The organism is Enterococcus raffinosus (assembly GCF_001886185.1).
In the GTDB taxonomy this organism is placed as follows: Bacteria; Bacillota; Bacilli; order Lactobacillales; family Enterococcaceae; genus Enterococcus_A; species Enterococcus_A raffinosus.
Genome location: NZ_JXLA01000016.1, coordinates 1 through 57014 on the forward strand (window position 1 = coordinate 1; position 57014 = coordinate 57014).

The 57014-nt window shown below is 39.5% G+C and carries 64 protein-coding genes (1 of these 64 running past the window's edge); 14 read left to right on the forward strand and 50 right to left on the reverse strand.

Translation table 11 applies throughout. The annotated features are described in order from the left end of the window. Positions 1–109: 109 nt before the first annotated feature. From RV13_RS10050 to RV13_RS10075, 6 genes are all read right to left on the reverse strand, one after another. Complete coding sequence (locus RV13_RS10050; protein WP_010743832.1) at positions 110–433, reverse strand: PTS lactose/cellobiose transporter subunit IIA; 324 nt, start codon at positions 431–433, stop codon at positions 110–112. 120 nt (positions 434–553) lie between these two features. Further along, positions 554–1909, reverse strand: coding sequence for a PTS cellobiose transporter subunit IIC (celB, locus tag RV13_RS10055; RefSeq protein WP_010743833.1), 1356 nt, complete (start codon positions 1907–1909; stop codon positions 554–556). A gap of 26 nt (positions 1910–1935) precedes the next feature. After that, positions 1936–2265, reverse strand: coding sequence for a PTS sugar transporter subunit IIB (locus tag RV13_RS10060; RefSeq protein ID WP_010743834.1), 330 nt, complete (start codon positions 2263–2265; stop codon positions 1936–1938). A gap of 22 nt (positions 2266–2287) precedes the next feature. Further along, a complete protein-coding gene (locus RV13_RS10065) occupies positions 2288–3241 on the reverse strand; it encodes a glycosylasparaginase (protein WP_010743835.1) in 954 nt (317 codons plus the stop codon). 162 nt (positions 3242–3403) lie between these two features. Next, entirely contained in the window at positions 3404–4705 is a 1302-nt protein-coding gene (locus tag RV13_RS10070; protein WP_010743836.1) for a M20 family metallopeptidase, read from the reverse strand. A 36-nt stretch (positions 4706–4741) separates the two neighbouring features. After that, positions 4742–5473: a GntR family transcriptional regulator, LSA1692 subfamily gene (locus RV13_RS10075; RefSeq protein ID WP_010743837.1), complete on the reverse strand. Its 732-nt coding sequence runs from the start codon at positions 5471–5473 to the stop codon at positions 4742–4744. Positions 5474–5733: 260 nt separating this feature from the next. Between RV13_RS10075 and RV13_RS10080 the strand changes: the two genes are divergently transcribed. Next, entirely contained in the window at positions 5734–6477 is a 744-nt protein-coding gene (locus RV13_RS10080) for an epoxyqueuosine reductase QueH (protein WP_010743838.1), read from the forward strand. 193 nt (positions 6478–6670) lie between these two features. Continuing rightward, a complete protein-coding gene (locus tag RV13_RS10085; protein WP_010743839.1) occupies positions 6671–8764 on the forward strand; it encodes an LTA synthase family protein in 2094 nt (697 codons plus the stop codon). Between the two features lie 42 nt (positions 8765–8806). On the opposite strand, the gene RV13_RS10090 is transcribed toward RV13_RS10085, so the two are convergent. From RV13_RS10090 to RV13_RS21010, 7 genes are all read right to left on the reverse strand, one after another. Then, positions 8807–9601: a Cof-type HAD-IIB family hydrolase gene (locus tag RV13_RS10090; RefSeq protein WP_010743840.1), complete on the reverse strand. Its 795-nt coding sequence runs from the start codon at positions 9599–9601 to the stop codon at positions 8807–8809. Continuing rightward, positions 9598–10536 (reverse strand): glycosyltransferase family 2 protein, encoded by a 939-nt coding sequence (locus RV13_RS10095; protein ID WP_010743841.1) that lies wholly within the window; start codon positions 10534–10536, stop codon positions 9598–9600. The genes RV13_RS10090 and RV13_RS10095 overlap by 4 nt, the downstream gene beginning before the upstream one ends. After that, positions 10529–11443 (reverse strand): AraC family transcriptional regulator, encoded by a 915-nt coding sequence (locus RV13_RS10100; protein ID WP_010743842.1) that lies wholly within the window; start codon positions 11441–11443, stop codon positions 10529–10531. Before RV13_RS10100 ends, RV13_RS10095 begins: the two co-directional genes overlap by 8 nt. Before the next feature lie 139 nt (positions 11444–11582). Beyond that, complete coding sequence (locus tag RV13_RS10105) at positions 11583–12182, reverse strand: short chain dehydrogenase (protein ID WP_010743843.1); 600 nt, start codon at positions 12180–12182, stop codon at positions 11583–11585. Positions 12183–12188: 6 nt separating this feature from the next. Continuing rightward, entirely contained in the window at positions 12189–12668 is a 480-nt protein-coding gene (locus RV13_RS10110) for a cysteine hydrolase family protein (protein ID WP_060789324.1), read from the reverse strand. A gap of 181 nt (positions 12669–12849) precedes the next feature. Further along, on the reverse strand, positions 12850–13038 hold the full coding sequence (locus RV13_RS10115) for a CsbD family protein (protein WP_010743845.1): 189 nt from the start codon (positions 13036–13038) through the stop codon (positions 12850–12852). 80 nt (positions 13039–13118) lie between these two features. Next, complete coding sequence (locus RV13_RS21010) at positions 13119–13286, reverse strand: hypothetical protein (protein ID WP_010743846.1); 168 nt, start codon at positions 13284–13286, stop codon at positions 13119–13121. Between the two features lie 74 nt (positions 13287–13360). On the opposite strand from RV13_RS21010, the gene RV13_RS10120 reads away from it, so the two are divergent. After that, positions 13361–13540: a hypothetical protein gene (locus tag RV13_RS10120; protein WP_060789325.1), complete on the forward strand. Its 180-nt coding sequence runs from the start codon at positions 13361–13363 to the stop codon at positions 13538–13540. Positions 13541–13620: 80 nt separating this feature from the next. Here the strand turns inward: RV13_RS10120 and RV13_RS10125 are convergent, their stop codons facing one another. From RV13_RS10125 to gad, 14 genes are all read right to left on the reverse strand, one after another. Beyond that, positions 13621–14358 (reverse strand): sugar isomerase domain-containing protein, encoded by a 738-nt coding sequence (locus tag RV13_RS10125; protein ID WP_060789326.1) that lies wholly within the window; start codon positions 14356–14358, stop codon positions 13621–13623. Beyond that, positions 14359–15609 (reverse strand): PTS ascorbate transporter subunit IIC, encoded by a 1251-nt coding sequence (gene ulaA, locus RV13_RS10130; RefSeq protein WP_060789327.1) that lies wholly within the window; start codon positions 15607–15609, stop codon positions 14359–14361. It lies immediately after the preceding gene. Positions 15610–15613: 4 nt separating this feature from the next. Next, complete coding sequence (locus tag RV13_RS10135) at positions 15614–15895, reverse strand: PTS sugar transporter subunit IIB (protein ID WP_028021175.1); 282 nt, start codon at positions 15893–15895, stop codon at positions 15614–15616. Then, a complete protein-coding gene (locus RV13_RS10140; RefSeq protein ID WP_028021176.1) occupies positions 15895–16341 on the reverse strand; it encodes a PTS sugar transporter subunit IIA in 447 nt (148 codons plus the stop codon). Before RV13_RS10140 ends, RV13_RS10135 begins: the two co-directional genes overlap by 1 nt. Next, on the reverse strand, positions 16338–17978 hold the full coding sequence (locus tag RV13_RS10145; RefSeq protein ID WP_060789328.1) for a BglG family transcription antiterminator: 1641 nt from the start codon (positions 17976–17978) through the stop codon (positions 16338–16340). Before RV13_RS10145 ends, RV13_RS10140 begins: the two co-directional genes overlap by 4 nt. 183 nt (positions 17979–18161) lie before the next feature. Next, positions 18162–19355: a MalY/PatB family protein gene (locus RV13_RS10150; protein ID WP_060789329.1), complete on the reverse strand. Its 1194-nt coding sequence runs from the start codon at positions 19353–19355 to the stop codon at positions 18162–18164. Next, on the reverse strand, positions 19342–20388 hold the full coding sequence (locus RV13_RS10155; protein ID WP_060789330.1) for a M42 family metallopeptidase: 1047 nt from the start codon (positions 20386–20388) through the stop codon (positions 19342–19344). Before RV13_RS10155 ends, RV13_RS10150 begins: the two co-directional genes overlap by 14 nt. After that, positions 20372–21454 carry a M24 family metallopeptidase gene (locus tag RV13_RS10160; protein WP_060789331.1) on the reverse strand — a complete coding sequence of 361 codons (1083 nt, stop codon included), beginning with the start codon at positions 21452–21454 and terminating at the stop codon, positions 20372–20374. Before RV13_RS10160 ends, RV13_RS10155 begins: the two co-directional genes overlap by 17 nt. Positions 21455–21515: 61 nt before the next feature. Further along, positions 21516–22865, reverse strand: a complete 1350-nt coding sequence (locus tag RV13_RS10165; RefSeq protein WP_028021181.1) for a PTS sugar transporter subunit IIC — start codon at positions 22863–22865, stop codon at positions 21516–21518. A 15-nt stretch (positions 22866–22880) separates the two neighbouring features. Next, a complete protein-coding gene (locus RV13_RS10170; protein ID WP_028021182.1) occupies positions 22881–23219 on the reverse strand; it encodes a PTS sugar transporter subunit IIB in 339 nt (112 codons plus the stop codon). A gap of 17 nt (positions 23220–23236) precedes the next feature. Beyond that, positions 23237–23563, reverse strand: coding sequence for a PTS lactose/cellobiose transporter subunit IIA (locus RV13_RS10175; protein WP_028021183.1), 327 nt, complete (start codon positions 23561–23563; stop codon positions 23237–23239). Positions 23564–23567: 4 nt separating this feature from the next. Next, positions 23568–25493 (reverse strand): BglG family transcription antiterminator, encoded by a 1926-nt coding sequence (locus RV13_RS10180; RefSeq protein ID WP_060789332.1) that lies wholly within the window; start codon positions 25491–25493, stop codon positions 23568–23570. 202 nt (positions 25494–25695) lie between these two features. Next, on the reverse strand, positions 25696–26013 hold the full coding sequence (locus tag RV13_RS10185) for a DsrE family protein (protein ID WP_010743853.1): 318 nt from the start codon (positions 26011–26013) through the stop codon (positions 25696–25698). Between the two features lie 23 nt (positions 26014–26036). Then, the gene (gene gad / locus RV13_RS10190; protein WP_060789333.1) at positions 26037–27437 is read right to left on the reverse strand and encodes a glutamate decarboxylase; all 1401 of its coding nucleotides are present in this window, start codon (positions 27435–27437) and stop codon (positions 26037–26039) included. Between the two features lie 267 nt (positions 27438–27704). Here gad and RV13_RS10195 point away from each other — a divergent pair, with 267 nt between their 5' ends. Together RV13_RS10195 and RV13_RS10200 are read left to right on the forward strand one after the other, a co-directional pair. Beyond that, a complete protein-coding gene (locus RV13_RS10195; RefSeq protein ID WP_060789334.1) occupies positions 27705–29471 on the forward strand; it encodes a Na/Pi cotransporter family protein in 1767 nt (588 codons plus the stop codon). 135 nt (positions 29472–29606) lie between these two features. Next, positions 29607–29864, forward strand: coding sequence for a hypothetical protein (locus tag RV13_RS10200; RefSeq protein WP_028021187.1), 258 nt, complete (start codon positions 29607–29609; stop codon positions 29862–29864). A 44-nt stretch (positions 29865–29908) separates the two neighbouring features. On the opposite strand, the gene ade is transcribed toward RV13_RS10200, so the two are convergent. The 6 genes from ade to RV13_RS10230 all read right to left on the reverse strand — a co-directional run bounded on the left by ade (position 29909) and on the right by RV13_RS10230 (position 37556). Then, positions 29909–31648 carry an adenine deaminase gene (gene ade, locus RV13_RS10205; protein ID WP_060789335.1) on the reverse strand — a complete coding sequence of 580 codons (1740 nt, stop codon included), beginning with the start codon at positions 31646–31648 and terminating at the stop codon, positions 29909–29911. Positions 31649–31979: 331 nt separating this feature from the next. Continuing rightward, positions 31980–33425 (reverse strand): FGGY-family carbohydrate kinase, encoded by a 1446-nt coding sequence (locus tag RV13_RS10210; protein ID WP_060789336.1) that lies wholly within the window; start codon positions 33423–33425, stop codon positions 31980–31982. Positions 33426–33464: 39 nt separating this feature from the next. Then, positions 33465–34241: an SDR family oxidoreductase gene (locus RV13_RS10215; protein WP_010743859.1), complete on the reverse strand. Its 777-nt coding sequence runs from the start codon at positions 34239–34241 to the stop codon at positions 33465–33467. Between the two features lie 47 nt (positions 34242–34288). Beyond that, positions 34289–35212, reverse strand: a complete 924-nt coding sequence (locus RV13_RS10220; protein ID WP_060789337.1) for an electron transfer flavoprotein subunit alpha/FixB family protein — start codon at positions 35210–35212, stop codon at positions 34289–34291. Then, positions 35212–36000 carry an electron transfer flavoprotein subunit beta/FixA family protein gene (locus tag RV13_RS10225; protein WP_060789338.1) on the reverse strand — a complete coding sequence of 263 codons (789 nt, stop codon included), beginning with the start codon at positions 35998–36000 and terminating at the stop codon, positions 35212–35214. The genes RV13_RS10220 and RV13_RS10225 overlap by 1 nt, the downstream gene beginning before the upstream one ends. A 68-nt stretch (positions 36001–36068) precedes the next feature. Continuing rightward, entirely contained in the window at positions 36069–37556 is a 1488-nt protein-coding gene (locus RV13_RS10230) for an FAD-binding oxidoreductase (protein ID WP_028021192.1), read from the reverse strand. Between the two features lie 217 nt (positions 37557–37773). Here RV13_RS10230 and RV13_RS10235 point away from each other — a divergent pair, with 217 nt between their 5' ends. Next, positions 37774–38487, forward strand: coding sequence for a MurR/RpiR family transcriptional regulator (locus tag RV13_RS10235; protein WP_060789339.1), 714 nt, complete (start codon positions 37774–37776; stop codon positions 38485–38487). Between the two features lie 36 nt (positions 38488–38523). Here the strand turns inward: RV13_RS10235 and RV13_RS10240 are convergent, their stop codons facing one another. From RV13_RS10240 to RV13_RS10265, 6 genes are all read right to left on the reverse strand, one after another. After that, positions 38524–39141 carry an ABC transporter permease gene (locus tag RV13_RS10240; protein ID WP_028021193.1) on the reverse strand — a complete coding sequence of 206 codons (618 nt, stop codon included), beginning with the start codon at positions 39139–39141 and terminating at the stop codon, positions 38524–38526. Next, entirely contained in the window at positions 39141–40049 is a 909-nt protein-coding gene (locus tag RV13_RS10245) for an osmoprotectant ABC transporter substrate-binding protein (RefSeq protein ID WP_060789340.1), read from the reverse strand. The genes RV13_RS10240 and RV13_RS10245 overlap by 1 nt, the downstream gene beginning before the upstream one ends. Positions 40050–40053: 4 nt before the next feature. Next, on the reverse strand, positions 40054–40674 hold the full coding sequence (locus RV13_RS10250) for an ABC transporter permease (RefSeq protein ID WP_010743866.1): 621 nt from the start codon (positions 40672–40674) through the stop codon (positions 40054–40056). Positions 40675–40685: 11 nt separating this feature from the next. Next, a complete protein-coding gene (locus RV13_RS10255; protein ID WP_028021194.1) occupies positions 40686–41807 on the reverse strand; it encodes an ABC transporter ATP-binding protein in 1122 nt (373 codons plus the stop codon). A gap of 70 nt (positions 41808–41877) precedes the next feature. Further along, the gene (locus tag RV13_RS10260) at positions 41878–42648 is read right to left on the reverse strand and encodes an SDR family NAD(P)-dependent oxidoreductase (RefSeq protein WP_010743868.1); all 771 of its coding nucleotides are present in this window, start codon (positions 42646–42648) and stop codon (positions 41878–41880) included. Between the two features lie 178 nt (positions 42649–42826). Continuing rightward, positions 42827–43393, reverse strand: coding sequence for a glycerol-3-phosphate responsive antiterminator (locus RV13_RS10265; RefSeq protein WP_028021196.1), 567 nt, complete (start codon positions 43391–43393; stop codon positions 42827–42829). 429 nt (positions 43394–43822) lie between these two features. Here RV13_RS10265 and RV13_RS10270 point away from each other — a divergent pair, with 429 nt between their 5' ends. Beyond that, the gene (locus RV13_RS10270) at positions 43823–45082 is read left to right on the forward strand and encodes an MFS transporter (RefSeq protein ID WP_060789341.1); all 1260 of its coding nucleotides are present in this window, start codon (positions 43823–43825) and stop codon (positions 45080–45082) included. Between the two features lie 40 nt (positions 45083–45122). Here the strand turns inward: RV13_RS10270 and RV13_RS10275 are convergent, their stop codons facing one another. Both RV13_RS10275 and RV13_RS10280 read right to left on the reverse strand, forming a co-directional pair. After that, entirely contained in the window at positions 45123–45530 is a 408-nt protein-coding gene (locus tag RV13_RS10275; protein WP_060789342.1) for a pyridoxamine 5'-phosphate oxidase family protein, read from the reverse strand. Positions 45531–45549: 19 nt separating this feature from the next. Further along, positions 45550–46431 (reverse strand): diacylglycerol/lipid kinase family protein, encoded by an 882-nt coding sequence (locus RV13_RS10280; protein ID WP_060789343.1) that lies wholly within the window; start codon positions 46429–46431, stop codon positions 45550–45552. Between the two features lie 189 nt (positions 46432–46620). On the opposite strand from RV13_RS10280, the gene RV13_RS10285 reads away from it, so the two are divergent. Continuing rightward, on the forward strand, positions 46621–46941 hold the full coding sequence (locus tag RV13_RS10285; protein ID WP_060789344.1) for a DUF960 family protein: 321 nt from the start codon (positions 46621–46623) through the stop codon (positions 46939–46941). Positions 46942–46968: 27 nt separating this feature from the next. Here RV13_RS10285 and RV13_RS10290 read toward each other — a convergent pair whose 3' ends face one another. Further along, on the reverse strand, positions 46969–47406 hold the full coding sequence (locus tag RV13_RS10290; RefSeq protein ID WP_010743874.1) for a universal stress protein: 438 nt from the start codon (positions 47404–47406) through the stop codon (positions 46969–46971). Between the two features lie 208 nt (positions 47407–47614). Between RV13_RS10290 and RV13_RS10295 the strand changes: the two genes are divergently transcribed. After that, positions 47615–47986 (forward strand): hypothetical protein, encoded by a 372-nt coding sequence (locus RV13_RS10295; protein WP_060789345.1) that lies wholly within the window; start codon positions 47615–47617, stop codon positions 47984–47986. 250 nt (positions 47987–48236) lie between these two features. Here the strand turns inward: RV13_RS10295 and RV13_RS10300 are convergent, their stop codons facing one another. From RV13_RS10300 to RV13_RS10310, 3 genes are all read right to left on the reverse strand, one after another. Next, on the reverse strand, positions 48237–48479 hold the full coding sequence (locus tag RV13_RS10300; RefSeq protein ID WP_060789346.1) for a YjcQ family protein: 243 nt from the start codon (positions 48477–48479) through the stop codon (positions 48237–48239). Between the two features lie 564 nt (positions 48480–49043). Beyond that, positions 49044–50219, reverse strand: coding sequence for a M28 family metallopeptidase (locus RV13_RS10305; protein ID WP_060789347.1), 1176 nt, complete (start codon positions 50217–50219; stop codon positions 49044–49046). Positions 50220–50308: 89 nt separating this feature from the next. Beyond that, the gene (locus RV13_RS10310; protein ID WP_035019737.1) at positions 50309–51097 is read right to left on the reverse strand and encodes a MerR family transcriptional regulator; all 789 of its coding nucleotides are present in this window, start codon (positions 51095–51097) and stop codon (positions 50309–50311) included. Between the two features lie 189 nt (positions 51098–51286). Here RV13_RS10310 and RV13_RS10315 point away from each other — a divergent pair, with 189 nt between their 5' ends. Both RV13_RS10315 and RV13_RS10320 read left to right on the forward strand, forming a co-directional pair. Beyond that, the gene (locus tag RV13_RS10315) at positions 51287–51541 is read left to right on the forward strand and encodes a DUF5960 family protein (RefSeq protein WP_028020897.1); all 255 of its coding nucleotides are present in this window, start codon (positions 51287–51289) and stop codon (positions 51539–51541) included. Beyond that, positions 51528–51788, forward strand: a complete 261-nt coding sequence (locus RV13_RS10320) for a hypothetical protein (RefSeq protein WP_010743878.1) — start codon at positions 51528–51530, stop codon at positions 51786–51788. Before RV13_RS10315 ends, RV13_RS10320 begins: the two co-directional genes overlap by 14 nt. Positions 51789–51824: 36 nt before the next feature. On the opposite strand, the gene RV13_RS10325 is transcribed toward RV13_RS10320, so the two are convergent. Together RV13_RS10325 and RV13_RS10330 are read right to left on the reverse strand one after the other, a co-directional pair. After that, entirely contained in the window at positions 51825–52250 is a 426-nt protein-coding gene (locus RV13_RS10325) for a universal stress protein (protein WP_028020896.1), read from the reverse strand. Between the two features lie 441 nt (positions 52251–52691). Further along, positions 52692–52952 (reverse strand): hypothetical protein, encoded by a 261-nt coding sequence (locus RV13_RS10330; RefSeq protein ID WP_060789349.1) that lies wholly within the window; start codon positions 52950–52952, stop codon positions 52692–52694. Positions 52953–53168: 216 nt separating this feature from the next. Between RV13_RS10330 and RV13_RS10335 the strand changes: the two genes are divergently transcribed. Further along, complete coding sequence (locus tag RV13_RS10335) at positions 53169–53756, forward strand: hypothetical protein (protein WP_249024478.1); 588 nt, start codon at positions 53169–53171, stop codon at positions 53754–53756. 19 nt (positions 53757–53775) lie between these two features. Here the strand turns inward: RV13_RS10335 and RV13_RS10340 are convergent, their stop codons facing one another. From RV13_RS10340 to RV13_RS10350, 3 genes are all read right to left on the reverse strand, one after another. Beyond that, positions 53776–54534, reverse strand: a complete 759-nt coding sequence (locus RV13_RS10340) for a MerR family transcriptional regulator (protein ID WP_060789350.1) — start codon at positions 54532–54534, stop codon at positions 53776–53778. A 115-nt stretch (positions 54535–54649) separates the two neighbouring features. Further along, positions 54650–55078 carry a universal stress protein gene (locus RV13_RS10345; protein ID WP_028020776.1) on the reverse strand — a complete coding sequence of 143 codons (429 nt, stop codon included), beginning with the start codon at positions 55076–55078 and terminating at the stop codon, positions 54650–54652. Positions 55079–55233: 155 nt separating this feature from the next. Then, a complete protein-coding gene (locus RV13_RS10350) occupies positions 55234–55956 on the reverse strand; it encodes a C39 family peptidase (RefSeq protein WP_028020777.1) in 723 nt (240 codons plus the stop codon). Between the two features lie 266 nt (positions 55957–56222). Here RV13_RS10350 and RV13_RS21015 point away from each other — a divergent pair, with 266 nt between their 5' ends. After that, positions 56223–56372, forward strand: coding sequence for a hypothetical protein (locus RV13_RS21015; RefSeq protein WP_010743885.1), 150 nt, complete (start codon positions 56223–56225; stop codon positions 56370–56372). Positions 56373–56626: 254 nt separating this feature from the next. Next, on the forward strand, positions 56627–57014 hold the 5' portion of the coding sequence (locus tag RV13_RS10355) for a GNAT family N-acetyltransferase (RefSeq protein WP_028020778.1). It continues 173 nt past the right edge of the window; only the first 388 of its 561 coding nucleotides appear in the window; its start codon is at positions 56627–56629; its stop codon lies beyond the right edge, outside the window.

The following is a 57014-nucleotide window of genomic DNA, read 5'->3' on the forward strand; positions in this document are numbered from 1 at the left end:
GAACGAAACTGACTAAAGTCATTAAATGATTATTAAAAGCGCTCGATCGTATTTGATCGAACGCTTTTTAATTAGGCATATACTTTTTTTAAGTTATCTTCTTGAAAGACTATTTATCTGATTCGGCTAATCGCTTATAAACATCGATTAATTCTTGTGTTAATCCGATATAAGAGATAGCATTCATTAAATGGTCTTGACTATGCACCATTAGTAATGTGACTTCGGCATTGTTCCCGCTGGCTTCGGCAGTCAATAAACCTGTCTGAGTGTTGTGCGCCTCTACCAATGCTTCATTTGCAGCAGTCATTCGTTTTTCCGCCTCAGTAAAATCATTGCTCTTTGCGGCGGCTAATGCTGCAACTGCCTCCCCCTTTGCATTTCCTGCATTCATGATTAAGCCCATCACTATTTGTAGTTGCTCGTCATTCATTGTCAAAAATCCCTTCTACATGTAAAAATAAATCCGTCCTACTGACTTTTTACTATCTTTTCATGGTGCTTTGTTCGTTACAAGTTACTAGCATACTTTTCTCCAAGCTTTTCGATTATCTTAGATTTCGTCAAAATCAAACGTATCAAAGTCGATTTCTTCTGCATCAAGTTCTTCTGCTTCTTTTTCTTCTCGTAAATATTGATCGTCTAATACTTTAATGAAGGGATAATAAATTGCCATACCCAAAACAATCAGTAATGCCTGCAAGACAGTCGCCTGCCAGCCACTAACTAAGAAGCCAGAAATAATCGGCGGTGTCGTCCATGGTAGCTGAATCCCGTTTGTATAAGGAACGATTCCCCAATCCATTGCGAAGTAAGAAATAATTATATTAATAGTAGGAACAAGTGCAAAAGGAATCAGAAGAATCGGATTCAAGACAATCGGCAATCCAAAGATAATCGGTTCATTGATTCCGAAAATACTTGGTACTAGTGATAATTGAGACAATTTTTTTACTCGCTGGCTCTTACAGAAGATGACCATCACAATAATCAATGATAAGGTGGAGCCGCCACCGCCAAACGTTGCGAACATATCTTGAAATTGTCCTGTGATGATATTTGGAATTGGGTGTCCATCTTTAAAGGCTTGCATGTTTTCAACTGACAGCGCACGTAAAACGGGATTAAATACCGCACCTACCACGCTGCTTCCATTGATACCAAAGAACCAGAAGAAATGTAAAAACAGATAAGCAATAATCATGGCGCCTAAAGTGTTTCCTAAACTTAGTAAAGGCGTTTGTAAAAACTTAAAGATGACATCCTGCAAATTCCCCATTGGAGTCAATGAAACTAGCCAGTTGATCACAAACATAATCGTCACAACCACAAAACTCGGAATTAATGCTTCAAAGGATTTTACTACGGTTGGTGGTACCCCTTCAGGCATTTTGATCGTCCAGCCGCGATGAATAACTGCTGCAAAAATTCGTGTAGATACTAAAGCAATAATCATCCCCAAAAATAAACCACTTGAACCCATCCATTTTAGCGGTAAGCTAGTAACATCAAAAACCTGCGTGCTGTTTTCAGGCGTAAATTGGGTTGTAAAAGGGGTCAAAATGAAGAAGGATACTAGGGCTAACGCGCCGGATTGTATCGCATCAATGTCCAATTGACGTCCCAAGCTATAGGCAATTCCAACGACAGCTAAAATCGTCATGACATCAAAACTGGCTGACGCAGGAACAGACATCAACGATTCCCAGTTGCTTCCTAAAATTGGAGTAATGATGTTGCTCCAATTAGGAATTGGAAAGTTTGCCAGTAATAAGAAAAAAGAACCAACAATTAATAATGGCGTGGAAATCAAAAATCCGTCACGAATCGCAATCAAATATTTATTTTCCCCGATAATTTTAGCTAATGGGGTCAAAACTCTTTCCAACCAGTTTAAAAACTTCTGCATCTTTTTTTCCTCCAATCAATCAAGTACTATTTTTTATTTTGTTTAATTAATTTCAAAACTTCTTTCATCGCTTTTTCGCCATCCATCATACCGTAAATCTCTGGAGCGATTACTGCGACGGGGATTCCTAATGGTGCGAATTGCTCTTTGGTTTTTTCCAATAGAAATTTTACTTGTGGACCTAAAAGAATAGCCACAGGTTTTTCCTTTTCAACAACTTCTTGTGACCGTGCGACCGGAAAAGCAGTGATTTGAAGAGGCATGTTATGCTTATTTACAACCTCCATCATTTTATTGACCATAATACTTGTGGACATTCCTGCATCACAAAATAGATAAATTTGTTTTTTACTCATAGTATTCACTCTCCTAAAATTTTTATACAATTGGTGCCTTAATCCGTTTTTCATAAGCATCTAGCCAATCTTGTGTAATTGGCTCAATAATAGTAGTATGCTCTGCCCCCATATTAGCGATAAAAATTTGCGGTTCTTCGTGATCATTTCCAACGCTAAAGGTGAATTCAACATTCGTCGCTACACCCCATTCGCCTTCTTTGTTCATCGCAATCAATGAGAAGGCGCCAGCTTTTCCATAACGCGCCGTTAATTTATCATGGAATTCATAAACCGCTTGATCACAGGCAGCCTGTGGCTTTAACCCTTCTCCCATCAATCGAACGATCTCATAGGATAAGCAGCCCTTCATTAAATCTTCTCCTAAACCTGTTGCGGCCGCGCCGCCAATTTCACTATCCACATAAAAACCAGAACCAGATAAAGGTGAATCTCCTACACGCCCTGGTTTTTTCATGAAGAGTCCCGAGCTAGAGGTTCCCGCAGTCATGGTGCCCATTTGATCTAATGTAATAGCTCCGACTGTATCGTGACCGTCGTAAGGGTTCAAATTGTTTTCCTGAATTTCTTTCAAACGCTTCTCCCATATTTTATGAGCACGTTCCGTCAGCATACTTTTTCTTTCAAACCCCTCCAGCATTGAATATTTCGTTGCCCCTTCACCTACGCGAAAGCTATTAAATTTATCCTTGCTCAATTTTCGTGCGACAGAAATTGGATTTTTTACATCTGTGATGCCCGCCACCGCACCAATTTCAAACGTGTCTCCATTCATAAAGGCTGCATCCATTTCTAGGATACCTTCCGCATTTGGCAGCCCTCCAAATCCAACTGATTTATAATAGGGATAATCCTCCACTGTTTTGATCAAAGCCTCCACAGCATCTCCTGCATTTGCTTTGTTTTCTAATAATCGCATTGCTTCAACTACGCCATCGTGCGCCATACGCCATGTGGCAATCGCTCCCCACGCCATCTTCATGCCCCTCTCGTTACCGTTTACATTTAAAAATCTGACCTCATTATAAATAGTATATACTGTTTTGTATATACTAAATTTAAAATTTTTTTATTTTGTTCCCAGAAAGTATCACGCCATGAAAAAAGACCTGACAATTCATGTCAGGTCTCATTGGTTTTATTCAATTAGTTTTAACATGGCACGCATATAGATTTCCATATTCAGCAATAAATCTTCTTCATCCATATATTCATCTTGATTGTGGGCAATCCCCTTTTGTCCAGGAAATGACGGCCCAAATGCGACGATATTGGGTACAAAACGTGCGTAAGTGGCTCCTGTAGTTGTTACTGGCGTCCCATCTAGCTTTGTAACGTCTTCATAAATCTTTGACAAAGCATGAACGTTCGGATCATTTTTGGGAAAATGACTGCTTTGAATGCGGCGAACCACTGATAGTTGACTCTTAGGTGGAAGATGTTTTTCTAGTGCTTTCGTTACCTCTGCTTCTGTCACAGAAACTGGATAGCGAATGGCTAATGAAAGAGATAACTGATTTCCCTTTTTGAGCAGCTCATAAGGAGTGACCATTAATTTCCCACTGTCTGTATCCGAAAAATCAATACCAAGTCCTTCCCCATAATGCTTGTTCGCCAAACTTTTTTCTAGCCATAAAAAGTATTCTTGCAGTTTTCCTGAAAGTCGTCTTTCCTGATTGATTTTTTCTGCTAATAACGTAATGGCATTCATCCCAAGCTCTGGCGCATTCGATGGAGCTCTTTTCCCTGTAACACGAACCACTTCCCCGTCGATCCTCACCGATAAGTCATCGGGCACATGATCTCTTGCTTGGTCCCCGACAAATTCTCCTATATGCTCCAGCATTTCCTCAGCAAATGGGGTTAAAATCTCATAATTTACAATCCCACGTTCGCCATAAACCACTGGATATTTACAGTCTGGTGTAAAACCAAACACTGGTGCTGGTTCCTCACTTAGATAAAGCGGGATATCCGAACTGCCGCTTTCTTCATTGGTTCCAAAGACAATTCGAATGGTTTTTTTTACTGGCAAATCCATATCCTTTAATAATTTCAATCCAAACAAACAGGATAAAATCGGGCCCTTATTGTCTAAAATGCCGCGACCATAAAAACGCTGATCCTTTTTGCTCAATTTGAAGGGGGGAAAGGTCCAGCCTTCCCCAGCAGGAACAACATCCAAGTGTCCTACGACACCAATATAGTCTTTATCTTCCCCCCATTGCGCATACCCAACAGCATTATTGACGATTGCGGTCTTAAAACCATAGGTCTCGGCCAATGCCATAACCGTTTCTAAAGCTACTTTTGGTCCCTGACCGAATGGTGCGTGTTCTGCAGATTCCCCTTTCACACTCTCCACTCGCATCACCTGATCAAGATCCTGATAAAACTGCTCTTTATTTTCTTCAATCACTCTTCTAAAATCAATGGTCATGAGAAGTCTCCTCGTTTCTATCAACAATGTATTTGTTTAGTGGTTGTATCGAGTCAGCGTTGTTTTAAATACATAGCGATCTGATCGATAGTATGAAATATCATAAAATATTGGTGTCGCATCTAACGCATAGGTCACGGAATAAACCTGTAACAACGGATCACCCATCGGGACATCCAAAAGTTTTGATAACTCTGGCCGTACTAAAATCGCTTCTACTTCTTGATGGGAATAAGCAATCTCAGTTTTTTCTTCTAATAGCTGGAATAGGGAGCCGATGAAGTCCTCCTTGGTTAAGCCCTTGACATAATATTCGGATAAATAAATTTTTTCCACCGTCATTGGTTCATTATCTAGAATTCGCCGCCGAACAAGTTCATAAATTGGCTGATCTTCTTCTAATTGCAAGGCATTCAATATCTCTTCTGATGGTTCGGTAACTTGCTGGAAAGAGATCACTTCTGTGCTGCTGGTTTTTCCATAAGCTTTCGCTGCTTCAGTAAAGCCTTGCAGCCCGGAGCGTCCGCTTTGAATTTTTGGCTGTGACATCACATAGCTGCCTTTGCCTCGTCGTTTCACTAAAATATTCTTAGTGATTAAATCATCAATCGCCTTACGTATCGTTAATCGACTGCAGTCAAATTCCTTTGCCAAATCATATTCAGAAGGCAATTTCTGCGAACTGACATACACACCCTCGTGAATGCGTTTTTCAATTTCGGCGGAGACTTGATCAAATTTTGCCTTTGTTGATTTTTTCTCTTCCATACTTTCTCCTTCATTCGCTTTATGTATTTCGTTTTTAATCATCATTTTCACTATACTGATTCTTTCATGCCTTGGCTAGGCTAATCTTCTCAGGAGTCTATTCGGTATATACCTTCTAGTATATACTATACTGATAATGGATAAAATTCAATCATCTAAGAGACTTTTAACGTTTAATCTAGCTTGTTTTAAGATAGTGGACTACCTATCACCGCTTTCCTTCTAACGACATTTCCCTTATAATACCTTCAGGTGATTTTATGAATACAATTGATGCAACGGAAATCGTTGAAAAAATGAGCAATCAAAAAATAAATTATGATAGAGTGCTTCACAAAATGATTCATGCGTGGGAAAAAGAGAAGGTTCGTCCACGTATTCTGATTCATTCTTGTTGCGCGCCTTGCAGCACATACACACTAGAATTTTTAACTCAGCATGCAGATGTAACTATTTTCTTTTCCAACTCAAACATTCATCCAGAGAGTGAATACCAACGACGCGTGCTCGTCCAAGAAAAATTTATCAATGATTTTAACGCGGCGACAGGCAATCATGTGGAGCTGATTATTGATGATTATAAGCCAAACGACTTTATTCAATTTATGCAGCAAAACAATCTAACTGATGAACCTGAAGGCGGCAAACGCTGTACTGCATGTTTCAATATGCGCCTCGATTTAGCAGCAAAAGAAGCATTAGAACGAGGATATGATTACTTCGGTAGCGCTCTGACGATCTCTCCGAAAAAAAATAGTCAATTAATCAATCAAATCGGCATGGATATTCAAAAAATCTACAATACACATTATCTGCCTAGTGATTTTAAGAAGAATTCTGGCTATCAACGCTCTATTGAAATGTGTAAGGAATACGATGTGTATCGTCAATGCTACTGCGGCTGTGTTTTTGCCGCAAAGCAACAGGGCTGCGACCTCAAAACAATCAATAGAGAAGCAAAAGCCTTCGTCAAGGAGCATCAACAGCAACCCACAGAAGCATAGGCTAAGAACGATAGAAAAAACCTATCGTTCTTTTTTCTGCAAAGAATTCAAAAGATGGAAATAATTTGTTGTTTCGCCATCCACTATTGCTTTTTTATAAATTTAGCAAGTCGCATTTATGATAGCCTTTACATAGCCACCCCATCTTCGGTACAATAAACTAATTACAAAGCTGATTAAGAGAGGTTTCTGTATGTTTAAAGCTAAAATGAATGCACGCTTCGGCTTCTTTCTACTATTGACATTGCTGTTATGGGGAAAAAGCGTATTCGCTTACTTTATTGATTTTGATTTGCGGTTGGATAATGCTTTACAAATATTTATTCTATTAATCAATCCGATAGCGACAACAATGCTCTTTTTATCGATTTTTTTGTTTATCCGAAGAACAAGAGCTGCTTATGTTACAGGCTATCTGATTTACTTATTATTAAGCGTTTTACTTTTTGCGAACGTCGTCTATTATCAGGAGTTCACTGATTTTCTTACCATCGATACGATATTAGGCGCTGGAAAAGTCGCAAGTGGACTGGGTGAAAGTGCGATTCGGCTATTTAGACCACATGATATTCTTTATTTTCTAGATTGTATTGCTGTATTGGCCGCCCTACTTCTAAAAAAGATTCCGCTGGACACCCGTCCGGTACGTGGAAAGTTTGCTTTTATGACTACGATTGCTTCACTGCTGTTTCTATTAGGAAACATTGCTTTAGCGGAAACAAGCCGACCTGGACTACTGACACGAACCTTTTCTAGAGATTATTTAGTGAAATATCTAGGAATCAACGCTTACACCGTTTATGACGGGATTAAGACCTATCAAGTTTCCCAAATCCGTGCGCAAGCCAGTCCAAATGATATGGCGATTATAGCAGACAAGCTGAGGCAGCAGCCTAAAGAAAAGAATGAAGAAACCTTTGGCCTTGCAAAAGGGAAAAATATCATCTATGTACACTTGGAAAGCGCCCATCAGTTCTTGATCGATTACAAACTAAAGGACGAAAATGGGGACGAACATGAGGTGATGCCCTTCGTAAATAGCTTGTACCACAGCAACAATTCCTTTAGCTTCGATAATTTCTACCATCAGGTGAGCGCAGGAAAAACCAGTGATGCGGAGACCTTGTTGGAAAACTCTTTATTCGGACTGAATCAAGGCTCGCTTTTTTCACAATTAGGCGGGAAAAATACCTTTAATGCAGCTCCGGCACTTCTTGATCAAAAATTGGGGTATACAACAGCGGCTTTCCACGGAAACGCTGGAAACTTCTGGAATCGAAACGAAACCTATAAAAAATTTGGTTATCAGCATTTCTTCGACGCCAGCTATTCCAAATTGGACGATGAGAATTCTTTCCAATATGGGTTGCATGATAAGCCCTTTTTCCAACAATCGGTAAAATATTTAGAGCATTTGCAGCAGCCTTTTTATGCAAAATTTTTGGCTGTTTCAAACCACTATCCTTTTTCAGAACTACCGGAAGCTGAGAACGGTTTTCCAAAGGTCAATACTGGCGATTCAACAATTGATGGTTATTTCGCGACAGCTAATTATACAGATACGGCCATCAAGGAATTTTTCGATTATCTAAAGGCAAGTGGGCTCTACGAAAATTCTATGATCGTTTTATATGGCGATCATTACGGTATTTCAGATTCTCGTATCAAGGATACAAAAGAATTGTTTGGCAAAGAGGATTGGACCACCTTTGATACGATACAAACACAAAAAGTACCCCTCATTATCCATATTCCTGGTCAAGATAAAGGAACGATCAATCACACCTATGGCGGACAAGTGGATGTGTTGCCAACCCTTCTGAACCTAATTGGTTATGAGTCCGATCATTTGATGCTGCTGGGGCAGGATTTACTTTCGCCCACCAGAGACGAAGTAGTGGCCTTTCGCAATGGCAATTTCGTTACGAGAGATTACTCCTATCACAAAGGCGATGTTTACGATAACCAGACGGGAGATTTACTAAACTTTAGCCATCCTGAAATCGTTGAATCGGCTAAAGAAGTGAAGAAGAAAGTAGATGAGCAATTAGCCACCTCCGATCAAATCAATAATGGCGATTTGCTGCGCTTTTATTATGACAGCGGGATCAAACCTGTAAAAACAGAGGACATTAATTACAAGAACTCGATAAAAGACTTAACAGACATCGAAAAAGAGCTTGGAGAAAAATCTACCAGCGTTTATTCTCACAACAATCAGCATTCAACAGAAGAACTATATAATACCCGATCGTATAAGGAATATACAGAAGAAGCAGACAAATAAAAAGGAGTGAAAACAGCGAAAAATAGCTGTTTTCACTCCTTTTTATTGAATTAATTTTTCCAACACTTGCATAACACCAGATTCATTATGAGACGGCGCTTGATGTTTGGCTGTCGCTAAAACTTCTGGACTACATTCTTTCATAGCATAACTGTACTCTGTCAAGGCGAGCATCTCCAAATCATTGTTCGCATCGCCAAAGGCCGCGAGTTCGTTGGGCTCGATTCCCCATTCATCTAGTAAGCTTTTGATTGCTCGTCCCTTCGTCACCCCAGGGATGATAATGTCGATACTGCCATGACCGCTAGTAACGGCTGTGATTTCTCCGCCAAAGGCTTCATTCAAATGAGTGGCGATCTCATACGTCTTTTCAACTTCCACATCTAAGGCAAATTTTACAATCGGATCTTCTGGAAGATCGTCAAAATCCGCCAGCTCTTCTAAATGATAGCTATAAATTCTAGCAAATTTTTTGAACTCTTCGCTGGCACTTTCCAATAAATAAGAAGACTTGACCCCACACGCAACAAACTCTAAATCATGGGCGCCCTCTACTAAGAACGTCATGATTTTTTCTGTCAATTCCTTCGAGAAATGACGTTCCCATTGTAGGCCTTGGTCGTTAAAGATCAATGCGCCATTTTCCGAAACGTAAGTAATTCCTCGGTCTCCGCTAAAAAACGAGCGGAGCTGATAATACTGATTTCCACTAGCCACAATGAAACGAATCCCCTTCTCCTTCATCTGAGAAAAAAGTGCTTCAAATCGCGGACGATCATAGTCATTTTGACTATTTAAAAATGTCCCGTCCATGTCTACTGCTACAGCCTTAATCATATATTTCCTCCTCTAATAAGCTGCTGTAAAATATTCAACTGCAGCTCAAAATTTTGTCGTGCTTTTTTATTCTCTGTATCCAAAATGAAGCCACAGGATAAATTCAGTAAAGCAGCTAGCATCAAAAATCCTGCGGTGATCAGTGTTGGCATTCGCTCTACTACCCCAGTACGTAAATAAGCTAGAAAAACAGGAATACCTAAAATAATCGACAATCCTGCTAAAATCACTGCCAATACACTGAAAAACACTAGCGGACGATAATCCTTGAATAGTTGGAAGATTGTTTTGATCACTCGCAGCCCATCAGAGATCGTGTTCAATTTTGAATCGCTGCCTTCTGGTCGATCACGGTAATCGACTTCTATATTTTTGATCACAAAGTTTTTATCTAAGGCATGAATGTTCATTTCCGTTTCAATCTCAAAGCCTTTGCTCAAGACCGGCATACTTTTAGCAAACAAGGGACTCAGCGCTCGATAGCCCGTTAAAATGTCCTTGATGTTCCCATTAAAAAAGTAATTGATCAGGTTACGAACCACAACATTCCCAGAATTATGAAATGGTCGCTTATTCTCTAAAAAATACGTTGAAGATAAGCGATCACCGATGACCATATCCGCACCATTCTCTAAGACTTCACGACACAAATGGTGCGCATCTTTTGCGGGATAGGTATCATCTCCATCTACTAGCAAATAGCATTCTGCTTCTATTTCGCGAAACATCGTCCGAACAACGTTTCCCTTTCCCTGCCGACTTTCCCTCTTGACTTTAACACTTGCCGCTTTGGCAATCTCATAGGTATCGTCAGTGGAATTGTTGTCATACACATAGATTGTCCCTTCTGGCAACTCCTGTTTAAAATCATCGATCACTGCTTGAATGGTCTGTGCCTCATTGTAGCAAGGGATCAATACTGCAATCTTATCCAATCGATCGTTCCTCTTTTCTTTGCGTTGTCCGATAGCTTTTAGGTGTTTGATTAAAACGGGCCTTGAACAGCTTGCCAAAATAGCTGGCATCTTTAAACCCGCATTCTTGCGCGATTCGCTCGACTGTCCACTTAGTATTCAGCATCAACCCGATAGCCATTGATAGTCGATAATCATTGATATATTCCATGGGCTTCTTTTGGGTAAAACGAGCAAAAATCCGAAAACATTCTGAACGACTAATCTTGCTGTGTTCACAAATTGTTTGAATCGTCACACGCTTCATATAATTTTGCTGAATATAGTTCATAACCGCTTTTATTTCTTTCTCGTATTTTTCCGGGCGTTTGTTCAGTGGAGTCTTGTCTTTTTCCAGCAGATATAGGAATAGTTTTTCCCAAATTGAACTAAGTTTGGAGAGAATTCTCAGCTCATAGCCCACTCCTTCATCGACAGTTGCTAAATCGATGAGTCGTTTATACATTTCTTGTCCTATCTTTCCAGAGTGTTCAAATTTTTCTCCAAGAAAGCCTTTTTCACTTAATGATTGAAAATACTTTTGATAGATAGTGCCTGCACCGCCGCCTGTCAGCAGATCTGGCGAAAAGACAATGGTCAGCATCTCAGCAGTCGTCTCCTTTTTACTTAGAGCCGCTCCGTGTAAACTATTTGAATAGACAATCATGGTATCTCCTTCTTTTAAGAGAAAGCATTGGTCATCTAAACGATAGTCCAGTGTTCCCTTTAACAGGACATTCATCTCAATTGTTTCATGCCAATGATAGTTCAACATTTGGCCTACCGTTTCATTAAAGTCATCCTGCCAAATACCAAAAGGAAACGCATTATCTGGAAACTCCATCAATTCCTTTAAATGACTATCTAAGTAAAGCTTTTTCGCTAACATCGCAACACCTTCGAAACTATTTTTATAGTATTAACTCCTATTATAGGATAATCAGACAATATATGAAACTATTTTTCCATAAAAAGCAATAACATTTACAAAAAAACTCACCTCCGCTCATGCGAAAGTGAGTGTCTTATTAATATACTTGATATTCTTGACCCGTTTGTTTTCCTTCAACGCTTTTAACATAGGCCATTGCTACACGCTCTGCCGGTATTGGCACAAATCCTTTAAAAGAATCTTTGTATTTTTCATAAGATTCCACCAAAACGTTCGGACTGACACAGTTAATACGAATCCCTTGAGTAAAGTCAATCGCTGCTGATTTTACAAAAGCTAAGACACCGCCATTCGCCATCGCCGCCGAAGCACCGCCAGGAATAGGATCGTCCTTCATGATTCCCGTTGTAAGAGTAATACTCCCATCACGTCGCAAATATTTCTGTCCAATCAATGCAAGGTTAATCTGACCAAGTAATTTACTTTGCACAGCTACCATATTGTCCTCCGGTGTCATCTCTTCTACCAGCTGAAATTTTGCGGTTCCTGATGCATTGACAATCGCATCAACGTGCCCCACTTTTTTGAACATTGTTTCGATACTGTCCACCGATGTCAAATCTACCTGCACATCCCCACTTGTTCTCCCCGCAAGGATGAGTTCGTGATTGACCTTTAATTTCTTCACAATTGCTTGTCCGATTGTTCCTTTACCACCGACTACTAAAATCCGCACAATTTGTCACTCCTTTTTTAGCTTTTCAATATATTCTTTTGTGGTCATCGTCATTACACCAGCGTTTTTCAGCTTTTTATTCCAAATATTCCGTATAGGCTTTAGTACAGAGTCATGGGCATCCTCGATCAATGTCACAGGAAAGCCTTCTGCCAAAGCTCCTTTACAGGTCGCTTGAACACACGCATTGCTCATCAAACCAACCACAACGAAATTTTCGAAATCATTTTCCTCCATTAGCGTCTTAAACTCTGCTGCCTTGAAAGTGTTCATTTGGACTTTCGTTACTACTAAATCACAGGCTTCTTGATGCAGTTTTGGTGATAACTCTCCATAACCTGCCTTCTTAATCAGAACCACAGGCAAACGTTTTTTATGAAACTGATCAATTACCGCATTCACGTTTTTCAAAAACGGCTCTTTTCCAATCAATGGCGCTGTAGTTCCCGTCTGAACGTCTACTACCAATAATGCACTTTTTGACATGTACCTCCAACCTTTCCCCTTTCATCTTTATCTAATTATAATGCAAATAAAAAAGGCTTTCATTAGAAATTATATGTCAAACACTAATAGACCCTTACTACGAGATAATAATGTCGCGTTCACTGTTTATCGCCCCTGATAGAAAATATAAAAATAGACCTGCCGCAGCAGGTCTAAATGATTAATCTTCTTTTTCTTTGTCAATTTTCTTGTTGATCTTACCAGCAACATCATCTGCGGCTTCTTTGGCTTTATCCTTCGCTTTACCGAAACCTTGTTGGATTTTGCCCTTTAATTCTGTTGATTCATCGTCTGTAACTTTTCCTTTTGCTTCGTTTACTTTTCCTTTTAATTCATCATTGTTAGCCATAATAAGCCCTCCTCATTCATACCGATGATTACTTCTAACAATAGTTTACCACCCGTAAATTTAGAAGGCTAAGAATCTGCTTAGCCTTTCAATAGGCGCTCTGCCTGTTGAATTTCTTGCTGTAGCGTTTTTATACGCTGATTCTTTAATTCACTAGAGAATTCTAACTGCTTCAATCGTTCCAGCTCGATTTTTGCCGCAGCTAATTCTGTTTTTATCTCGCAGAGAACGCTTTCATTCAATTCCATTGTATTTCTCCTCTCAAGCATCACGCACCGACTACTAATTAATTCTATGCTACACTGCTTTTGAGGTGAAGTAAATGCGAAATACATGGTTGCAAGAACAATTGGCTGCGATTTCCAATGAGCAGAATAAATTTGTTGTTGATGAAGTAATTAAATACATCGAACAGCTAGAAGACGACAACGAGAGTCTTCAAATAGCATTAGAGGGGAATATTTGGAGCCCCAAAAAATGGAACGAAAAAGCAGAGAAGTAGCCAAAATTTGTTGACTGCTTCTCTGCTTTTTTCGTAATAATCCCATAATCATCAAGATAATTAAAACGGACTTCTTTTCTTTAAAGACTGTAATTGATAACTTTTTCATATTTCTTGAATAGTTGCTGATTCAATTGATCACCGCCATCGATGTTTGCAGAGTAGAAAATTGGTGGATATTCGATTCCTTGCTCAATTAATTTACGAGTTACTTCAACAATAATCGTATTTAGCATTGTTGCTCCTACGACTGTTGAGCTAGGACCAACTTTTTGTTCGATTCCTTCGATTGAGCAGCAGGCATCACCAATATCTCCATGATTATCCAAAATAACATCCGCTAATTCAAATAATCGTTTTCCTGAAGAATGTCTACTAGTAATCTGCTTTGAGTAATTTACGTTGGTTAAAGCAACAATCTTCACTTTTTTTTCTTTTGCCGCAAACGCTAAATCAATCGTTACCGGATTTCGACCAGATACTGAATGAAGAATCAACACATCCCCTTCATTAAAAGGAATCGTTGAAGCTAATGTTGTACCATACCCTTCCAATCGTTCCATTTTACTAGTTACTGTTATGGGAGATTGATCCAACATCAACTCTCTGCCAAAGATTGCATTGATCGTCATCATCCCACCTGCTCGATAATACAATTCTTCAGCTAAAATCCCTGCATGACTAGCACCAAAAATATAAATTCCTTTTTGATTTAAATTTGCTTCTGTCAACAGATCAATTGTTTGATTGATGGCGGAAGCTTCCGATACTTCAACCTCATTTAAAATCTCCTGTATACGATCAAAATATTGAAACATTTAAAACCCTCCAAACAAACTACTGATAAATTTTCCAACCATGCCCCATAAAGAAAGATCATTTCCGCCGAAAATCAGTAGCCAATTCTGAATTGTGGTACTGAAGACAACTGCTGAAAAACCCACTAACAGAACCATAGCGATAGCTGACACAGCGGTTCCTATGATTGCTCCGCGAAGCCCTCCTTGACCTTCACCAATTACAGCTGCGCCACCACATTCAAAGAAACTAGTGATAACTAATGGAACGATTAAAATACCGAATAAATCAAAACTATTTACAACAATGACTAAGACTGTTGAAGTAATCATAGCTATGATAAAACCAATAATCACAGCATTTGGACGATAATTGAAAAGAATTGGTACGTCAAAAGCCGGTTTCGCCCCAGGAACAACCTTTTCAGCAATTCCTTGAAAGGCAGGAATAATTTGATTAATCAATAAACGAACGCCATAAAGCATTATCAGCAATCCTGCGCCAAAATTCAAACCTGCTTCAACCGCAAACATAATTAAATTTCCGTCATTTGGAATTAGAACTGGTGCAATGACTCCTACAGCTAAGTTCATTAGAAACATAACTAATCCACCAGTAATTGATATTTCCCTAAAAAACGATAGGCTTTCTGGTATATTTAAATCCTCAGTGGAACGTTCTTTATTTCCGACACGCTTAGCAACAAATCCCGAAATCAATGATAAGATTCCGGTTGGATGACCAATCAAGAAAGAATCATCTCCGGTAGCATCCCATACATATTTTCGCATAATCCATGGCATAACTGACCAATAAATTGCTGACAAAACAGCACTGACAATAACTAACATCATCCCTTTTAAACCAGCCTCAACACCACCAGCGACTAATACAAATGGAAACCACCATAGCATATGACCAGTTAAAAAAATTGTTTTAATTGGCGTAAAGCGAGCAATCAGTAAATGTAGAATCAATCCTAAGAACATAGCTAGACCAACTGTTCCACCATAATCTGCAGTGAAAGTAACATCAGACAATCCCTCAGCAACTTTTACACCTAGCTGCGTTTGAACAGCAGCATTGATTGGCGCGATCGTTCCCACCAACATATTGACACCTGCGGTCAATATGACCATTCCAAAAGCCGCAGTCATAGAACCTTTAACAATTTCAGAAATTGATTTTCGTTGAACGAGCAATCCAATCATTGCAATTAATCCAAGTAAAACAGGCGGATTTTTTAGAATATGATCTGTAATAAAACTCATTTTCCTACCCCTCTCTTTCGTTTAGATATTTTTCCATTTGTTCGCGTATTTCTACGACATCCATATATTTTTTGATTGGATAGACAGGTGATTTGACGGCTCCCTTCAATTCTGGCAGTAACTCATTGCTGGTAAAATAAACATCTGCTGGTGTCGCTTTTGCTGTTGAAAGATCCGTATTTTCTACAGTTGCTTTCAGCCCTAATTCCCTCACAACTTTATCAATTGACATTTTTAAAACCATTGAACTGCCGACCCCAAATCCACATACTGCTAAAATTTTCATCATTCAATTCCCCTTTCACTAAAAAGTGTAATTATTTCTTCTTTACTTCCATTTAAAATTATTTGATAGTTTTTCGGCTCCATAAAAATTGCCATAATCTTCTGTAGACTATCTAAATGACTTTGGTTATCTTCTGCTGCCAAAACCATAAAAATTTTAACTGGCTTACCCAGCATATCTACTGGCTCTTTTATAACCAGCAGGCTCATGCTTTGTTGATTGACTCCTTCACCTGGACGAGCATGCAACAGCGCAAAATAATCGGCTATGACCATGTAAGGTCCATAATCATTCACACTTTGGATCATCGATTGAATATAATTCTTCGTAATAAAACCCTTTTTCAATAGTGGCTGTCCAGCAAGTTTAGCTGCAGCCTGCCAACTGTCCATTGTTTCAATAACTTGAATTTGTTCTCTTGGCAGTATTGTATTTATTGAACTCATGCCTTAACCTCCATCATTTTTGATATAAACCATTCCTTATCCTCAATCCCCTGCATTACAAGCTCCATCACAGGTTCAACTTTTTGGATGTCTTCTTCCTTAATCATTAGTAAAATGAGAATATCGACTTTTTGATTGCCCCAATTAATTGCCTTATCCAAAATCAAGATTGCAATCGCTGTTTTCTCAACAAATTCTGGCGAACCATGAGGAATCGCAAAGCCGTTATCTAGATAGGTCGATTGCAATCTTTCACGCTCCCAGACAGAAGCCCTAAATTTATCCGCCAATCGTTCATCCGAAAATTCTTGTCGATCAATCAAATAATTGAGGGCGTCCTCTTTGGTAGAAAAATGATGAAATAGAATATTTTGAGCAATAAAATCCTTTGTCTCACTTGCTACCTCCAATTTAGGAGCATTTTTTTCTTCTCGTGCAATAATCAGATCAATATATTGGTTCATGATCCGTTTCATATCTTGAACCGTCACCATCGGACTTATGCGAACGACTGGTTTTTCAGTATCAGGAAATTCTACCGTTGAAATAATAAAATCGACATCAGAAAGATCCATATCTTCAAGTTTTGAAGTTGAGGCTGTTTCAATGCTATTCACATCTGGTAGAATTCTTCGAATCTTTGCTGATACGAAAGAGCTGGTTCCGATTCCATTTGGACAAACGAAAAGGACTTTATGCATTTTCTTGACCCGTTCCATCGCAGCTTGGAAATGAATGCTTACAAAACCAACTTCATCATCTGTCAAAGTAATTTGGTAATGCTTACAAAATTCAACCAACCCAAACCATACGACGCCGTAAAGTGCTGGATACGTTTGCTTAATTTCATCAATCATCGGATTTATGACAGAAGACTGTGCCTCAAGACGTAAGATTAGCTGATATAAGTGAATCACTAAGTCTTCCTCTAACCGACTGTCTTGTGTTAAATCAGTTTGTAGGCCTTCGCTGACTTTTTGAATTAGAAACCGAACTTTTCCACGAAAAGCAAATGGAATCGCTTCGTCTTTCATAAAGAATCGCAAGCCACTCCCTACAATCAAATAGGTCAAATATTGAATCTCTTCTTGCGAAAAAGTATAAATATTCTGTTTCTCCAATTCATTCAAGAGCCCATAAACTAATGGATATTTATCAAATTCTAAGAAGAATTGTCCGTATTGATTAGATCCTTCTAAATGAATATGATGATCTTCTTTAGCTCTCTGAATGATCAAAACGATTGAAACAATAATATTTTGCATATAGCTTTCAGGAATCTCGATTTTTTTTTCGGTTAATGATTTATAAAAACCTTGTGATACTTTCTGCATCAACTCACTATCAATAAATATCTCAACTGATAGATCACTATTAAGTAAGTTCAAAATAGTGCGTTTCAAAATCTTTTGAATCTGAACCTCGCTTCCTTTAAAAAACGTTCCTGAATTGTCAAAGGTAAGAGCCAAGTCCTCCTTAGAAAATAGTTCCTTAATAAAAGAAAGATCGTTAGCGATACTACTTCGAGAAACATAGTATTCATCTGATAATTGCTGATAACTCAAGTGTTCTTGATCAAGCAACCGCTTTACAATTAAAAATTTTCGGTACTTACTATCTATATTTTTATTCGTCATTATCATCCTCACCTTCATCCATAATGTAGCACGCCGCTCTTTTTGCTAGTAGACCAAAAAAATAGTCTGAAAAATAAAAAAACATTGAACACTCAATTGAACATTTTTAAAGCCATGCAAAAATGTTTCAAAATATAACGAGTTTTCAACAATTATACTTCCTTTCTTAAAAAAAAAGACCCTCTATTTAGAGGATCTTTCATCTAAAGATCGAATCGCACGTAGGAGTCGCTCGGCACCATCGACGATTTTTTCTTTAGGTGCACCAAGATTAAACCGCAGATAACGCTGCCCTTCCACTCCATAAGTCTCACCCTTCATGATGGCTACTTTTTCTTGCTTTACTAACACGGTTTGCAATTCGTCCATCGTGTAAGGCAGCTTAGCGATATTGATCCAGCCTAAATAAGTGGCTTCCGGTATCCTAAAATCAATTCGCGAGTCCTTTGCTAAAATTTCTTTCAAAGCAGTGAAATTTTCGTCCACCGTTCGATTTAGTTCTTCTACCCACTGTTTTTGATTATTATAGCAATCCATCGTCGCTAGCAATGCGGGATAAGGAATAGAGGATAGACCATCCCGCCCCTTTAGAATATTCAGAAATTTCTCCCGCAATACTTCTTCTGGAAAAATCCCATAGGACCCACCAAGTCCTGGAGAATTGAAGGTTTTTGAAACAGAAGACAGCAACACTACAGGTACTTCGATCTGATTAATAAACGCTAGAATCGGCAAATGTTTTTTACCAGGTCGGCGCACATCCATGTGAATCTCATCGCTAATGATTGCCACAGAGTATTTGTTGCACAATGTAATCAAATGAGTCAATTCTTCCTCTGTAAAAACGCGACCAGTAGGATTGTGGGGATTACACAACAGGAAAATTGCGGGCTTTTCTGCAGCAAAAATTTCTTCTAAAGCAGAGAAATCAATGGTAAAACGCTCCTTATCGTTCGTCAGTGAGAAAGTAATCAATGCTCGTTCATTGCCACTGATACAATTGAAAAAAGCGTCATAGCAAGGTGTGAACGTTACAATTTTTTCGCCTGTTTTACTCAGAAGTTGAAGACAAACGGATAAACTATAGATCACACTTGGTGAATAAACACACCAGTTCGGATCAATCCAGCAAGTGAACGCCTGTTGGAACCAACGACTGATACTTTGTTTGTAGTCCAGATGATTCCATCGTGTATAGCCAAAAAATCCACGATCAACCGCTTTAGACAAAACATCGATCGTTCCATCAGGAATCATAAAATCTGTGTCTGAAATGGAGAAGGGCAATAAATTTTTCTCACCAAACCGATCTTGCACATAATCCCATTGGGTCGAATAGGTGTCATAACGAGACCGTTGCTCCCTAAAATTGCTCAAAATCAATTCCTCCCTCGTCAAACGAACGAACAACTGCTGATAATAACTCGATCGTTGCCTCTATATCGGAAATTTTTACGATGGAATTCCATGAATGACAATAGCGGACAGGAATACAAACGACCAGTGTCGGTTTTCCAGCAAACAATTGAACCGAGCCCGCGTCTGTCCCGCCGCCACCTAGTAAATCATACTGCCAAGGGATATTCTTCTTTTCAGCAATTTCTCTGCAATAGTCCAATAATTTTAGGTTTCCCAACGCGGTTTTATCCGCCAAAACTAGTCCCGGGCCATCGCCTTGAATTCGATTTGGCACCTCTGCGGCTTTCGGTGTGTCTTTTCCATTGGCGACGTCAATCACGATATTTATATCCCCATTGACCTGAGAAGCAGCCACTTTCGAGCCTCGAGTTCCTGCTTCTTCTTGAACAGTCGCTACGCCGATAAGTTCAATCTTTTTTGTCTGAACTCGATTTTTTACCTGAGCCATAATCGTACAGGCTATTCGATTGTCTAACGCCTTACCAACGACCTTCTCATGATTGAAGCTTTTCTTCGCCTGAGCGTTCGGCAAGATCATATCTCCAATTTGCAGGCCTGCTGCTTCTAATTCTGCTTTTGAGTGGACGCCGAAATCAATATACATTTCACTGATTGATACAACATCATTCATATTATGACTTGCTTTGGGTAACGTTCCCACAACACCCTCCAAAACAGCGCCATTTTTACGACAGGTCGCCCTTACCTGTTGCCCTAATACCACATGACCCCACCATCCGCCAATAGGATAAAAGTAAACAAATCCATCCTCCGTGATTTGATGGACGAAAAAGCCAACCTCATCCATATGAGCATATAATGCAACTTTCTTCTTTTTTGCCTCCAAATCACCAAAGTACACATTCCCAAACGTGTCTTTTCTATTGGGTCCTTCAATCGTTTCTTGTAATGCTCGCTGGACCTGCGTCTCTTGTCCAGGTAAAGCATCTAGATTGGAAAGAGCCATCAATAAGCTATCCGTTGCAACCAATTGTCATCCACTCCTTATTAAATCGTGTTAAACTCTCAGCGTCTCCACTATCGTTCACGACCACATCATCTTCGATTCGAATGCCAAAGCCTGCTTCTGGCAAATAAATGCCTGGCTCGATGGTAAATGTCATATTTTTTTCAATGGTCACCGTTTCTTGTGGCGCTAATGCAGGATATTCATGACAAGAAAGGCCAAGTCCATGCCCTAAATTGTGGCTGAAAAATTGATCCAGTCCTCTTTGCTCCAAAAACATCCGTGCCATTTGATCAATTTCTCCAAGCTTTTTCCCTAGCGAAACTGCGGCAACGGCGTGTTTTTGAGCGGATAGCAGGGTTTGATAAGCTTCTTTAATCGCCTTCGGTACTTCACCAAATCCAAAGGTTCGAGTGATATCCGAATAATAACCTTGATAGATCGTCCCAAAATCAATCATAATCAGTTCATTTTCCGCAATTTTTTTCTGACTGGCATGGGCATGAGGCAAGGCCGTTCGTTCTCCTGAAGCCACGATTGTCTCGAAGGCCGCACCTTCACTTCCTAGTTTTTTGCTGTGATAGTCAATTTCGTTCGCTAGTTCCAATTCGGTCATTCCGACACGGATCATTGGCAGAATTTTTTCTAAGGTTTGATCAGCGATCGATGCCGCCTGCTTGATTGCCGCGATTTCTTCCGGTTGTTTGACCATTCGCAAGCTTTCTATCATATTCTTTGTTTCGACTAAATGCCCCTCTTCTTCAGCTACTGCTGTTTGAAGGGTACTAAACAACTGATATGAAATCGTTCCGGCTTCAAATCCTAGGGCTAACCCTTTTATAAATGGCCGCAGCGTTTCAATTAGGCTGCCTCCTACAGGTATTTCACAAATCTCGACATTACTAGTTTGCTGCTGCGCCTGTTTTGTATAGCGGCCATCCACAAATAATCGCAGCGTATTCTCTGTAACCAGCAACAAACCATTCGATCCAGTAAATCCGCATAGATAGCGGCGATTGATCTTATCTGTCACGAGTAGTCCTGCTAAATTAGCTGCAGCAATTTTTTTACGTAATTCATCCACGTTCATGTGACACTCTCCTTCATTAAAAAAAGGTGCGACAAAACTCTCGTCACACCCGCTTTATTGGTTAGAAATCAATATCCGTTAAATATTGTTCGTCGTCATCGGAAATGACGGAATTGGCTTTTTCGGCTTCTAATTGTGCTTCTCGTTCTAATTCTTGTTTTTCTAATACCTTAAAGAACGGCAGATATAAGCCAAAGGACATAGCTACCTGAATTACCTGAATGACGATCGCACGCCAATCAAATCCCGTTAAGAAGCCTTCCATAAACACCGGAACATAAGGCGGATCGAAAATTGGGAAATTCAATAATCCTAATTTCATACAAATCATTGGGAACATTCCAACTAAAGCGCCACCAAAAATGAATGGAATCATTAACACCGGATTCAAAATGATTGGAACCCCAAAAAGTACCGGCTCATTAATCCCGAATAAAGATGGCAATAAAGCCACTGCTCCAACCTTTTTATAGCGTAACGACTTGCTGATCAGCATTGCCAACACCAGACCGATCGTCACTCCTGAACCAGAAAAATTCGCAAACGCAGATAATGTTCCATTCGTAATCACGTGCTGTAGCGGTTCACCTGCTTCATGAGCAGCGATATTTTCTGACAAATACTGCACGGCAATTGGTGAAAGGATTGGTGACAATACTGCTGAATGAATCCCGAAAAACCAGAAGACTAAACGCAATACCAAAACAAAATAGATGATCCACAATGAATCCAAGCTACCGATTGCTGGTGCCAAAACATCCATGATAACCTGTGGAAGAAGTACACCGCCCGACAAACTATCGGTAACTGACCGAATCACAATGAATAAAACGCCGATAGCGGCCGTTGGTGTAATCAGTTCGAATGAGCTGGAAACAAAATCAGGTACTCCTTCAGGCATCTTAATTACCAGCTTGTGCTTCGTAAAAAACTGATACAGCTTCACTGAGATAATTGCTACGAAAATAGCGGTGAATAACCCTTTTGAATCAAGATATGAAGCAACAATATTGCCATTATCATCGACATCCATCGCTACGATTAAAAACGCGATGGCAGAAAGCAACATAGAGCCTACGGTGTATAGTTTATAGTGCTCACTTAAGAAATAAGAAATTGCTAAAACCGCGTATAAACCAACTAACCCTAAGGAAACTTTAGAAATAATACCAAATATATACCCGTAATTCTCGAACCAATTTGCTACTGCCTGTGTTTTGATAAATTCTGGAATAGAGGGGAAGATCGCCGCGATAGAACCTAGCAATAGCACCGGTGTCATGACGACCATCCCTTTTTTAATAGCCGTTAAGTAAGGATTGCTGTCAACTTTGTTAGCAACTGGAACCAATGTTTTACGAATAAAGGCTTCTACTTTTTCAAAAGCACCCTGTTTCTTTGGATTTTCCATTTTTTTCTCTCCTAACTATTGCGTTTTTAATGCTTGATTTTTTCGGTAGGCAACTAACGCCTGCTTCATCACGGTAGCTCCATCCATTGACCCATAAATATCTGAGGTTAATAAAACAGTCGGCTTATCCGCCTTCTCCGCTTCACCTTTGATAAAGTCATATTTATGACTTAATTGTGGCCCAACTAAAATCACGTCATAATCGTTGATGTAACGCTCTAGCTTATCAACACCAATTGCTTCCATGGGATAATCCTTTTCGTCTAAACTTTTTGACTCCTTGACCACCTTTTTCATGGACTCCATCATCATGGTGGTTGAGAAGCCTCCTGCACAAACTAGTAATGTCTTCATTCCTTTTTCCTCCTATTTTAATGCAAAGCCTTGGCTTCGCTTTGTTCTTTCAACATACCGATCATTTCTTCGATCAAGTCACGTGCTAAGATACTGGTCATTAAGTGATCCTGCGCATGTACCATTAATAAGCTAGTTTCCGTTTTCTCGCCGTTGATCTCACTGGTAATCAATTGGGTCTGTACATCATGTGCATCGATGCTTTTTTCTTTGGCTTCTTGCATTTTTGCTTCTGCTTCGTCAAACTTCCCTTTACGTGCTAAGCGCAAGGCTTCAAAGGCAGATCCTCGGGAATCTCCCGCCGCAGAGATAATTTTAAAAATATCCATTTCTTGATCGTTCATTGTTTTATCCTTCTTTCATTAAGCTTTTCATATAAGACATAAAGTCTTGAAAGTTTGTAATTTTTGTCAACTGGGTATCTAATGTCGGATCATCCATCATTTTAATCATCAACCGACTAATTTCTTTGTGCAGATTTAAATGATCCTTCTTGATATTGATCAAGAAAATCACTCTTACCTGCTTTTCCCGATATGTTAGTGGTCTTTTTAATAGAATGACATCAATGACTTCCTTAATCGCGGCCTGTTCCATGGGATGAGGACCAGCGATGCCATGCTGATAAATCGTGTCAATCAGTTTTTCCCGCTCTAAGACACTTTGCTTGAACCCTTGCTCCGCCCATTGCAGTTCTTCTAAGCGAGCGCCTTCATTTTCCAAAAGTGTCAGATATTCGGCAGGAGGGTCAAGAATTTGGAACCATTTCCTATCAAATAAACTGAGGATGAACTGATGAACATCGAAAACCTTATTTCTTGATTCACGTAAAAGGTTCAGGTCCTGTTCAATTTTGCTGATCTCTGCCTGATTCAAGATTGTTTTGGTATAAATGATCGGAAGGTCAAACTGCTCCTGCTGCACTGGTACCGTCGAAATCAATAAATCAAAGGTGTCATCGATCTGATCAATTTCATTTAAGGCAAAAGTTGCGACCTCCGCGTTGCTGAAAAGACGTTCCAGATTCACTTTCAATAAATAGGAAGCTCCTCCACCTGTAGAACAAATAACCGCGATCTTTTGATAATCCTCAATCACTTGATTGGATTGCTTCTCCAAACTTGCGGCAAAGTAAATCGCGACATACCCGATCTCATCCTTACTTATATCTACTTCTAAATCTTTATTCAGCTCATTAATAAAAACCATCGCCACATTAAACACATTGGCATACTGTGTGTAGATATCCTCGATAATAGGATTTTCTAGCTGATGGCCTGTATAAAGCCGCTGCAATAAGGGGGCCACATGCATCAGCAGTGCATTGGCTAATGCTTGATCCCCACAAAAATGCGTTTGATAACGCCGATCCACAAAATCTAGTGCTTTTTCGATTGCTTGCTTTAACTGCTGATTGTTCTCAACATCATCAAGTACAGCAAATTTTCCACGCAGCTGTTCTTCCAAATAATTTTTTTCTGCTTTAGAAAAAACAATGGAATAGGCAGCTTCAAGGTAATCCACCAATTCTTCCGTTAGCTGATCATACTTATCGACGACTCTCAGCGTTTCAGACTCTTCTTGGTTTAACGTATTTTTCTGCATGATTCGAAAGCACAGTAAACGAATATGCTGAACAATGTTTTCAAAGACGATATCACTAATTTTCAACTGATTCTTTTGTAGACGTTCCTGTAAAAAACGCCTTAAGTCTGTTTCATCGAATGTAAAATTGAACTCCTTATACCTTTCGGTCAATACGGGGGTGTGGATCGTGTTACGAAGCAGGTATAAAATCGCTCGTCTTTTTTTACTTTCTGTCCCGATAATTTTCAAGCCATAATGCGCTTTACTAAAAAGCGTCAGCTCGTACTTCTCACAAAACTGTTCAACCTGCTTGATATCGGCTTTAACGGTTGATAGGCTGACGTCCAGCCACTCCGCAATCTGCTGCATCGTGATGTACTCTTCATGAAACAGCAAAAGCAGTTCGATATTCTTAATCCGTTCTTGTGGAAGAGAGGCATCAATGTGGGTTTGCTGCTCTGAACGAGAAAGATAGCTTTGAAACTTCTCCCGATCAATAACTTTTAGTTGATAACCCTTGGAACGGATTCGTTCGACGGTGAAGCCTTCTGTTGTTCCGATGTCCTTCAACCATTTAATATCACTTGCAAGCGTTCGCTCCGAGATTTGAAATGCAGCGGCCAATGCCTTGGGAGCAATCGCTTGCTTCTTTGCATATAAGTATTCAACAATTTTTTCTTGTCTCATAACTACCTCCCGCTTACAGATAAACTATGCAATGTAAGCCCTTTACTTAAAATGGCAACTTTTTCTATTAAAAAATGCAAAACTAGACTGAATAAAAAGATGCACTCACTATTAAAGCACACTCTTCTCCCTCTCGATAGTGACTATATTGCGATCCAAGCGAAAAAAAACAAGCCCTAAATAAATAGGACTTGATAACTGCTTAACACTTAATATAGGAATACCCCTGCTCCTGCAATTCAACCAAACCAATGACGCCGGATTCAATGATTTCAACTTGCTCATGCATTTGTTTTGAGCGAACATGGAAATTACGCATTGAATGATGACAAGCCTGATAGGTAATATGCGGGTATTCTTTCATAAACTTGATCACACGCGGCAATAAATATCCTTGGATGGCCTCGCCGTTCATTAGCAAGACAATATCTGCTTTTGGCTCCGATAACAAGATATGCTCAATATTGTGACGGGCCTCTCGGATCATTCCTAACTCATCGACATGAAAAACTACTTTCATTTAAAACGCCTCCTTATATTCCATTAATGGGTGAAGCCATAATTTTTAATTTCGGTCTCTTCATGAAATACCAAATGACTATTCTCCAGCTCTTTAAGCGCCGCCTTCAAATCCTCAATAAAATCATGTGCCATACTCATGCCAAAATCACTTCGAACTACAATACGCTGAATAATCTGATGATCTAGGTTCTTCGGCAATGGGTAAGAAGGAACCTGCCAGCCCTTCATTAGCAGCCGATCAGATAAATCATACAATGTCCATTGACGTGTTGAATCTTCCGCTAGTTTGTAGCAAACCAGTGGTAACTGACTACCATCATTGATAAGTGTAAAATGGCGCGACTGTTCGATTTCCTTAGCCAAATAAACTGCTACATCATGGGTTCGTTGATGAATACTTTGATACCCCTCAAAGCCAAAACGAACAAAATTATAATACTGTCCGATCATCTGAGATGCACTATGGGAAAAATTGATCGCCATGGTCGGCATCTCCCCACCGAGATAGCTGACCTTAAAGACAAGCTCTTCTGGGAGAAATTTCTCGTCTCGCCAAACGACCCATCCAACGCCCGGATAAACCAAACCGTATTTGTGCCCTGAAGTATTGATGGAAATGACATTCTTCAGTCGAAAATCCCATGCCAGCTCCGGTTCAACAAACGGCGCGTATAACCCGCCTGAAGCTGCGTCCACATGAATGTACACTTTATGTTCTGTCTGTTGATTGTATGCTTCCACCAGCTGATCCAATTTCTCGATGTCGTCATATTGTCCTGTGTAGGTGATTCCAAGAATACCTACGATACCGATCGTATACTCATCAACTGCTTCTATGGCTTTTTCAACATCTAGAGATAAATGATCCGCTGACATTGGAATCTCACGAAGCTCAATATTCCAATAAACACAGAATTTTTCCCAACAGACCTGATACCCCGACGAAATGATTAGATTCGGCTTTTTCGCCTGAACAGCGACACCTAGCTTTTCAGCCCGCTTACGCCAGGCAAATTTCATTGCCATACCGCCTAGCATACAGGCCTCGGATGAGCCGATCGTAGACGTTCCGATGTATTTCTCTGGTCCCTTAGCGTGCCACAGGTCTGCAATCATATTGACGCAGCGGTTTTCCATCTCAGCGGTTCGGGGATACTCAGACTTGTCGATCATATTTTTATCGAGAGTCTCACTCATTAATTTCACTGCTTCTGGTTCCATGAAGGTTTGACAAAAAGTCGCCAAGTTCAAACGAGAGTTTCCTTCATCTAATAGATCGTCCTTAATCATCTGATAGGCGATCCGCGGTTCGATGGATTTTTTTCCTAAATGATAGGACGGCAATAGCTCATCCTCATTCTTTGATCCGAAAATTGGTTCCAAGTAACTCGCCTCACGTCGATCTTTCTTTCCATAAAGCATTTGACCACGTCTCCTCTATATAAATAGTGCCCTTATTTACCCGAGTTGAACAAAATCTTCTTCTATAATAAGAGTAGCTGAAAGCGCTAAAAAATACAAAAGAATTCCTTGCAATCTGCTATCAATCCGATGATTTTTTCGAATTAAACTAAAATTAGCGGATTATTTCGAAAAAATCAGCATTTTTTTAAATAAAAGACTTTCTTTTTACTTGTGAATCTATTATTTTGGTAGTAGCATGCAAAAAAAAATAGCGGAGGACGCATTATGTCTTATCAGGAAATGCTTTTTACTTTCTTAGGCGGATTAGGAATTTTCCTTTTTGGGATCAAATATTTAGGTGACGGCTTGCAAAAAGCCGCCGGAAATCGATTACGAGAAATCCTAAATCGATTTACCTCAACGCCCTTTCGTGCCGTTTTAGCCGGGATCATTGTCACAGGGTTGATCCAGAGCAGCTCAGGAACAACGGTCTTAGCTGTGGGATTAGTTAGTGCCGGCTTTATGACCTTAAAACAAGCAATCGGGGTTATCATGGGGGCAAACGTGGGAACGACTGTCACCGCTTTCATCATCGGTTTTAATTTGAGTGAATATGCGTTGCCGATTATTGGAGCTGGCGCCATTCTACTCTTCTTTTCAAAGCGAACCTCGTTGCAATCGATCGGGCAAATACTTTTCGGATTTGGTGCGCTTTTCTATGGATTGAAACTAATGGGTACAGCGATGGACCCTTTGAAAGATCTCCCGCAATTTAATGAATTGATGATCAGTGTCTCCCATCATCCTGTACTAGGTGTTGGTATCGGGACCTTGTTAACCATGGTTTTACAAAGCTCCAGTGCGACAATCGGGATCTTACAGCAGCTTTACATGCAAGGAAGTGTCTCCTTAACAGCCGCCTTGCCGATTTTATTTGGTGATAATATTGGAACAACGATAACGGCTATTATTGCCTGCTTAGGCGCAAGTGTTGCAGCGAAAAGAACGGCTGCATCACATGTCATTTTCAACTTGGTTGGAGCGATTATCTTTACAATTTTACTGGCCCCTTTTACTAAACTCGTTATTTTTTTCGCGAGTTCATTAGGCTTGAATCCAGCCATGCAGATTGCTTTCGCACACGGACTCTTCAATATTTCCAACTTAGCGATTCAATTCTGGTTTATTCCGCAGATTGAGATGATCGTGAAGAAAATCGTCCCAGGCAGCGAGAAGAATTTGAATATTCGTTCTGTTACTTTGAGTGAGCCCATTATCCACACTTCTTCCGTTATGGCCATCGAACAGGCCAAAGGGGAAGTCATTCAAATGGGGAATTACGTGCTTTCTTCAGTAAAATCTGCGCGTAAATACTACAACGACACGAAGGAAGAATGGCGGGACGACGTTCTACAGTACGAAGATGCTATTAATCAATGTGATATAGAGTTGACCGAATACCTCGTCAAAATTTCAGCAACCGAATTGACACCTTTAGAAAGTCAGGAACAAGCGATGCTGCTGGAATTTACGAAAGATTTCGAGCGCATTGGAGATCATTCAATGAACATTATCCACTACGTCGAAGAATCTATCGCATTAGAAGAAAAACAACGTGCAAAGGATAAAAGAAATAAAACGAAATCAACCAACAATCGGCAAACCTTCTTGCTTCATGATGAAGACCTTGAACGACTATTCGATAAAGTGTTAAAAAATATTCGAGATGCGATGCAAGTTTTAGAAAATGATGACGTTGAACTTGCACAAAAAATGCTGGATCGTGAAGAAGAAATCAATCAACTGGTTGAATTGTTGCGTAAGAAATACATTCGTCTAATGACGAAAGGGGAAGGACGTGCAGCAGACGGCGTTCTCTTGATTGATATCAGCTCCAACCTTGAACGTTCTAGCGACCGGACGCTTCACATTGCGAAATACTTCTTAGGAAACAAATACAATTTCAAATACGATACTTCCAATTTCCATTACAAAGAACCCCTGGAGTCATCTGACGATTCCCTTAGTGATGGCAAAGAAGTATTGGATTAGTGAAAAGCAATTCCTCGATTATTTGAGGGATTGCTTTTTACCTTTCACGATTGTAAGTTTAACTACTCTTTCGTAAGTATTTTCGCGCCTTATTCCTTGGTATGATTGGTTTATCAAAGAAAGGGAGTTGAAGAAATGGATACATTTACGATTGTTTTATTGGGTTGGGGACTTTATTCAGTGATTCATTATTTTGAAAAACGTGGGGAACGTGGAAAAGCTATTATTGCAACAGTACTTGTAAGTTTGCTGATTATCTTGTCAAATGTCTTTAGTAATTTTGCCAATGCCTCTCAGCTAGGCTGGTCAAAATTAGTTCTGACTGTTGGTGTGAGTGTGGTAATTTTATCCTTCTTTATTTTTCTGCCAGCTATTTTCAAAACAAAAAAATAGGCTAGTTGAAAGATTCTCGCAAGAATCTTTCAACTAGCTTTTTCTTATTCTGCAACTGATACGGGTACGACTTCAAACTTCGTCACATCTACCAACCCGATGTCGGTAATTTTTAAATTAGGAATGACAGCTAAAGACATGAAGCCTAGTGTCATGATCGGGTCTACCTTTTCCGATACACCCAATACCTCATGGGCTAAACGATTGATCTCCGCCTCTTGTTCTGCGACCTCTTCCCCTGAAAGATCACTCATTAATCCGGCAATTGGCAGCGCCATACTTCCGATCACTTCGCCGGATTCGACTAATACCACACCACCCTCTTGCTCTTTCAGTGCTTGCAGCGCTGTAGCCATATCCTCGTCATTGGTTCCAGTAACAATCAAATTATGAGAATCGTGAGCAATGGACAGACCAATCGCTCCTTTTTTCAGTCCGTAATCCTTCAATAGTCCGACAAATACATTTCCTGTATTGTGATGACGCTCAACTACTGCGATTTTTGTTACATCCTGCTGCGGGTCAAAGACAAATTGTCCCTCACCATCTCGTTGAACGGAGACGATTGCCTCATTTGTTAACGCTTCTTGTGGAATCACTTCAATCGCTCGTGCTTGATTACTGGCCAAGTTTAAGCCTAATTGCGCTTTATGAAAGGTATCAATATGCACACTTGATTGAACGTTTTCCGTTGACACACGGGTAATAGTTGGAAGATAGTTCCCTTTTTCAGCGATCAAGTCACCAGCAATATACGTTGCTTCGATCGCTATTTCTGTTAAATCAGAAAAAATGACCAAATCCGCTCTCAATCCTGGCGCAATCGCTCCGCGATCCGTCAGTTGACAGCATTGAGCCGCATTGATCGTTGCCATCTGAATCGCTCGAATCGGTGAAACTCCTTCCTCGATACAAATCCGAATGCTGTTATCCAAATGTCCTTTTTCCAGCATGGTTTTTGCTTGTAAGTCATCCGCCGATAACACACAACGCTGATAATTATTTTCGGTGACACCCTTCAATAAGGTTCGCAGGTTTTGCGTAACCGAGCCTTCACGTAAAAAGACATACATCCCGCGAGCAACCCGATCCTTTAATTCCTGCACCGTTGAGCATTCGTGATCATTAGCGATCCCTGCCGCTGCATAGGCATTTAATTCTTTTTCAAACACCATTGGTGAGTGACCGTCAATCCGCAAATTCCGTTCTTTTGCGGCTAGCAGTTTATCCAATACCTCCTCTTGTGCATTGATTACACCTGGGAAATTCATAAATTCTGCCAAGCCATCCACTTGATTTTTTTCAAATGCCGGAATCATATCCGCGGCTTCCACTACTGCACCAGCATTTTCCATATTCGTCGCCGGTACACAAGAAGGCATCATATAGCGAATATCTAATGCTGTTTCTTTAGCAGCCTCCACCATATAGTCCAACCCCTGCAACCCTAAAACATTCACGATCTCATGGGGATCCGCTAACACAGTCGTTGTGCCATGAGGAACGAGCAGACGACCAAACTCTTCCGGTGTTACATAGGAAGATTCTACATGGATATGAGGATCAATGAATCCTGGAGCAACAAATTTTCCTTGTAAATCAATGCTTTCTGCTCCCTGATAACCCTCACCGACTCCCGCGATTCTTCCATCCACAATGGCGACATCTCCCTGCAGGATTTCTGCCTGATAAACATCCACCACCTGGGCATTTTTTAAAACTAGATCAGCTGGTACTCGTCCCGCTGCTACATCAATCAGGCGCTTTAATGACTTTTTGTTCAATTCCCTCTCCCCTTTTTAAATATTTTTTCTATTATAGCAGGGTTACTCCCTCGAATCACTACTAATTTGAGTTCATTTTAAAATGATACTAATCTCTCCTGTTTATAAGTAAGTAGATGGATCACTATGAAAGGCTCTTTGATGGAATAAATGCTCAAAGTGTATTTTCCTTTATAAATAGAAAAAATCAACAGCCCCAATCGTAATACTTAAGATCATTTTGTCGAAAATTAGGTTAACCGTCAGTCTATCCAATTTCATAAGCTACTTTTTTTATCATAAGAAAAAGAAGTAGCTCCATTGGTTAACGGAACTACTTCTTCAAAATCTATTATCCTTCCGGATGCAAAACGTTATACGATTTTTTCAATACTTCATCCGTATAATCCGTCAAGCTTTGATACACTTCTTCGTTTAACTGTTTATAGATCGATACGTTTTCTGGCTTTGGAGTAAAGACGTCTTTTACTTTAACCATTTTTTCTACGGCTTCTTCATATGTTTCATAAATACCTAGTCCAACTGCAGCGTTAATTGCTGCCCCTACACTGGCACTGCCGTTCACCACATTTCGCTTGATCGGCAGGTTGAAGACATCCGCAAAAATCTGCATCAGTAAATCACTGTTTGACCCGCCGCCTGTCACGATGACCTCATCGATCGGGTGCCCCAGTTCATCAGTCATATTCGTTACATTATTTTTCATCGTATAAGCGATACCTTCTAAGATCGAACGATACAAATAGCGATAATCATGATGGGCATTAAAACCAATCATCACACCACGCTTGAAGGGTTCCCACGGGTTCGCCAGCCAATCCAACTTCGTCATCAAGCCGTCACTTCCGGCTGGAATATTCGCTGCTTGTTCATTCAAATATTCTTCTTCGCTAATACCTTGATAGTTAGAGCGAATACTGATTTTTTCACCTAAAAGATCCTTGAACCAAGAAACGGTCCACATTCCTCGACGAATGCCATAGCCTTCATAGATATAACGTCCTGGCATGGAAGATAAAATTCCCCAATAATTCACCGCATCACTAGGCGGCATTTGTTTGCCCATCATCATGCTGCAAATATAGGTTCCTAAAGAAACAACTGCACTAGTATCTTGAATCAGCCCCGCTCCTAGTGCTTCAACAGCTTTATCACTAGTTGTAGCAAAAACAGGTACTCCTTCTGGTAAGCCTGTTTTTTTACTAGCTTCCTTCGTGATCGTTCCTAGCTTATCCCCCGGCTTAACGGCTTCAAACAGCATTTCTTCTGGAAGATTATATTGCTTCAATATTTGTTCGTCGGTCGACCAGTCCCATGTTTCATAATCTACTGGCCATTGACCAAAATTATTTCCGATATTATCTTTAAACTCACCGGTTAATCGATGAGTGATATACCCACTTGTAGAGGTTACGTATTGAACGTCTGGATTGTCATGGACATACGGAGTTGAGGTCCGTTTATCCATCCAGCTAATCACTGGCTGTGCCAAAGTACCGTCTTTTTTTAATAATACACGACAGCAGCGGATAAAACCTAACCCGATTCCCACAATATTTTCTTTCCGTACACCAAACTCATCCATTGCTTTCATTGATGCACTGCATAACGCATCCCACAAGTCGTCACCGGGATGCTCAACAACGACATCCTCGCCTAAATGCATTGGACGCAACGCTTCTTTTCCTTCGCCAACAATGTTGCCTTCTAAATCAAAAATGACAATCTTCGCACTCTGGCTTCCGCCATCGATACCAACGATATATTTCTTTTCCATAGTCTCTCCTTTTCATGTTTCTACTATTATATAGCTGGACTACCGTACTAAGAAACCACCATCAACAGCCAAGATATGTCCATTTACAAAATGCGAAGCTTCAGAAGCTAAGAAAGCTGTTGCACCCATCAAATCTGCCACATCTCCCCATCTGCCTTCTGGTGTGTGATCCACAATCCATTTACTGCGTTCTGGATCCTCAATTGATGCCTTTGCCGCATGTGTTTTGAAGTAGCCAGGTGCAATACCATTTACTTGGATATTGTATTGCGCTAATTCGTCACAATAAGCTTTCGTCAAACCAGCTAATCCATGTTTTGACGCGGCATAAGCAGGGGCCCATTGTCCTCCCAAGAAAGAGAACATAGAACAAATATTAATGATCTTTCCACTCTTCTGAGGAATCATCACTTTAGCAGCTTCATGGCTCATATCAAAGGCTGCAGTTAGATTAATGTTGATCGTTGGATCCCATTTATCACGACCATAGCTCACTACGTCATCGCAAGGACAAATTCCTGCGCAGTTTACTAAGATATCTACAGAGCCAAATTCAGCGACACATTTTTCAACAACTTCTTGGCAGACGCCGTCTTTTGTGATATCTGCTTCCATATAAGCTGTTTTTGCTCCACGCTCTGCTAACACAGCATTGAATTCTGGATCATCTGGCATAATCGATGGCATGAAAATATTTGCTCCTGCTTCAGCTAAAGCTAAGGAAAATGCTTGTCCTAGTCCAGTATTTCCGCCTGTTACGATCGCGTTTTTCCCTTTGATATGAAACATATCCATCTTGAAGTCTTTGATTTCCATTCTTCTACCTTCTTTTCCTTTATTTTTGTTTTTTCACCCGCTTGGGGTTATCCCTTAAGTCTGGTACTTAGCTTCCTTGCAAATTCCGCTGCATCACCATGTACAACGATACTAGCTAAATGATTCATCGGTGCACCCAAATCCGTATTTACCGAAATAATCTCTTTTACATTTTTTAATCCTTCAATGTGCTGTGTCGAACCGTAAATGCCCAGTGCCAAATACAAATCTGGACTCACTGTCTTTCCTGATTGTCCGACTTGTATTTCTCGCGGCGCTCTCTTACGATCAACTAGCTGTTTCGAAACTGCCACGACACCACTCAATTCATCCGCCAACCCCTGTAGTTGATCAATAGGTTCCGAGAATCCTCCGCCTGCTGAAATGATTACGTCAGCCTCCCGAATATCAATACCGCTATGTTCACTTTCGTTAATATCTAAAATTTCAATTGATGACGCTTTCAATTCTGTAGGATAAAAATCGATTTTCTCTGGCATTTTCGTTAAATCCTCTGCATGAAAAACATTAGGATGAACACTCGCCATGATTGGTGACGTTTCACAGACGATACTTGCCATAATATTGCCTGAAAAAGCGGGTCGCACCAATTTCTTTCCACGTTTGTCGACATGAATATCGGTAATATCAGCCACTAATCCTACCCCCAGTCGCATCGCCACGCGCGGAGCCACCATTCGTCCAAATTCCGTCGCTAAAATAATGATACTGTCAAATTGGTACTCTCTATTAACCTGCTCAATGATATCTGTCATTACACGACTATCCTTTAGTTGGATCGACGGTCCTTCAACGTTAATCAATGCATCAAGCCCTTTAACTTCTTCAGGCAAATTGATCCCTAATCCGTAAATAAATGCTTCTCCTTGAGCCAATCGATTGACTACAGCTATCAGATCCAGTGAATAGTCGACCTGATCATTATCTATCAGAATGAGTCCTTTAAACATTATAAGTACCCCTTTTCTTTTAGAAACTGAACCACTTCATCAATACCTTGATCGTCAACTTTCACTACTTTGTGGGCCACTTGCTCTCTTTTTACCACCACATTTTTTCTCACTTTAGTTGGTGAGCCTTTACCGCCGATTTCTCCAGCTGGCAATTGTAACGTTTCATTCGTCACCAGCTCAAATTGCTCCTCCACATTTTTCCCAATATTTTCATACCTTACAAAACCGAGGCGCAGATTCATCTGATGAGTGACGCTCAATACGCTTGGGTTTTTAATTTTTAAATGATACGTTTTTTCCTCTTGAAAAGCTTCAACAATGGAATACTCTTCTGTGAGTGATGGAATAGAAACAATGTTGGAAAACTGATTGATTCCCATAATTTCCGCGATCTGCGGTCCGACATGTCCTGTTCCGCCATCTAAGGTATGCGTACCAGTAAGCAGTACATCATATTTTGTAGAGGAGAGGTAGCTTGAAATAATTTGACTAGTCACCAATGAATCACTGCCGGCAAAATGACGATCGCTGATTAAAACAGCTTTATCCGCACCCAAACGTACAAAATCTTTCGTTGGTTCCTCCAGCTTCATTGGCCCCATCGTTACAACTTCAACAAAAATGGAAGGGTTCTGCTTCTTTTGCATCATCGCAAAAGCCACCGCATTCTTATCATCCGGATTCAAGATTAAACGGGAGCTATCTCGATCGATTTTATCCGTTTTATAATCATAGACAAATTTCTCTGTATCTGGAACAAATTTGACTAAGCAGATGATTTTCATGCTATTCCCTCCTAATGCGTAGTATTATTATTTGTTCAAGGGCTTTCGCCCTTGAACAGATCGTGTACTTATTTTTGATACTTCAAGCCTTCTTGAACTGGATAAATATTTCCAAAACTCATAACACCCTTCGGATCGAAAACTTCTTTCAAACTTTCTAACATATAGTAGGCAGATTGATGCTCTTCTTTTGTCCATTCATTACGGTACTTCCCGATTCCGTGATGGTGACACATAGAACCGCCTAATTTTAGCGTTTCCTCTACGATGATCGCTTGAATCGGATGGTGATAAATCTTCATTTCATCCTCTGGTTCGCAATTGATATCGTAATTATAAACAAAGTACATGTTCGTTCCGTTTAAATAGCTGTGTGAAGAATGTCCTCCTAGCATCGTTAAATCATCTGCACGAGGAAACTCATTACGAATTCGGTCAATGACATTGTTATAAATTTTCGTGATTGTTTCCCAATCTGCCGAAACCTCTGTCGTATACCCATCGTGTTTGTCGTTGTCGATCATGCCTTGGATTTCATCGTCGATCGTTTGTTGTGTCCAGTTCAATTGATTGAACCAATTTTCGATCAATTGAGAATCTACTTGTTTCACGATACCATCCTTAAATTTCTCCACCGCTTCTTCGATTCCCTTGCCTGTTGCTTCAACGATTCCTTTTGGCCCTTCCGCCATAAAGATCAGCACGCATTTTCCTTCGTAGAAATGATAGAAATGCTGGCGTGCATCCTCTGGTGAATATGTTCGCGCAACCGATGGGCGATAGCCGTTTACCATCACTTCGCGAAGGACCTTCACGCCATCTTCTACATCATTTACTAAATAGCCGTAAAACTTATTATTGTCTGGGTAATACTTAAAGATCTTCACTGTTACTTCAGTGATGTAACATAACGTTCCTTCATTTCCAATTACGATATGACGAATGTCCGGTCCACCGGCACGACGAGAAATATTTTTGATTCGCGAGATATGCCCATTCGGAAAGACACATTCAAGGCCAACGACCATATCTTCGATCCCACCGTATAAGGTAGAGAATTGTCCAATTGATCGTGTCGCAACTAATCCGCCGTATTGAGCGATCGGTTTTGATTGGGGAGAGTGCCCTGTTGTGTACCCGATTTTTCTTAATTCATCTTCCAATGCTTGTAGTGGAACACCCGCCTGAACAGTTGCCTGCATATTGTAAGGATCAATTTTTAAAATCTTGTTCATACGCGAGCCATCAATTACTAATGCCAAATCTTTCCAGTTTTCCAATCCGCCTTCCGTTGCTGTTTGTCCGCTTCGAGGGATGACGTTGATGTCATTTTCGTTACAATACATCAAGAGCTCTTTGACTTCTTCTGCATTGTTAGGATAAACGACTGCTGTTGGCAACGGGTTATCTAGAACCCCTTTTGCTTTCATGTATTTGCGGTAGCGGTCAGAGGCTGCATCATATAAAGTTGCATGATCGGTTACTACCTGTTCTTCAGAAACGATTTTTTTTACGTCCTTGATAATTGCTTCTTTCACCAATGTTTCAGAATTCATTCAATTAACTCCATTCATCATTTTTTCGAAAGCGCTTTTCTTGAGTTCAGTATAAAGGGTTGACTCTTGTTTTACATTAAAATTTGATTAAATTTTCTATTTATTTTTGTTTTTTATCAATATAATGGAAAATTTTCCACTTATTGTTTGCTTTTTAGATTCTGATTATGCTATTCTGAATGTAAGATAACTCAATGAGAATTAGGAGGAATGCCTCATGAAAATACAGCTTGATCGATTAAACGATTTAGAAATAAGCATCCACAATCGTTTAACGCTAGAAAGCAAAGAAAATCCAAACTTGACCATCACGGAAGCGGCAAAGCTTTCAGATGTTTCACCCTCCAAAATTTCTAAACTTGTCAAAAAAATGGGCTTCTCTGGCTACAAAGAATATTTTCGTTTTTTGACTGGCAAAGAATTAATTAAACAAAAAAAATTAAATAGCGAATTTGCTCGTATCAAGGATTTCATGGAGAATTTTGATGAATCAACGGTAGATTATTTAGCTGGATTGATTCAGCAGTCGGATAAAATTTTACTTTTTGGTTATGGTCCGACAAATTTTTGTATGGAATATTTTGAGTACAAATTAAATTTTACTCTTAATAAAAATGTCATTCGAGTGAGTCAGCCTTCCTTGATTCCTGATTTGTTAACGGAGGACTCTTTGCTACTGATTTTTTCTGTCGCTGGAAAATTCGCGAATTTTGATCCATTGTTTGAAGAAGCGAAAAAGCATCATGCCAAGTCTTTATTGGTAATGGAGGAAATGAACACTGATTTAACTCTTGATGCCAGTGAGATCATCTTCTTGACTAAGTCGCATCAAGATGAGCATTTAAAGTCTCATGAAAAAACTCGAACCATTTTATTGATGTACATCGAAGAAGTCATACGTCAATTAACGAAAGAAGACCTCCGCGAATAACTTGCGGAGGTCTTCTTCATTTCTAAACATTTATCACTATTTCATGATCCAATCAAATAGCCAATCCATCATTATTGCAATAAACGCACATAGGACTGCTCCAACGACAATAATTGGACCGCCATCCGTAATCGCGATTCCACGCAAGATGACATCACCAACCCCGCCAGCGCCAACGAAAGAACCGATCGTTGTAATCCCTACTGAAATTACTAGCGCATTGCGCACACCAGCTAATATCACTGGCATCGCTAATGGTATTTTGATCATATAGAGAATTTGATAGCGATTCATACCAATTCCCTTTGCACTGTCTATATACATTGGATCTACATTTACTAATCCAACATACGTATTTTTGACGATAGGTAACAATGAATACAGAACTACGGTTGCAACTACAGTATTTTGTCCTAAGCCCATTAAAATCAAGAGAACTGTCAGCATCGCAATGGAAGGGATCGTTTGAATCACATTGATGAGACCAATCACAAGATCAGAAAGTTTCTGTCGTTCAGATAATAGAATGCCTAAAGGAAATCCAATTAAAAAAGTTAATACCACGCCGATCACAGAGATATACACATGCACACCAAATTGCGTAATCAAGTAAGAAGAGTTTTCGCTCAAATATTGTATCAAATTATCAAACATTAGCTTCCCTCCTCAAAATAATTATGCTTTTCCAAAAAGCGCCGAGCAATGAGCTTTGGCTCTAGGAGTTCATTATCAGATTCATAATTCAACCGCTGCATCGCTTCTGTATCAATCGTATTCTGTAATTTCATTAAAAGTGGTTTTAGTTCTGGATATTTTTTTAAAGTATCTCCTGAGACGACAACACTTGCTGTATAGGGTGGGAAAAATTTCAAGTCGTCTTCTAGCATCACAAGATCATAACTGCCCACTCGTCCATCTGTAGAGTATCCTAAGATTACATCCAGTTCCTTAGAGACAAGTGCATCATAAAGCAAACCGACCTGCATCGGATAAACCCGTTGAAACTTTGTATCATAAGCTTCCGTATAACCTTTATAGCCATCGCCTTCTCGCTTATACCACGTCTGATCGGAGCCTAGACGCATTTTATCCGCACATTTTTTTAAATCACTAACGGTTTTTAAGTCATATTTTTTGGCAGTTTCTTGAGTGACCATAAACGTAAACTGATTAGAAAAGCCATAGCTTGGGAACCATTCAAAGCCAAATCGCTGGTCAAACTCTCGTTGTACAATTTTTAGTGCTTTTGCGGGGTCTTTCTCTGTTGGGAGTCCTAAAGTTCCAATCAAATCTGTTCCTGTATAACGTGTAGGTGCAATATCCAGGTCCCCTCGAAGCATGGCTTCATGCATCAAGTTTGCTGATCCTAGATTATTTAGATAAACGATCTTTTTATCCGTTGAATGCTGAAGCAGTTCAACTACGATATTCCCTAATATCTGAGATTCCGATGTGACACCACCCGCAACCGTGATCGTATCATTCTTATTAGAAAAATTTTGCACGACAAAACTTCCGAAAAGCAGGAGCATCGCAACTAACAATAAAACACGCTTTTTCATCGATTCACCCTCTATCCATCGTTAGTTTTGCTTCTGAACGTTTAAGCAATGCATCAGAAAGTAAGGCTAGCAGCGTGATCGGAATTGTTCCCATCAATACTAAATCCATTCGATACAGATTCAATCCGTTAAAAATAAAATCTCCCAATCCACCAGCCCCGATATAGGATGCCAAGGTGGTCCATGAGATAACATAAACCGTCGATACCCGAATACCTGCCATAATAACACCCATTGCTAGGGGCAGTTCAATTTGCACTAATCGCTGCATCTGCGACATTCCCATCCCTTTAGCAGCATCCAAATAGGTCGCATCGACTGATTTAATTCCTACATAGGTGTTTCTTAGAATCGGCAACAGTGAATATAAAAATAGCGCGATCACCGCTGGAATCTTTCCAATCCCAAAAAAAGGAATCATAATCGATAACAGTGCCAGTGACGGAATTGTTTGAAAAACACCTACAACCTTGATCACGGTTTCTGAACCCTTTTCTACACGAGTTAAGAGCGCTCCCAGCGGAACAGCCACGAGAATGCCAAGAAAAATCGCTAAAAAGGACAAATAAAAATGTTCCCAGAATTTCAATAAAATCTCATTACCATATTCTGACCAAAAATTCATGTCATCCCCTCCTACTGCAATTGTTCTTGTACAAGCGACACTAGTGATGAGCGCGTCACGATCCCCACTAAGTGTTCCTCGTCATCCACTACCGGCAAGTATTTAAATACATGATTAATCAGGGGTTCAATGACATCCGCTACTCGATCCTTTTGATTCACACTTGCTGTATCTGTTCTCATTACCTCAAAAACCGAAGAAGTCGGTTTAAGTTTGGAAATATTTCGTTCAACAAAGTTGATATCAATAAAGCCCTTCAAGCAATTTTGATCGTCTACAACAAGCAAAGTATCCACTTTTTTTTCTGACATTTGGCGGATTGCTTCGGTGATTGATTTACTTAAGGAGATCGATTCGACTCGATCTACCATCAAATCAGATACAGTCATCTCGTTATTGTAATACCCATTACGCTTCCGCTTTCCAATCAGTTCCTCTACAAAATCGTTGGCTGGCTTTTCTAAGATTGTATCAACCGTATCATATTGAACAATCTCCCCATGATCCATAATAATAATTTTGTCCGCCAGCTTGATTGCTTCATCCATATCATGCGTAACGAAAACAATGGTCTTTTTCATCTCCTGCTGCAAGCCTTTAATCATCTCCTGCAACGCATCTCGCGTAATTGGATCCAAAGCACCGAACGGCTCGTCCATCAGAATGATATCTTGACTAGCAGCTAATGCTCGAATTACACCAATTCGCTGTTGCTGACCGCCTGAAAGATTCTTCGGTTTTCGTTCTAAATACTCGATGGGTAAATCTACTCGCTGAATCAGTCGTTCCGCAACTCCTGATTTTTTTTCCTCACTCCATTTCAACAGCTTAGGAACGATCATAATGTTTTCACGTATTGTCATATGAGGAAATAATCCAATATTCTGGATCACATAGCCAATCTGTCTCCGCAATTCGTCCTCGTTCAGCTTAGTAACATCTTGTCCGTTAATTTTGATACTGCCGCTTGAGGGCTCAATCATCCGATTAATCATTCGAACCAACGTAGTTTTTCCGCTTCCACTCGTACCGATAACACAGATGAATTGATTGTCCTCGATCGTTAAGTCAAAGGGCTGTACAGCAACCGCTTTTTCTCCATATCTTTTTTCTACCTGCTCAAACTCGATCATACCAATGATTCCTCCGTCCTTATGTATAGCCGTGACAAAAAATGCTGTCACGACGTTTAAAATTGACTGATTACCTTACTCGGTATCCGCCATCGACTGACAAAATATGTCCATTAACAAAATTTGAAGCTGGACTAGCTAAATAAACTAAGGCTCCCATCAAGTCTACATCCTCCGCAAAATAGTTCGTGGGAACGTGGGCCAAGACGCGTTGAGTGATTTCCGAATCCTCGCTTTCAGTCCTATCAGTAATCATATATCCCGGAGCGATACCATTTACCTGAATATTGCTGCTTGCCAATTCATCACAATAAGCTTTTGTTAGACCGACTAATCCATGCTTTGCTGCAGCATTTGCTGGTGATTGCTGTCCACCCAAAAAAGAGAATAAGGAGCAGATATTAATGATCTTGCCGCTTTTTTGTGAAAGCATCACTTTTGCTGCTTCGTGAGACATCTCAAAAGCAGCCGTCAGATTCAATTGAATCATTGGGTCCCATTTTGAACGATCGAACTTTGTTACTTCTGCTGACAGGTGCATTCCAGCACAATTCACCAAGATATCTACTGTCCCAAAAACTTCCACACAGTGTTCTACTACCTGCTGCGGAACACCCTCGTCTGTTAGATCCACTTCCATAAAAACGTAGCACGAACCCGTCTCCTCAATAATTTTCTGTGTTGTTCCATCGTCATCAATCAAACTGGGCACAAGGATGTTTGCTCCACATTTGGCTAATGCTAATGAGAATGCTCGTCCAATCCCTGTATTCCCGCCTGTTACGATGGCAACTTTTCCATCCAGTGAAAAAAGATCCATACTGAATTCTGTGATTTCCATTTATCTTCCCTCCGATTGTATGATAGCTAATTACTGACGCATTTAGTTTTCTTCATTCCCGACCCAATCTATCCAGTTTTAACCGTTTGTACTAAAATCAAAATAAAAAAGCGAACACCAAATAAGCTGGTGTCCGCTTTTCTCTGTCCTCTTAGCAACAACTACCGTTTTTCATTTTTTATATTTCCCAAACATCCATGTTGGTTGTTGAAATGGCAACTGCACCCGCCTGCAAAGCCGTCATAACTAATTCCTTATCACAAACTAAACCACTTGCTACAATAGGCACATCTACAACTTCTTGTACCCATGATAAAACTTTAGGCATCGCCCCTGGCAAAACCTCCACAACATCTGCCTTTGATGTTCCTAATTGTTTCGGTAAATTATGATAAGACTTCGAATCAATCAAAAAGAACCGATGAATCGTAAACATTCCTCTGGCATTCGCCGCTCGCAAAAGAATGGATTTTGAGCTGATAATACCATCAGCTTTTGTCGCCCGTTTTAAATAGTCAACGGCCGTCTCCTTTGTCGCTAACCCATCAATCAAGTCCACATCTACCATTACGATTTTTCCCGCTTCTTTCAAGCGATCAACGATGTCCACGATGCTGCACACATCTCCGTAAAGGACGAAGATAATGTCGCTTTCACAGGTCAATGCCTTCTCAAAACTGCGCTTATTATTGATGGCAGCAATTAGCGGATTGTCCTCCATCATTTGAATAATTTTTTCCTTCATCTTCACCCATATCCCTACCAACGTAATTTAATACGCTTTCATTCTAGCGTGGCTCACAAATCTATGTACGAGAAATTTCTGAGAATAACAAAATATTTTTTCAGACTTTATCTTGCTTACTCAACATTTCTTGATTCATTATGATTGTGTTTCTTCAGTCTAAGGGATAACCGCTTTTTCGTCAATCACACTAAAAAAATCTATTTTTCGAATAAACATTGATATATCGGCATTATTCAAGCAAAAAAAACTCAAAAATTTAGATGAAAAATATTTTTGAACTATTTTGGGTACAAAAAATTGTTGACATCGCTTTCACTCCCTTCTATACTTTGGGTGTTACTGGAGACCAGAGAGAAGTAACGCTTACTTAAGCGTTGCTTCTTTTTTGTTTTTTTGTAAGAAAATTCACAAACAGGAGGGTGTTATATGAACAAGCAAGCAGTAAAAAAATGGGGAACCTTGTTGCTATTGTCAGCCGGTGCTGGAATTATCTTTCAGCTCCCTTACATTCGGGAAACGTTTTATGTACCGATCCAGAAAGCTATGAATTTAACCAACGCACAAATGGGAATGTTATCTTCCGGCTATGCTACGATGGCGACCTTTTCTTACTTTATTGGAGGAATCGTAGCCGATAAGTTCTCAGCCCGCAAATTGCTGACCTTTTCTTTCTTAGCTACGGGGGTTCTTGGTTTTTGGTTTTCAACTTTTCCGGGATTTCAAGTAAGCCGAATTATTTTTGTATTGATGGGAATTTCTACCATCATCACTTATTGGTCGGCAGCCATCAAAGCGACTCGGATGCTAGGAGACAGTTCGGAACAAGGACGTTTGTTTGGTTGGCAAGAAGGGTTACGTGGTCTGTTGAATGCTCTACTGGTATTCGGAATGACAGCCGTATACAGTCGCTTTTCGAACGAAGTTTTAGGAACCACTTGGGCTATTCGTGTCTGTGCAATCGCTGTTATTATTATCGGTATTTTAAATTGGTTCGTAATTGAAGATACGGCAGCCGAAACTCATACAGAGCCAATTTCAAAAGTTGTCATCGGAATGTTTAAAACGTTGAAAATGCCTCGCACATGGGTATTAGTAGCGATCGTATTTTTTGCATACAGCATTTATGGTATTTTAGGCTACATCAACACCTATGCAATTAATGTTTATGGTTTATCCGTTGCCGGAGGAACCACGCTCGGTGGTGTCCGTTATTTAGTCCAGGCTGCCGGAGGAATTATCGGAGGGATTATCGCAGATAAACTGGGATCACGTATCCGTGTTATTATTGGCGGGGCCGCTCTATTAACACTCTGCTTCGCAGGCTTCTTGGTATTGCCTGAAAGTGCAGGATTATTAGTCGCAATCATTGCAAACTTTATCTTCGGTTTGTTCCTGATCTATGTGGTTCGCAGTCAATATTTTGCTATCATTGATGATGCTGGCTTCCCAGTTGAAATGACTGGTCGTGTTTCAGGTATTGTCTCTTGTTTAGGTTATTTACCAGATGTCTTTATGTACACAATGATTGGTGGATGGCTAGATGCAAATCCTGGAAAAGCTGGTTTTAACATGATGTTCATGTATGCAATCGCAATGGGTGTAGGCTGTATTATCTTCTCATTCGTTCTAACAGCGATCATTAAAAAAGATAAAGCCGCCGCTGCTGTCTCTACTGAAATTGAATAAAAAAACGTTTCATCCCTTGAAACTCGAGGGATGAAACGTTTTATTTTTCCGGTACATCTAAAAATTCACCATGCATATTCTCATAATGCTTCACACTCAACGTTTCAAACACAGCGATCATTGGATGCTCATAGTTCAATTCCTTTTGAAATTCATTTAACTGAGCAGCTAATTTCTTGTATTCGACCAACTCTTCAGCAAAAAGATAGCCTTTTAAAGCGATACTCTCGTGTTTTTCTTTGTCAAAACAAAAGAGACTGCCACTACGATTTTGTCGAATATTCTCTGCTGTTCGACCGTCACCATTGATATAAAACTTGAAATAGTAAAAGCCATTTCGTTCAAGCGGCGGTGACACAGCAATCGCATGAGGAAATCCGCGATTGTCGATCGTAACTAAGGTGAACGTATCGGCTTTCGTTAATAATGCTTCCATGCCTTTATCCATTGAAAAAACCTCCTATCTTTTATTTTTCTGGTACATAAAGCGGCACAAAGTCTGCCAAAAATTCTACCGTTAACGGTAACGCGGGACCCTTATCGCCATCGATTCGGGAATAAATGGTTTTGTCCGTCAAAGGCTTTAATTCCAATTTGTTTGTCTCCAAATACGTCAATGAATCTGACTCCTTCAGACGTCCTGTAAAGACTAATCGGAAAAGTTGAAGAAGCTTCCGAAAGCGCATATTGTGCAGAATGCTGACATGCAGTTCGTCGTAATCTGAATCTACATAGGTCCTTCCCCCAATCGAATGGGTCGTTGTCGCTAAAGAAAACCAAACCTTCAGTTTTTCGTGATAATTGTCTGCCTTGATTTCTACTGGATAAGACGTATCCTTGCCTATTTGTTTCATCGCCTTTAGTGGATAGACGATTAAACCAAATTTCTGCTTCTCACTTTGGCGTACTTCGTTTGAGATATCCGCAAATGAGCCAAAGGTGAAGGAACTGATTACTGCTTTTTGTCGATCTTGACAAGCAGCGATGCCGACATTTCGCTGATGACCAGCGATAATGACATCCATCGCTTCTTCTTCATCCATAGGCAAGTGCCAACGCTTCGCAAAGTTATTGATTGTTCCTCCTGGAATAATTCCCAGCGGTATTGCTTTTCCTGCTTGAACAAATGCTGTTCCAACAATATTCAACGAACCATCGCCGCCGATGGACACTATTCCATCAAGTTTCTCGATTGCTTTCTTCACTGTTTCGACCGCCTTTTCAGGATCAGGAGCGGTTAAGTAATCTGCGGAATGTCCGGCTTGTTCCAATTTTTCACACATTCGTTCTGCTAATTTTTCTGCATTTCCATCCACAGCATTCGGATTAAAAAATATTCCATAATGCATCTTTTTCACCCTCATTCAATACTTTTAAAAATTAATCGTGTTTACTAATTAATCCACCCTTTTCAATTTTACTTTATCATTTTTAATCTAAAAAAACTGTTTCAACGAACTAAATTTCTAGAAAATGATTGCTTTTACTTTTTTTCTTAAAAAAACCTGCTATGATAAAGCAAAGAGAGGATGGAGAAAATGTTTGAACCAACAAAACCACGACATAGTGATGTCCCTTTTGACGTTGTTCCTGAACACATGCAGCAGGAAATTTGGCACATGATTTTTATGCGTCCTATGAAAGGACTGCCCCTTACTTCGCCACAGCGTTTCCATTTTTTTAAAAACAAAATTGCTGGCACATTGAGTGTCGTTTACTCACAAAGTGACCCTTATTTTTCTGATGGGATCACGGCCCCTTATGTTGAAGCGTATAAAGACATTGAATTTCCAAAAGCCATGTATGTCTATGATGACGGTAATGAATTACTTATGACATTAGACGAAAAAACCGTCTGACATTTCAGTCAGACGGTTTTAGTTTATCTATTTTACGACCATCACGTTACAAGGTGCTTGATTTACTACATATGCAGTTGTTGAACCGACCAGCAGCAATGACAATGCGCCTAGTCCAGTTGCACCTATTACGATTAAATCTATCTCTAATTTTTCTGCTAGTTCGACAATCTCGCGCTTAGGATTGCCGGCAATGATTTGAGAAGTCAAATGAACTTCTTTTTCCTCTGCCACACGGTGCTGCTCTAGCTCATTAATAATGCTTTGGGCTTTTTCATGGACCTCCTGCATCAATGGAATGGAACTCCCACCTGTTGTCCCAGTAAAACTAGCTGTATCAATCACTGTCGTCAAGGTCAACTTCCCCTTATTTCTCTTCGCGATATTGATTGCTTCGTCAAACGCCTTTTTAGATTGTTCAGAGCCATCCACAGCAACCAAAATATTTTTATATTCATCAACCATTTTTACCGCCCCTTTCAAATCCTAGTTTATCATTTTGCTTTTCTTTCGAAAAATAAAAATCGTCGTTTCTCTTTATTTTTTTACTTTTACAATCATTAAAACTGCTTTAAAGATGATCGAATAAATTGTTCTTCACTCTGTAAGGTGCTAAACTTTCTTCACGAACAAATAGATAATTCTACACTGATTTTCCGAAAGGAGACATAAAATGAACAACTCACAACGAAGAAAAGCACATTTGATTATTCACAGTGCTTCCACCGCTGCTGCAGGGGTTGGTGCAGGAATGGCACAACTACCATTTCCCGATGCCACTGTTTTGTTACCGATTCAAACGGCAATGGTTATCGCTTTGGGCAAAGTTTTCCATATTAAACTTGAGGAAGGCGCGGCCAGAGCCCTAGCAACACAATTTTTAGCGCAAAAAGCTGGACAAATGACTGCACGGTTTTTAGCTGGGAAACTTCCAGTCGCCGGAAATATCGTTAACGGTTCAACCGCTGCCGCTATCACCGAAAGCTATGGCTGGATGATCGCTAGAGAATTCGCAGAAGATTACGAAAAAAAGCGCAAAGTATAATATTTTTTTAATTGCTCTTGAACTTCTTTTAAATTTCCTGAGACTTCGCTATACTTATAGACGTGGATGAACTTGGTGTTTTACTCGTTCAATGATGTAGTCCGCATTTAAGATAGAGGTGCAGGTTCGATTCCTGTCATCCACGTAAAAAAGAAGCTGAGAGGCTTTTTTTTATTACACCTGCTATTTCACAAGGGTTTTTAATGATAAGAAAAATGGATCACTCATGATGAGTGATCCAAAATAGATTTTAGAATACATTTTTACTTAATAAGTTTTCTCCTTTTTCAGACAAAAAGAAAAACTTAAATTGATTTTTGATAGAGCCGTTACTATCAAAGATATTTCCTTGGATGAAGCCATGTTTCTTCAGATTATCTATACTATTTTCAAATTCAGTTTTAGAAGTATCGAAGAAGTTATGGCTTAAATTGCTAAAATTTCTGTTAGCGATCTCATCCAATATATAGTACTCCAAATCTTTTAATTTCATTCTATCCCCCCTTTCTGGAGGATTATAATACCACTAAAAAAACAAATTTGAGATAATTTTCACAAATTATTTTTTATATATATAAAATTCTTATTTTATTTACACAAGAAAATTAAGGATTTTACCAGAACACCGCCATTTTCCTGTAAACAAGCTGCAATAATTCTTATTTCTCAAATTTTCTAAATTTATTAATTTCGTTATAAACACTTATTTTAAGCAAGGATTCTGCTTGTGTTGTTTATTTTTTTATTATGTCCCTTATACTTTGTCGTATTTTTTGATTTCTCATCCTTTACTTCTTTCCTTCAATAGGGTAGGATTCCTTTTGGTAACAGTTTTTCTGTTAGAAACATTGAATAGAAGGATTACTGATATGAAGAAAATCTATGCTTGGCTCTATCGCCAACCTCGACACAAAATCTATCGCTTACTTTTAATCGTCTGCCTTCTTTTTTGGCTTGCGTTCTTTTTTCTATTTAAATGAATCTATTGATAAAATTTATGTGGCGAAACAGCAAAATTGAACAACTGTGCCTCTTCGTTCTGTATTCGCTAACTGTCCTAAAGTGCCCGCAACAACTTCGCGATGAACTTTGCGCCGAGCGCAAGCGTCTCGTAATCTACCATATCTTTTATATCTTTTGGAGTATGTGTCCTCTTTAAGCCCCCCGAAAAAAAATCCTGAGAGGTCACTGCTAGACTTGCCACACACTTGAACGCATAGATGGCATGGTCTCCAGAATACCATTCTGGCCCTTTTGCTACCATGGGATGGTCATCACAAAGCTTTTCCAAAATAGCCGCGAACCTGCTGTCCATATTACAGGTGGATAAAGCAATTCCCGATCCAACATGTCCGACGCTGTCTATATTGATAACAAGCGCAAACTCTTTGTTTTTCCGTTTACAATCATTTAAATAGATTAATTCACCAGTTGCTTCGTAATATTCCTCACTATTAAATGGAACAAAATCAATAGCATAGTTTAAGTTTTCTTTCTTCAATAATTCCATGGTCTGCATCATCATCACTAAACCCGCAGCGTTATCAAGTGCACCGGGAGTCTCATACTTGCTATCCATATGTGCACAAACTAGGATATTCCCCTTCGCATTTTTCGCCTCTTTCTGTGCAATGAGTTGGCGACTTCTTACTTGCTCAATGTGAGAATCAATGACCAGTTTAAGCGAATTACTTTTAAACACGGGCTTCATTTTTTTCCATTCTTCGTATGAAATATAGGCGGATGGAACTTTAAAATTGCCATCTTCAAATAAGTAAAAGGGCTTTAAGCCATATATAGGATGTTCTCCAGTCACTGCAACGATCGCGGCTACTCCACTATCTTCTAACGCATCAATTAGTTCTTTGTGTTCATTAGGATAATAAAAAGGATAATCTTTTGGTTGTAAAGATGCCTTGGTTAATTGACTATGAAGAAACACTATTTTTTTTCGACAATCAAGACTTTTCAGCTCTTTAAGCGATCCGGCCGTTCCCCATTCCGCTTCATCTCTGTAGAATCTCGAAAAGGGACTAGGCATTACCGGATACTTCTTCCCATCTACTACTATAAATGAATGACTTTTATGCCAAGTAAAGCAAGGAAAAGGAAGGGATTTCACCTCATAAGCCATCTTCTGAAACAGCCCTTCAAGTTGTTCAAGTATTCGATTATTTATTGTTGTGCCTACAGGTCGCTCCTTTGCTATCCTACTCATCCATTTGTTGATCATTTTTCCATCCCCTTTATTCGTATTAGAGAAATCTTTCTCTACAATAGAATAACTGAATCAGAAAGGGGTGGTGTACAACTGTAAGGCAGTTATAAGGTAGAAAGCTCATCAAAAATTGCTGGAATCTTTTCTGCGGCTGCCAATATTTTTTTTAGCTCCGTTTGCCACCGATCTCCGACAGACAATTCAAAATGCCACCGATCTTCAGTAGGAATCTCCTTTTGATCGACCGGCTCATTCAGAGCTTTCAAAACTTGTTCTCCTCGTCCTTGTTCATACAGCATAATACTTTTCTGAATCGCCGTGATACTGTAACCAGCTTGACGTAGCATGTAGATAACAGTCATCTTTTCTAATTCTTCATCGTCATAGCGTATTTCTCCTAAATTTCCAGTAACACTTGCTTTTATCAAACGATTCCGCTCCCAATTTCTCACTGTTTCTACGGTAACCCCAAACAATTCTGCCGCTTCTTTTCTAGAAAGATGATCTTGTTTAGACGTGAGGGGCCCTTCATTTTTATCTGTTGCCCAATGATGTAGAATATCAGCAGTTCTTTGAGCAAGTTTGTATTCATTTTCGATAATCTTCAAATAGTCAATTGCATATTCTTTCCCTGACTGCCATTGTTTTTTTCCAGAGGCCCACATAACCTTATTTCCAGCGTCTCGAATCTTTCTATTTGTAAACGAGTAGCCAAAAATACATCGACATATTTTTACCTGCAAGACATGCAGGTCGGAAAAAAGGCGATGGCCATTTTTATCTCGTTTTGACAAAGATAGAAACCCTTGTTTTTCATAAAGTCTTATCGTATTGGGATGAAGGTTAAACACCCTTGCCAAATCGATTGGTCGGTATTTTTTTTCTATTCTCATAGTCAACTCCATCTTAAATATCTTTTCATGTTCATCCGTACTGACTGCTAAACAGCAGATATTTTTATTTTATCAAGCATCGTCCTGTGCAGAAATACTTTTCTTTTTGCGTATTTTATTTTGAAAAATAGTCGCATACTACTTTACTTTGCGAACAAATGTTCGTATAATGATTTTGAGGTGATGACCATGTCTATGATTAGTCCAGATTCTGTTGAAATTTTTTATCGAACCTATGATTCTCTAGTAAAAGACTCCCTGCCGTTAGCATTATTTTTGAGCCAAATTACTGCTAAGATGGATGAAGAAAATCGTGATTACTTTGTTATCCCTGCTAAAAAAACCGGCCGCAAAAAAGATATTTATTTTCAGTTTGAGCGTAAGAACGATGAGCTCGTTTTCAAAGGTATCCATACGAGGAGGAAGGAAAATGGAATCTCTTAAAGGAACCGTATCAAAACTAAAAATCATTCAATTTTCACAGCAGCCTTTGGTCTATTTTCAGCTAGAAAACACCCATTGCTTAATCGCGGCTCACTCACTGAATTTTCTTGCGGATGTCGAAAACGGTATGAAGATTCTTGTCCTGGGTAAACGAAATGCTCGCGGACAATTAATCATTGCAAAATACGCCGTGTTAGGAAAAACAAAACTCATGAATGATTTTCAAACCTACCAAACAGCAAGCTAAAAGCCAGCGCATATCATGTGCTGGCTTTCTTTTCTATTAACGAACGACCATAACATTGCATGGTGCATTATTGACTACATAAGCCGTTGTTGATCCTAGCAACAAGCGCGAAAATGTTCCCGTTCCTGTCGCCCCCATCAGAATCAAGTCAATCTTCTTCTCTTCAGCGTACGCGACAATTTTGGCTTTTGGGTTCCCATCATCAATAATCGATGTATAGGAAATATCTTCTGGAATCAGCTCCTCTAAGGATTCGATCGTTGCACCAGCTGCTTTCCTTGCTTCTTTAACGATGTGTTCAACCGCATATGGCTCGGCGCCTAAATGATTGGTATCTGACACGATCAAAATATACAAATGCGCGTCATTTCTACGAGTAACTTCAATTGCCTCTTGAAAAGCTCGACGTGCTTGGTCCGATGAATCCACCGCAACTAGTATCTTTTTGTATGATTCTTTCATAATAAGCCCCCCTTTATTCTTTATACAATTTAATTGTAAGCCTTTTCATCTATAAATATCAAGGAATTTCCTTATCTCCTTTTATTGGCTCAAAAAAAAGCACCTTGATCACCAAGGTGCTTAAAGGGGATGCTAGTCAAATAAAACTAGCTAAGAAAGATTGAGAGAGGTCTTCCTCATACTCATATTTTAACAGATTTGTCCTTCTTTTTGGTGTTTTTTTGAATTGTTTTTTTAACATTTTTAAATTTATTCTGAATCTGACTAAATAATTTCATTCCACAAAAGTGTCTTTTTTTTTAATTATGTCAGAATACGATTATTAAAAAGATTATTTTACTTAAATAGTGCTATTTCCAAACATTAAAAAATCTTTTTTATCGCTATTTTTATGAACCTTCAATCAGTTTGATACTTTTTTCACAAATGTAGGTAAAAAAATTAAACCTTTACGTATTCTAATTCGAAACCCTTTGAATCATTTTTCATAGCGACCTTGTATGCGGTAGCTAATGTCTTCATGGTCGCAGGATCTAAAGCCAATTTCATAAATGTGGGCAGCTCCATTGCTTCTACATCCGCTGCCTGTTGTGTCGCTATCGGCTGCATCATCTTAGCAAAGCCGCCTGTGATTGAAATATTTTGTTTCTCACAACGAATGGCATCTCTTAACTCCATTGGATTTGCAACTACTTTTTTCATTCCCATCACCTCTTCTTTTTTTTGATGATAGCATAGCTAATAATAGAAATCAATAATTTTGTGAATTAAAACACAAAATTTCTTTTTTATTTTTTGGTATACTTTCTAAAAAGGAGGGGCTCTATGGACAATTATTTGCAGCGTAAGCAGCGAGGTTGAATAGAAGGGAATGACCTATTCAATCATAAAACAAATTCACGCGAGACGTTGATCTCTATGCTCCACTCTCAAGATGCTTGCGATCGAACAATCGCAGCCAAACTTTTACCCCTTGATTGTGAAACAACAGACATTCTTCTACATTCATTAATGACTGAAACAGCCTTGTACACCCGCTTAGCAATGACAGAAAAATTGGAAGGCGGCGATAGCTCTACCGCACTCAAAATGATCGGCTTTCTTGGAAAAATTGGGAAGAATCAGCACCGCATCCCCATTGCTCCTTCCAAAAAGAAATCCTTTCCTTTACTAAGGGATTTGATGGCTCGGTCGTTAGGACGAATGAACCCTGAGCTGTTTCCGGTTTTGTTAGCTTCAGCTGAAGAACTTCCGCCTTTAAAATTAAGCGAGCTGATTGATGCCATCGGGTATATGGCCTTCTACCATCCCGCTTTGGCAACAGCACAAAACTATCAGCGTCTTCTGCAGATAAAAAATTCTTATGACCACGATCCACTAATCCAATGGAAATGTTTGATTTGCTTCTCCGCTTTTCTTCAAAGCAAAGATTTATTAGCACAAGAAGACCAATTTTCAATGGAAGCTCAGCGTTCCTTGAGCTTACTGGCATTAAAAAAGGATTGAGAAAAACTCCTCAATCCTTTTATTTCGTATAATATTGAATAATCTCACATAACGCTTCTGTTGCACCCAATCCGCATTTCTCATCATAGTAATCGGTGAAATGCTCATCACTAAGATACAACTCACTTAAACTTCGATGGGCTTCCTTTGTATATTTTTCCCAACTATATTGCAGCCACAATCTATGTAAAGAAAAAATCTCCTCTGCTAGTGAACTAGGCACGCCCCCTTCTTTTATGTATCGAGATAACTTATCGAACAGTTGATTTTCAATATCATCCATCTTTAAATAATCAAAGTCACTCATTTCTAGCCAGTTCTGATTAGAACTTTCCACCGCTACTCCTCCATAGCTTTCCCGGATCTCTTCTCCATAGTTCTCTTCATTTTCTATTAACGATTTGTGTTGAAGTGTTCCAAATCTTTCTTTGTTCATCATCTTGATTTCCCCTTTATAATAAAGCAGTGTATTATCAAAAGCTTGCAACAAACGAGCCAATTCTTCTTGTTTTTCCACCACTTTAGCTCTTTGCTCTAACAAGGTCTCTAGAATTCTTTCAGCTGGCCGATCCACCAGATTCTTGATCACTCTCAAAGGAACACCCGCCGATCGGTACAATAAAATCTGCTGCAGCTTATCCATCTCTTTTTCTGCATATCTCCGATAACCTGCCCCGTCTAAATCAGCAGGCATTAGCAAGCCTCGCTTTTCATAAAATAGTAACGTGCGAATGCTGAGCTCTGAGATTTCCGCTACCTCTTTGATCGTATACTCCATCTGATCCCTTCTTACTATTTATCGGTTCATTCATACAATACTTTGGTTTTTTAAACGTCCTCAACTTGTGAGGTCAAGGAAAAACCAGCAGTATTCTGCTGGCAGCCGATGTCTACTATTTAACCACCATGACATTACATGGTGCATTATTCACCACATAATCTGTCGTAGAACCGACCAATCTACGTTCAATTGCTCCTTTTCCTGTTGCCCCCATATAAATTAAATCGATCTTATAGATTTCAGGCAATTCAAAACAAAGAGCCTTCTTAGGACTCCCGACACAGGTAACCATTTGCTTATTATAGTAATCAATCCCAGCCACTTCTTCTTCCAGCTGCTTAATTGCGACACGCTTTTCTTCTTCGATAATCTGGGAAACAGGCGTCGCGCTATTTATTAGCAATCCCGTAGTATTGACAACCCGTGCGATGTACAAACGTGCATTATTTCTACGTGCGGCTTCAACTGCTTCCATTAATGCCTGGTGCGATTGTGGTGAACCATCGACTGCAGCTAGAATATTATAATAGCGTTCTTTCATTGTGCCTTCCCCCTTTGTTCCAGTATAGCAACCAGAAAAAGATTTGTAAGCACTTTTTCAAACCAAAAGATTGTTGTAAAACAATCTTTTGTGGGTTTGGCTTTTTTCAAAAACAATAAAAAACCACTTCAAAATGCATCGAAGTGGTAAAAAGTTTATATTTTTTCTAGATAAAGGGATTGCTGGTCAGATTCTTTGTAAATATCTTCTAGGTCAGACCAATCAACTTCGCGGTTCTGATACCCATAAGGATCATTTACATAGACAATTTCTTTCTCACGATCAAAACCTGTGATAACCGCAGAATGAATCAGTGGTGTGACATACATACTCCCTTGATCAGTCTCCCACAGCAGCCAGTCATCGTCCTTGGGAACTTGAAAATCCACCGTCGCAACAATCCACACAGGTTTCCCGCTGGCAACAACATTAATGAGTTTATCAAAGGGTGTCTTCTCACTAGACACCACGCGATAATCATCGCTTACATATTCCTTTGCCAACTTCGCTATAGGCTCAACCGCAACACCCATTGCTTCATCGCCTCCCGTAATATCTCCGACAAAGCCTAGATGAGGATTTCCGTGATTTCCTGATTCTGTATAAAGCGGTTGATAATCTAATTCATCAGCTAGTTCATTTTTATTCGTCTCATAGCCGTAATAGCGCAATAGCATAGATAACGCCGTCACCTCACAGCCATTTTCCAACGCCTCTCCATCAAACTGACTTTCCAAAGGAACATTGAGAACCACTTTATTTTTTTGCTGTGGCTGTTCAATGAGCTCTGTCAGTTCATTTTTTCCTTTAGCAAAGTAGATAATCCCTCCAAGTAATGCGATAAAAAACACCAGTATTATTATTCTCTTTTTCTTCATGCCATCACCTAACATTAATAGTCCATCGGAAATTATACGGTTTATTAGGAAATGTACCAAAGAAAAACCCTTAAACTAAAACTAGTTTAATACTTTTTTATCTTATTAAAAAAACACACTTTAAGGATTTGATAAATTCATTGCCTTTTACAGCATTTACGAACTTTTTATTAGTAAAACTAATTAACTCTGTGCTATAGTAATCATTGGAATTTCGTTATCAACGTGATCGTTGCCTTTCGTCACTACAAGAAAGGAGAATGACTATGACATTCGATAACAAAAATATGCAATACCGTGTCACATTGAATACTGATTTAAATCTTTTTATCGTTTTTGATAAAAACGATAAGAATCACGTAGCAACCGGTGTAACGATTGAAAAAGCGGTACAAGAATTGCAAAAAACAAAATAGAATTTCCTTCATACGAACAAGGATTTCAGTTTCACTTCAAGCTTTAGATTGATTAGTGAAATGACATACGGGTTGAGAATAAGACTCATTTTTTCTCAAAAAATGAATTCCTTCATACGAACAAGGAGTGACTCTTCAATGGAAGACGCGAAATTGCGTTAAAAGCACCTGCTGTGAATCCACGGTAGGTGCTTTTTTGACTTTCAATAGACATCTTGGTATAGTCGACGAAAGAAATTTCGGAGGTGTTGGTTATGAACGCTTTTACCTATTCAATTGATGAACATGTTGCCTTGGCTTTTCCTCAGCTTGATGCTGCGGAAGAACTTTTTTCATTGATTGAATCAGATCGACCACATATCGAGGCCTTCATAGATGTCATCGCTGAGACTAAATCTATCAAAGACGAAAAAGATTTTATTAAATTGAAGCTTCATGGTTATGCGGAAGAGACGGAGTATCTCTTTTTTATCCTTTATGACCAAATAATTTGCGGCTGCATTGATATTCACGGCATTGATAAAAAAGTCGGTAAGGGAGAAATTGGCTATTGGCTACACTCTTCATATTCGAAGCGGGGAATTGTTACAAAAAGTGTACAGGCAATTTGCACACTTGCCTTTGAAGAATATGGGCTAAATA

Coding starts and splice junctions, on each gene's coding strand:
- RV13_RS10140 (WP_028021176.1), bottom strand. CDS start 16,341: ATGAGTTCAATAAATACAATACTGCCAAGAGAACAAATTCAAGTTATT.
- RV13_RS10220 (WP_060789337.1), bottom strand. CDS start 35,212: ATGTTTAAAGGACTCATTCTGATAGATAATGATCAGGTCGACTATTCA.
- RV13_RS10075 (WP_010743837.1), bottom strand. CDS start 5,473: ATGGAAGAGAAAAAATCAACAAAGGCAAAATTTGATCAAGTCTCCGCC.
- RV13_RS10200 (WP_028021187.1), top strand. CDS start 29,607: ATGGATACATTTACGATTGTTTTATTGGGTTGGGGACTTTATTCAGTG.
- RV13_RS10180 (WP_060789332.1), bottom strand. CDS start 25,493: ATGAGACAAGAAAAAATTGTTGAATACTTATATGCAAAGAAGCAAGCG.
- RV13_RS10210 (WP_060789336.1), bottom strand. CDS start 33,425: ATGGAAAAGAAATATATCGTTGGTATCGATGGCGGAAGCCAGAGTGCG.
- RV13_RS10065 (WP_010743835.1), bottom strand. CDS start 3,241: ATGGCGTGGGGAGCGATTGCCACATGGCGTATGGCGCACGATGGCGTA.
- RV13_RS10280 (WP_060789343.1), bottom strand. CDS start 46,431: ATGCATTATGGAATATTTTTTAATCCGAATGCTGTGGATGGAAATGCA.
- RV13_RS10135 (WP_028021175.1), bottom strand. CDS start 15,895: ATGAAAATTTTAGCAGTATGTGGATTTGGGGTCGGCAGTTCAATGGTT.
- RV13_RS21010 (WP_010743846.1), bottom strand. CDS start 13,286: ATGGAATTGAATGAAAGCGTTCTCTGCGAGATAAAAACAGAATTAGCT.
- RV13_RS10125 (WP_060789326.1), bottom strand. CDS start 14,358: ATGTTTCAATATTTTGATCGTATACAGGAGATTTTAAATGAGGTTGAA.
- RV13_RS10270 (WP_060789341.1), top strand. CDS start 43,823: ATGAACAAGCAAGCAGTAAAAAAATGGGGAACCTTGTTGCTATTGTCA.
- RV13_RS10350 (WP_028020777.1), bottom strand. CDS start 55,956: ATGAAGAAAAAGAGAATAATAATACTGGTGTTTTTTATCGCATTACTT.
- RV13_RS10325 (WP_028020896.1), bottom strand. CDS start 52,250: ATGAAAGAATCATACAAAAAGATACTAGTTGCGGTGGATTCATCGGAC.
- celB (WP_010743833.1), bottom strand. CDS start 1,909: ATGCAGAAGTTTTTAAACTGGTTGGAAAGAGTTTTGACCCCATTAGCT.
- RV13_RS10170 (WP_028021182.1), bottom strand. CDS start 23,219: ATGAAGACATTACTAGTTTGTGCAGGAGGCTTCTCAACCACCATGATG.
- RV13_RS10320 (WP_010743878.1), top strand. CDS start 51,528: ATGGAATCTCTTAAAGGAACCGTATCAAAACTAAAAATCATTCAATTT.
- RV13_RS10050 (WP_010743832.1), bottom strand. CDS start 433: ATGAATGACGAGCAACTACAAATAGTGATGGGCTTAATCATGAATGCA.
- RV13_RS10260 (WP_010743868.1), bottom strand. CDS start 42,648: ATGGAAATCACAGAATTCAGTATGGATCTTTTTTCACTGGATGGAAAA.
- RV13_RS10275 (WP_060789342.1), bottom strand. CDS start 45,530: ATGGATAAAGGCATGGAAGCATTATTAACGAAAGCCGATACGTTCACC.
- RV13_RS10345 (WP_028020776.1), bottom strand. CDS start 55,078: ATGAAAGAACGCTATTATAATATTCTAGCTGCAGTCGATGGTTCACCA.
- RV13_RS10195 (WP_060789334.1), top strand. CDS start 27,705: ATGTCTTATCAGGAAATGCTTTTTACTTTCTTAGGCGGATTAGGAATT.
- RV13_RS10175 (WP_028021183.1), bottom strand. CDS start 23,563: ATGAACGATCAAGAAATGGATATTTTTAAAATTATCTCTGCGGCGGGA.
- RV13_RS10250 (WP_010743866.1), bottom strand. CDS start 40,674: ATGAATTTTTGGTCAGAATATGGTAATGAGATTTTATTGAAATTCTGG.
- RV13_RS10160 (WP_060789331.1), bottom strand. CDS start 21,454: ATGAACGTGGATGAATTACGTAAAAAAATTGCTGCAGCTAATTTAGCA.
- RV13_RS10215 (WP_010743859.1), bottom strand. CDS start 34,241: ATGGAAATCAAAGACTTCAAGATGGATATGTTTCATATCAAAGGGAAA.
- RV13_RS10120 (WP_060789325.1), top strand. CDS start 13,361: ATGCGAAATACATGGTTGCAAGAACAATTGGCTGCGATTTCCAATGAG.
- RV13_RS21015 (WP_010743885.1), top strand. CDS start 56,223: ATGACATTCGATAACAAAAATATGCAATACCGTGTCACATTGAATACT.
- RV13_RS10310 (WP_035019737.1), bottom strand. CDS start 51,097: ATGAGAATAGAAAAAAAATACCGACCAATCGATTTGGCAAGGGTGTTT.
- RV13_RS10340 (WP_060789350.1), bottom strand. CDS start 54,534: ATGGAGTATACGATCAAAGAGGTAGCGGAAATCTCAGAGCTCAGCATT.
- RV13_RS10225 (WP_060789338.1), bottom strand. CDS start 36,000: ATGAAAATCATCTGCTTAGTCAAATTTGTTCCAGATACAGAGAAATTT.
- RV13_RS10240 (WP_028021193.1), bottom strand. CDS start 39,141: ATGTTTGATAATTTGATACAATATTTGAGCGAAAACTCTTCTTACTTG.
- RV13_RS10230 (WP_028021192.1), bottom strand. CDS start 37,556: ATGAATTCTGAAACATTGGTGAAAGAAGCAATTATCAAGGACGTAAAA.
- RV13_RS10085 (WP_010743839.1), top strand. CDS start 6,671: ATGTTTAAAGCTAAAATGAATGCACGCTTCGGCTTCTTTCTACTATTG.
- RV13_RS10090 (WP_010743840.1), bottom strand. CDS start 9,601: ATGATTAAGGCTGTAGCAGTAGACATGGACGGGACATTTTTAAATAGT.
- RV13_RS10115 (WP_010743845.1), bottom strand. CDS start 13,038: ATGGCTAACAATGATGAATTAAAAGGAAAAGTAAACGAAGCAAAAGGA.
- RV13_RS10145 (WP_060789328.1), bottom strand. CDS start 17,978: ATGACGAATAAAAATATAGATAGTAAGTACCGAAAATTTTTAATTGTA.
- RV13_RS10235 (WP_060789339.1), top strand. CDS start 37,774: ATGAAAATACAGCTTGATCGATTAAACGATTTAGAAATAAGCATCCAC.
- RV13_RS10335 (WP_249024478.1), top strand. CDS start 53,169: ATGCTCCACTCTCAAGATGCTTGCGATCGAACAATCGCAGCCAAACTT.
- RV13_RS10265 (WP_028021196.1), bottom strand. CDS start 43,393: ATGAAGGAAAAAATTATTCAAATGATGGAGGACAATCCGCTAATTGCT.
- RV13_RS10315 (WP_028020897.1), top strand. CDS start 51,287: ATGTCTATGATTAGTCCAGATTCTGTTGAAATTTTTTATCGAACCTAT.
- RV13_RS10330 (WP_060789349.1), bottom strand. CDS start 52,952: ATGAAAAAAGTAGTTGCAAATCCAATGGAGTTAAGAGATGCCATTCGT.
- RV13_RS10185 (WP_010743853.1), bottom strand. CDS start 26,013: ATGAAAGTAGTTTTTCATGTCGATGAGTTAGGAATGATCCGAGAGGCC.
- RV13_RS10070 (WP_010743836.1), bottom strand. CDS start 4,705: ATGACCATTGATTTTAGAAGAGTGATTGAAGAAAATAAAGAGCAGTTT.
- RV13_RS10080 (WP_010743838.1), top strand. CDS start 5,734: ATGAATACAATTGATGCAACGGAAATCGTTGAAAAAATGAGCAATCAA.
- RV13_RS10285 (WP_060789344.1), top strand. CDS start 46,621: ATGTTTGAACCAACAAAACCACGACATAGTGATGTCCCTTTTGACGTT.
- RV13_RS10060 (WP_010743834.1), bottom strand. CDS start 2,265: ATGAGTAAAAAACAAATTTATCTATTTTGTGATGCAGGAATGTCCACA.
- RV13_RS10255 (WP_028021194.1), bottom strand. CDS start 41,807: ATGATCGAGTTTGAGCAGGTAGAAAAAAGATATGGAGAAAAAGCGGTT.
- RV13_RS10165 (WP_028021181.1), bottom strand. CDS start 22,865: ATGGAAAATCCAAAGAAACAGGGTGCTTTTGAAAAAGTAGAAGCCTTT.
- gad (WP_060789333.1), bottom strand. CDS start 27,437: ATGCTTTATGGAAAGAAAGATCGACGTGAGGCGAGTTACTTGGAACCA.
- RV13_RS10295 (WP_060789345.1), top strand. CDS start 47,615: ATGAACAACTCACAACGAAGAAAAGCACATTTGATTATTCACAGTGCT.
- RV13_RS10290 (WP_010743874.1), bottom strand. CDS start 47,406: ATGGTTGATGAATATAAAAATATTTTGGTTGCTGTGGATGGCTCTGAA.
- RV13_RS10305 (WP_060789347.1), bottom strand. CDS start 50,219: ATGATCAACAAATGGATGAGTAGGATAGCAAAGGAGCGACCTGTAGGC.
- RV13_RS10245 (WP_060789340.1), bottom strand. CDS start 40,049: ATGAAAAAGCGTGTTTTATTGTTAGTTGCGATGCTCCTGCTTTTCGGA.
- RV13_RS10300 (WP_060789346.1), bottom strand. CDS start 48,479: ATGAAATTAAAAGATTTGGAGTACTATATATTGGATGAGATCGCTAAC.
- ulaA (WP_060789327.1), bottom strand. CDS start 15,609: ATGAGTTTTATTACAGATCATATTCTAAAAAATCCGCCTGTTTTACTT.
- RV13_RS10100 (WP_010743842.1), bottom strand. CDS start 11,443: ATGTTAGCGAAAAAGCTTTACTTAGATAGTCATTTAAAGGAATTGATG.
- RV13_RS10110 (WP_060789324.1), bottom strand. CDS start 12,668: ATGTCAAAAAGTGCATTATTGGTAGTAGACGTTCAGACGGGAACTACA.